Genomic DNA, 56,987 nt, shown 5'->3' with positions numbered 1-56,987 from the left:
GCTCTTCATTGAGCGCATCCAGCACGTCGGTGACGCGCAGTTCCTTGATGTCGGCGACGGCGCCGGAAAAATCCTTCCAGAAATCGCGCAGCACGTCCTTCCAGGCGAGCTTGCCGTCCGAAATCTCGTCGAGCTTTTCCTCGAGGGACGCGGTGAAGTCGTACTCGACATAGCGCTTGAAGAAGCTTTCGAGGAAAGCCGACAGCAGCCGGCCCTTGGCCTGCGGCACCAGCCGGCGCTTGTCGATGGTGACATAGTCGCGGTCCTCGAGCGTCTTCAGGATCGCCGTATAGGTAGAAGGCCGGCCGATGCCGAGCTCTTCCAGCTTCTTGATCAGCGACGCTTCGGAGTAACGCGGCGGCGGCTCGGTGGTGTGCTGGGTGGCGTTGATCGCCTGGCGGGCAAGCTGCTCGCCGGCACGGATCTCGGGCAGGCGACGATTTTCCTCGTCTTCCGCATCGTCGTCCTTCTGGTCGGTGTATGCGGCGATGAAACCGTCGAACCGAACGACCGAACCGACGGCACGCAGCTCCGCGGTGCGCGATCCATTGACCGCCTCGATCTCTGCGGTGGTGCGCTCGATTTCGGCCGGCTGCATCTGGCTGGCGATGGCGCGCTTCCAGATCAGCTCATAGAGCCGCATCTGGTCGGAATCGAGATATTGCCTGACCGATGCCGGGGTGCGCATGAAATCCGTCGGGCGGATCGCTTCGTGCGCTTCCTGGGCGTTCTTGGCTTTGGCCGTATATTGGCGCGGCTTTTCCGGCAGGTATTTTGGACCGAATTCCTTGGCAATGGCATCGCGTGCGGCGTCGATCGCCTCGGGTGCCATCTGTACGCCGTCGGTTCGCATATAGGTGATCAGACCGGTGGTCTCGCCGCCGATCTCCATGCCTTCATAGAGGCGTTGCGCCACCTGCATGGTGCGGCTGGCCGAGAAGCCGAGACCCGACGAGGCGGCCTGCTGCAGCGTCGAGGTGGTGAAGGGCGGGCCGGGATTGCGCTTGGTCGGCTTGGCTTCCACCGACACCGCCTTGAAGGTCGCGCCTTCGAGCATCGACTTGATGTCGTCGGCCTGCGCCTTGTTTGAAATGTCGAGCTTTTGCAGCTTCTTGCGATCGAAGGCGGTCAGCCGCGCTTCGAAATTCTCGTTGCGCGGCGTGCCCAGCAGTGCAGCGATCTGCCAGTATTCCTCGCGAATGAAGCGCTCGATCTCGGATTCGCGGTCGCAGACGAGACGCAGCGCAACCGACTGGACGCGTCCGGCCGAACGGGCGCCCGGCAGTTTGCGCCACAGCACCGGCGACAGCGTGAAGCCGACGAGATAATCCAGCGCCCGGCGGGCGAGATAGGCATCGACCAGCGGCGCATCGATCTGGCGCGGATTGGCCATCGCTTCCAGCACCGACGATTTGGTGATGGCGTTGAAGACGACGCGGCTGACCGGCTTGTCCTTCAGCGCGCGCTTCTGCTTCAGAACTTCCAGCACATGCCAGGAAATCGCTTCGCCTTCGCGATCCGGATCGGTGGCGAGGATCAGGCCGTCGGCGTCCTTGACCGCCTTGGCGATGTCGGCGAGGCGCTTGCCGGAGGCGGTGTCGACCGCCCAGGACATGGCGAAATCCTCATCCGGACGCACCGAGCCATCCTTGGCCGGCAAGTCCCTGATATGGCCGAACGAGGCCAGAACCTTGTAGTTCTTGCCGAGGTATTTGTTGATTGTCTTCGCCTTGGCCGGCGATTCGACGACGACGACGTCCATGAGGTCTCATATCAGCTGTGGTGCGGCAGAAGAATTCCGCTGCGCGCGACGAAATCTCGTTCTATTTGTCGCTCACATGGCCGCGCTTTTGCATCCGGTCAAGGGGAAGCGCCCAAATTGCGGGCCGGTCCGCAGCAATACACTCTTAGAGTGTATGGAGAAAATCACAGAATTTGGGAAAGGCAGATGGTGGGTCTGAGTCAGCGGAAACGACCCGATTCATTTTTCCGCCGAGTCGTTGAAATGCTGCCCAAACCAGGACGGGCGACATTATAACGGGCTGTTCGATGCCGGCCGCCGGATGGCATGGAGATGCCCGGCGACCAGCCCTTGTCCCGCCAGCAGCGGGACTGGCGTGCTTAGTCGGCCTTGACGATATGCCAGACTTCGCCGACGCCGTCGCCGGTCACATCGCCGGGCTTCTTGTCCTTTATGAAGGTGTAGACCGGCTTGCCGTCATAGGCCCACATCTTGGTGCCGTCGGTGCGGTCGACGACGCTCCACTCGTCATCCGCCTTGGCGCCGGCTTCGGCTTTCAGCGGCGGCCAGTTGGTGGCGCATTTGTCGTAGCAGTTGCTCTTGCCCCTCTCGTCCTTGTCATAGGTGTAAAGCGTCATGCCATTGGCGTCGGTGTAGATCTTGGCGCCATTGACCTCGGCTTCCTTCCACGCGTCGGCAGCGAAGGATGCGGCGGTGCTGAGCAGAAGCGCTGCCAGTCCTGCGGTTATGGTTTTCATGGAAATCTCCTGACTGATATCTGGAGACGCGCGGGAAATCGCGGCCTCACAGCATCAACGCCTGCGGGCTGTCGTTTCTTCCTGGCAAGTGCGTCGGGCAATGGATGATCTTGCCAACACAATGGTGATTGGTGGACAAGGCTGCGCGTCGCTATATCGGCGTCACGACATAGGAGTTCTTGGAAATGGCATTGGACATCGGCTATGTCAGCGCGGTCGGGGCTGGGGCGATTTCGTTCCTGTCGCCTTGCGTGCTGCCGCTGGTGCCGCCTTATCTCTGTTATATGGCCGGCGTCTCGGTCGACGATTTCCGTGGCAATGCGGGTGCGACAGCGCGTGAAGGCGCACGCGGCGCGCTGATCTATTCTTCGATCGCCTTCGTGCTCGGCTTCTCGACCGTCTTTGTCGCGCTCGGCGCCGGCGCCTCGACCATCGGCCGGCTGCTGCGCGTCTGGCAGGAGCCGCTGGCCATGGGCGCAGGCGTGCTGATCATCCTGATGGGCCTGAATTTCCTCGGCGTCCTGCGCATTCCGCTGCTGTCACGCGAGGCACGCTTCCAGTCGCAAGGGAAGCCGGCAAGTGCAATCGCGGCCTATGTCATGGGGCTGGCTTTCGCCTTCGGCTGGACGCCCTGCATCGGCCCGGTGCTGGGACCGATCCTGACGCTGGCCGGCGGCCGCGAGACGGTGGGCGAGGGCGCGCTGCTGCTCGCCGCCTATTCGCTCGGGCTGGGCATCCCGTTCCTGATCGCCGCGCTGTTTTCCGGCGCCTTCATGCGCTTCCTCGGCAAATTCCGCGTCCATCTCGGCCGCGTCGAAAAGGCCATCGGCGCGCTGCTGGTGATCGCCGGTGTGTTTTTTCTGACTGGTGGCGTGCAGACCGTGTCGTATTGGCTGCTGGAGAATTTTCCAGTGCTGGGGCGGCTGGGGTAGTCTCCCCCCGCACGGGAACGATGCACACCAGCTCGCATTTGCAGTGCCGTTGACCAACACTTTTTCGAGCCGGGAGGCGAGAATGGTAGCCAAGGCGGATGTGCGAAAATTCTTCAAGGCCTATGAGAAAATCTACAATGACGCGATCGCCGACACCGTCGATCTCAACGACGTCGCGGACATGTATTCGGCGGGTTTTGTCTCGGTGACGCCGGCGGCGGTCATGGTTGGCGAGAATGGCGAGCAGTTGAAGGCCATTATGACAAAGGGTTTTGAGGCCTATCGTGCCCTCGGCAGCAAGAGAATGACCTGCGTCGATGTCTCGGTGATGCCAATCGATCAGGACCATTGCGTGGCTGAGGTAAACTGGTCCGGTGACTATGAACGCAAGGATGGGAGTCTCGTGACCATCGACTTTGCGATCAACTATCTCGTCGAAAAGCGCGATGGCAAGCTGAAGGTGTTTGGCTGGATATCGGGTGACGAGCAGGCGGAATTCAGGAAACACGGCCTGTTGTAGGGGTGCTGACTGCCGAATTCTGTCCTAAGACCCGCTGATTAAGAGTCAGCTGCTCCGCCATCTCACCGGAATTTAACCGCATTGGTGAAGCATGGGCCCACTGCTATCCTGTCTTGATTCCCAACCCTTTCATATGGTTGCCCTTCCATGAGCCAGAGATCCTGCCTGTCCGTCATCCTCGCCGCCGGCGAAGGCACGCGCATGAAGAGCGTGCTGCCGAAGGTGCTGCACCAGATTGCCGGGCTGCCGATGGTCGCCCATGTGGTGAAGGCAGCGGAAGAGGCGGGTGCCGGCAGCCAGGCGCTGGTGATCGGCCATGGCGCCGACGAGATGCGCAAGGCCGCGGCAAAGTTCGCGCCCAAGGCCGAGACTTTCGTGCAGGAAAAGCGCCTTGGCACCGCGCACGCCGTGCTTGCCGCGCGCGATGCAATATCAAAGGGTTATGACGATATCCTGGTCATGTTCGGGGACACGCCGCTGATCGATGCAGATGCGCTGACCGTGGCGCGGCTGAAACTGGCTGAAGGCGCTGCCGTCGTCGTGATCGGCTTCCGTCCGCCCAGTCCGACTGGTTATGGCCGGTTGATCGAAAAGGACGGCAAGCTGACCGCCATCCGCGAGGAGAAGGACTGCTCCGAGGAGGAGAGGAAAATAACCTTCTGCAATGCCGGCATGATGGCGGTGGCCGGCGCCCATGCGCTGGCGCTGCTCGATCAGGTCGGCAACAAGAATGCCAAGGGCGAGTATTATCTCACCGATATTGTCGAGATCGCCAGTGCGCGAGGCCTCGATGTCGTGGCCACCGAAGCCAGTTTCGAAAGCGCGCTCGGCATCAACAACCGCGCCGAACTGGCGCAAGCCGAAGCCATCTGGCAGGCGCGCCGGCGGCATGAGGCGATGCTGTCGGGCGTGACGCTGATCGCGCCGGAGACCGTGTATTTCTCGCACGACACCGAGATCGGCACTGACACGATCGTCGAGCCCCATGTCTGGTTCGGTCCGGGCGTGAAGATTGCCACGGGCGCCAAGGTCCATGCCTTCAGCCATATCGAGGGCGCCACCATTGCGTCCAATTGCGATGTCGGGCCGTACGCGCGGCTGCGGCCGGGCGCCGATCTCAGGAACAAGGCCAAGGTCGGCAATTTCTGCGAGGTCAAGCAGGCGGTTATCGAAGAGGGCGCCAAGGTCAACCATTTGACCTATATCGGTGACGCCCGTGTCGGTGCTGGGGCCAATATCGGCGCCGGCACCATTACCTGCAATTATGACGGCTATTCGAAATTCTTCACCGACATCGGCGAGGGCGCTTTTGTCGGCTCCAATTCGTCGCTGGTGGCGCCTGTCACCATCGGCAAGGGCGGCTACATCGCCTCAGGCAGCGTGATCACCGAAAGCGTGCCCGACGACGCGCTGGCCTTCGGCCGCGCCCGCCAGAAGACCATTCCAGGCAAGGGCAAGGAGTTGCGCGAGCGCTTTGCTTCGGCGGCGGCGGCGAAGAAAAAGTAAGACCAGCCCGCAAACCGAACGATTGCAGTAACCGGATTGCAAGAGCGGCCTGTCATGGTGCATCGACAGAATGAGCGTTCCGTTATACGGGACGAAATGCAATGTGACTTTCCACGGCAGGCTGGCCATCCCTAAATAGCGCTGGTTTTCCGGGGAATCGGGGGCTTTCTGCATGTGCGGTATCGTTGGAATCGTCGGCCACTCGCAGGTTGCGCCGCTCATCGTCGATGCGCTGAAGCGGTTGGAGTACCGTGGCTATGATTCGGCCGGCGTCGCGACCATCGAGCGTGGCGAACTCGCCCGCCGCCGCGCCGAAGGCAAGTTGATCAACCTGGAGCGCCGGCTCAAGGACGAGCCGCTCGATGGCACGATCGGCATCGGCCACACGCGCTGGGCGACGCATGGCGTGCCCAACGAGACCAATGCGCATCCGCATTTTTCCGACGGCGTCGCCATCGTCCACAACGGCATCATCGAGAATTTCGCCGAACTGCGCGACGAACTGGTCCGCGACGGCTATTCTTTTTCGTCGCAGACCGACACCGAGGTCGTGGCGCATCTGGTGGCCCGCGAACTCGCCAAGGGGCTGAATCCGGTCGAAGCCGCGCACCAGGCGCTGAAGCGGCTGGAAGGCGCCTTTGCGCTGGCGATCATGTTCAAAGGCGACGAGGATTTGATCGTCGGCGCCCGCAACGGTCCGCCTTTGGCCGTCGGCCATGGCGATGGCGAGATGTTCCTGGGCTCCGACGCCATCGCGCTCGCCCCGTTCACCAATTCGATCACCTATCTGGAAGATGGCGACTGGGCGGTGGTGCGCCGTGGCGGTGTCACCATCTTCGACATTGACGGCACAAAGGTCGACCGCAAACGCCAGCAGTCGCTGTCGACCAGCTTCATGGTCGACAAGGGCAACCGACGCCATTTCATGGAAAAGGAAATCCATGAGCAGCCCGAGGTGATCTCGCACACGCTGGCGCATTACGTGGATTTCGTCTCCGGAGTGTCGAAGCCGCTCGACCTGCCGTTCGACTTCGCCAAAATTGGTCGGCTGGCGATCTCGGCCTGCGGCACGGCGTATCTGGCCGGCCTGATCGGCAAGTACTGGTTCGAACGCTACGCGCGCCTGCCCGTCGACATCGATGTCGCCTCCGAATTCCGTTACCGCGAAATGCCGCTGTCGAAGAACGATGCGGCGTTTTTCATCTCGCAATCGGGCGAGACCGCCGACACGCTGGCCTCGCTGCGTTATTGCCGCAAAGCCGGCATGAAGATCGGCGCGATCGTCAATGTGCGCGAATCGACCATGGCGCGCGAATCCGACGTCGTGCTGCCGACGCTTGCCGGACCCGAGATCGGCGTCGCCTCGACCAAGGCCTTCACCTGCCAGCTTTCCGTGCTGGCCGCGCTTGCGGTGCGCGCTGGCGTGGCGCGCGGTATGATTTCGAAGGAACAGGAGAAAACCCTGGTGCGCGCGCTTTCGGAAGCGCCGCGCTACGCCAACCAGGTGCTCAAGCTTGAAGAGCAGATCGAGCGGATCGCGCGCGAACTCTCGCGCTACAAGGACGTGCTCTATCTCGGCCGCGACACCAACTTCCCGCTGGCCATGGAAGGCGCGTTGAAACTCAAGGAAATCTCCTACATCCACGCCGAAGGCTATGCAGCCGGCGAACTGAAGCATGGGCCGATCGCGCTGATCGACGAGAACATGCCGGTCATCGTCATCGCGCCGCATGACCGGATCTTCGAGAAAACCGTTTCCAACATGCAGGAAGTGGCGGCGCGCGGCGGCAAGATCATCCTGATCACCGACAGCAAGGGCGCGGCGCAGGTGAGCGTGAAGACGATGGAAACAATCGTGCTGCCGGATGTGCCCGAAATCATCTCGCCGATCATCTATGCGCTGCCGATACAGATGCTGGCCTATTTCACCGCCGTGTTCATGGGCACCGACGTCGACCAGCCACGCAATCTGGCGAAATCGGTGACGGTGGAATAGGTATCGTCAAATCTTGCGCGCAATTGCCAATGCTGCCCAACTGAATGACCTTCGATCGCCGCCCGGAAATCATCTTGAAGCCCTGAACGGGAGCCGAGCCGGACAGCATTCAATTCGCATCAACGACCAGTGGCGCATCTGCTTCAAATGGACCGCTGCTGGCGCTGAAGACGTGGAGATCGTCGATTACCATTGAGCAGGCACTTGCCCTGAACCCTTGAGGACCCTGAACTATGCTCAAGTTCGCACGTCCAGTTCATCCTGGAGAATTCCTGCGTGAAGAATATCTCGTCCCGCTCGGCATGAGTGTAGGCGCGCTGGCGAAAAAGCTCAACCTTCCGCGCACCCGTATCGAACGCATTGCCAAGGAAGAGATCGGCCTGACTCCCGATACCGCTCTTCGCCTCGCCAGATTTTTCAACACCACGCCCGAATTCTGGATGAATTTTCAACCGGCCTATGAGCTTGAAACCGAAGCCAGAAAGCTGGCGCCGGAGCTCGAGAAGATTGAGCCGTTGGAAGTAGCGGCATAATCGGCTCTTTAAAAACTTCGCAGTTCCAAAGCTTCGTCCGGTTCACTAATGTTGCGCTGCAACCCGCGCTCCGGTGAACCATGTCCGACGCTCCCAAGACCTCCGGCATGACCCGGCTGAGGAACTATTTCCTCACGGGCTTCATCGTCTGCGCGCCCTTGGCGATCACCGCCTACATTGCCTGGTCGTTCATCGGCTGGGTCGATTCCTGGGTGAAGCCTTATATTCCGGCCCGCTACAGCCCTGACACCTACCTGTCGTTTCCGGTGCCGGGGTTCGGACTGATCGTGGCGCTTATCCTGATCACGCTGATCGGTTTCCTGACGGCAAACATCGTCGGCCGCGCCATCGTCAATTTCGGCGAGCGCCTGCTTGGCCGCATGCCGCTGGTGCGCGGCATCTACGGCTCGCTGAAACAGATTTTCGAGACCGTGCTGTCGAACAAGGGCGACATGTTCCGCCAGGTCGGGCTGGTCGAATATCCGCGCAAGGGCGTGTGGTCGCTGGTGTTCGTCGCCAGTGAAAAGGAAACCGAGATCAACCAGAAGCTCGACCAGGAAGGCGATCCGCTGATCGCCGTATTCATGCCGTGCACGCCAAACCCGACCACGGGCTTCCTGATGTATGTGCCGAAGTCGGACATCGTGCCGCTCGACATGACGATCGAGGATGGCGCCAAGCTGATCGTCTCCGCCGGTCTGGTGGCGCCCGAAGTAAAGCAAATGGTTGTCGTGAATGGCGAGCCGATCGAAGGGATGCTCGCCAACCCTTCGGTTGCCGCCCTGGCTCAGCCGGCGCGCAGAAGCCGCACGGCTTCGTCGCGACCGAACAAGTAAAGCAGCAGGCGCAACGCCTCACCACGCTGCGATTGCAGCTCCGGATCGCGTGACAGGATCAGCCTGGCATCGTCGCGGGCGGCCTCCAGAAGGTCGGCATGCGCCTCGATGCGAGCCACCTGGAAGCCCGGCGTGCCCGACTGGCGGGTGCCCAGCAATTCGCCTTCGCCGCGCAGCTTCAGGTCCTCCTCGGCGATCAGGAACCCATCCTCGGTCTCGCGCATCACCGACAGCCGGCGTTTTGCGGTCTCGCCGAGCGGGTCCTTGTAGAGCAGCACGCATGAGGAGGGCTTGTCACCGCGTCCGACCCGGCCGCGCAGCTGGTGCAACTGGGCCAGGCCGAAGCGCTCTGCATGCTCGATGACCATGACGGTGGCGTCCGGCACATCGACGCCGACCTCGATGACGGTGGTGGCGATCAGGATGCGTGTCTCGCCCTGCTTGAAGGCGCGCATCGCCTCGTCCTTCTCGGCACCCTTCATGCGGCCGTGAACGAGACCGATGCGATCGCCGAACAATGGTTTCAGCGAGGCGAAGCGGTCTTCGGCCGACATCAGTTTGATCTCTTCGGATTCCTCGACCAGCGGACAGATCCAGTAGATCTTCTGGCCGCCGGCGACGGCGTCCACCATGCGGGCGACCAGTTCGTCGAGCCGCTCGAGCGGCAGCGTAACGGTACGGATCGGCTGGCGGCCGGCCGGTTTTTCCGTCAGTTTCGACACGTCCATGTCACCGAAAGCGGTCAGCACCAGGGTGCGCGGGATAGGAGTGGCCGTCATCACCAACATGTCTGGCGCGTCGCCCTTGGCGGTGATGGCAAGCCGCTGATGGACGCCGAAACGATGCTGCTCGTCGATGACGGCGAAGACGAGGTCTTTGAAGGTGACGGTCTCCTGGAACAGCGCGTGGGTGCCGACGACGATGTCGATCTCGCCGGTTGCCAGGCCGACCAGCGTATCCGCGCGTTCGCGGCCCTTCTCGCGACCGGTGAGGATGGCGATGCGAAGCCCTACCTTGGCGGCAAGCGGCGTGATGGTCGCAAGATGCTGGCGCGCCAGGATTTCGGTCGGTGCCATCAAGGCTGCCTGGCCGCCGGCCTCGACGGCACGCGCCATGGCCAGCAGCGCGACGACAGTCTTGCCGGAACCGACATCGCCCTGCAGAAGCCGCAGCATGCGCTCTGGGTCGGCGAGGTCGGCATTGATTTCGGCCAGCGCAAACTCCTGGCTTGATGTCAGCGAATAGGACAGTGCGGCCCGCAGTTTTTCGACGATGCGGCCGTCGCCGACCAGGGGTCGCCCGGACAGCCTGCGGACTTTCGCTCGCACCAGCGCCAGCGAGACCTGGCCCGCCAGCAACTCGTCATAGGCGAGCCGCCGCCAGGCGGCACCATCGATGGAGACGTCAATCGGGTCGGCCGGATTGTGGATGCGGGCAAGCGCATCGCCAAAGGCCGCAAAGGTGTGCCGCCGCATGAAGGCGCCGTCCTGCCATTCGGGAAATTCAGGCACGCGCGTCAGCGCCTGGCCGATCGCCCGGCGCAGCACCTTGCCCGAGAGCCCGGCTGTCAGGGGATAGACCGGTTCGACCAGCGGCAGGTTTTCCGCCTCGCTGGCCAGCGCAATATGGTCGGGGTGGACCATGCTCGGGCGGCCGTTGAACCATTCCATGCGGCCCGAGACCACGACATGCTCGCCCTCGGGCATCGTCTTTTCGAGATAGGAGGCGTGAGCATGGAAGAAGGTCAGCGCGATCTCTCCGGTATCGTCATGGGCGAAGACCCGGTAGGGCACCGACCTGTTGCCTCGCGGTGGCGGCTGGTGGCGGTCGATGCGCACATCGAGCGTGACGATCTGGCCTTCCGCGGATCCCGCGATACCAGGCCGACTGCGCCGGTCGATGACGGTGTGCGGCAGCACGAACAGAAGATCGCCGGCACGCGCCGCGCGGTCGCCGAGATCGGCCGGAACAACCTTCTCGATCAGCGCGCCGACTTTCGGTCCGACGCCTGCAAGCGACGTAATCGGGACAAACAAGGGATCGAGGATGGTCGGGCGCATGATGTCAGCTTATGTTGCGACGGCGGCAGCGCAAGGCTGACAGCCCCTTCTATCCACGCTATATGCGCCGCAGCAAGCAAGGATGCGGTACGATGACCGGAACGACGAGATCAAGCGAGGGGCTGGACGTGCGCCGCCGCAAGCTTCTGTTTCGCTCCTGGCATCGCGGCATGCGCGAGATGGACCTGATCCTCGGCACTTTCGCCGACGCTGAGATCGGCGTCTTGACCAACGAGGAAATCGACCAATATGAGAGGCTCCTCGACATTCCCGATACCGAATTCCTGCCCATGGTCACCGGCGAACGCCCGGTTCCGGCCGATATCGATTGTGCCGTCCTGCGAAAGATCCTGGCTTTCCGCCGCTCTCTGACATTCTGAACACAAGCAATTCCAGGAAAAGTAACGAAGCGGTTTTCCGTTCGGAATTGCGATAAAACAAGACCGTGATTTCATGAGCCTCATTCCCACCATCGGTCTGCCGAAAGGCCGCGCCGGTCAGTTCATCGTCGATGGCGTCGCCGACGGCTACGAAGCCTTTGCGCTGGTGCAGGCGGCGCTCGAGATCGCGCCCGACAAGCCGGTTCTGTTCGTCGCGCGCGACGGTCAGCGCCTGCCGGCGATCATCGAGGCATTGTCCTTCGCGGCCCCCGGCCTGCCGGTGCTGGAACTGCCGGCCTGGGATTGCTTGCCCTACGACCGCGTCTCGCCCGGCTCCGATGCGGCCGCCAAGCGCCTCGATGCGCTGACCGCCATGATCGCTCTGGCGAAGAAGCCGCACCGCGCCGTCATCCTCACCACCGCCAATGCGCTGCTGCAGCGCATTCCGCCGTCCGAGTTGGTCGAGGCGCAGACTTTTCATGCCAGGCCCGGCAACCAGATCGACATGAACGCACTGGTCTCGCGGCTGGAAACGTCCGGTTTCGAGCGTGTGCCGACAGTGCGCGGCATCGGCGAGTTCGCGGTGCGCGGCGGCATTCTCGACCTGTTCGCCCCCGGCTGGACCGAGGCGCTCAGGCTCGATTTCTTCGGCGACACGCTGGAATCGATCCGTGTGTTCGACGCCGCCACGCAGCGCACCACCGGTCAACGCAAGTCGATGGCGCTGCAAGCGATGAGCGAAGTGGCGCTGACGCCGGAAACCATCAGCCGCTTCCGCCGCTCCTATATCGAAGCCTTCGGCGCACCGCAGCGCGACGACGGGCTCTATGCGGCGGTCAGCGAAGGGCGTCGCTTCGCTGGCATGGAGCACTGGCTGCCGTTCTTTTACGAACGGCTGGAGACGGTGTTCGACTATCTGCCTGACACGCCCGTCATCTTCGACCATCTGGCGCATGAGGCGCTGGCCGAGCGCCACACGCTGATCCTCGATCACTACGAGGCGCGCAGGAAGCAGGCCGATGGCGCGCTGAAGGATGCGGTGCCCTATAAGCCAGTCGCGCCGGACCTGCTCTATCTCTCCCCGGAAAACCTGATCACCTCGCTCGGGCCGCGCGAAGCGATCGACTTTACGCCATTCGACGCGCCCGACATTGGCGCCAAGAAGGTCTATCACGCCGGTTCGCGCCACGGCCGCAGCTTCGTCGAGGAGCGCGCCGATCCGAACGCCAACGTGTTCGATGTCGTCGTCAAACACATCGCCGATGAGCGCGCGGCGCGCCGCCGCGTCGTCATCGCCGGCTGGACCGAAGGCTCGCTCGACCGGCTTGGCCAGATCCTCGCCGAACACCATCTCGGCAACCTCAAGCAGGTCGTGACGCTGGCGGAAGCCGAAAAGCTCGAGCCGGGGCAGGCGGCCCTGGCCGTGCTGCCGCTCGAATCCGGCTTCGAGACCGAAAAACTGGTCGTCGTCGCCGAACAGGACATTTTGGGCGACCGGCTGATCCGGCGCTCGAAACGCAAGAAGCGTCCCTCGGATTTCATTGCCGAGGCCTCGGCGCTGTCGGCCGGCGACATTGTCGTCCATGCCGACCACGGCATTGGCCGTTTCATTGGCCTGCGCACCATCGAAGCGGTCGGCGCACCGCATGACTGCCTGGAAATCCACTATGCCGGCGACGACCGGCTGTTCCTGCCGGTGGAAAACATCGAACTCCTGTCGCGCTACGGTTCTGACACGGCCGAGGCGACGCTGGACAAGCTTGGCGGCGGCGCCTGGCAGTCGCGCAAAGCGCGGCTGAGGAAGCGCCTGCTCGACATGGCCGGTCAATTGATCCGCATCGCCGCCGAGCGGCAGATGCGCTCGGCGCCGCCACTGGTGCCGGCAGAAGGCCTCTATGGCGAGTTCGCCGCCCGCTTTCCCTATGAAGAGACCGACGACCAACAGACGGCCATCGATTCGGTGCGCGACGATCTTGCTGCCGGCAAGCCGATGGACCGGCTGATTTGCGGCGATGTCGGTTTCGGCAAGACCGAAGTGGCGCTGCGTGCCGCCTTCATCGCGGCAATGGAAGGTTTTCAGGTGGCGGTGGTGGTGCCGACGACATTGCTGTCACGCCAGCATTTCAAGACGTTTTCGCAGCGGTTTTCCGGCCTGCCGATCCGCGTCGCCCAGGCGTCGCGGCTGGTCGGCGCCAAGGAACTGGCCGAGACCAAGAAAGGCATCGCCGAAGGCCAGGTCGACATCGTCATCGGCACGCACGCGCTGCTCGGTTCCGCGATCTCGTTCAAGAACCTTGGTCTGCTGATCATCGACGAAGAGCAGCATTTTGGCGTCAAGCACAAGGAACGGCTGAAGGACCTGAAGACCGACGTGCACGTGCTGACGCTGTCGGCGACGCCGATCCCGCGAACGCTGCAACTGGCGTTGACCGGGGTGCGCGAGCTGTCGCTGATCGCCACGCCGCCGGTCGATCGCATGGCGGTGCGCACCTTCATATCGCCCTTCGATCCGCTGGTGATCCGCGAGACGCTGCTGCGCGAACGCTATCGCGGTGGCCATTCCTTCTATGTGGTGCCGCGCATCAGCGATCTCTCGGAAATACATGATTTCCTGAAGGAATCCGTGCCGGAGTTGAAGGTGGCGGTGGCTCATGGCCAGATGCCGCCGGGCGAACTCGACGACATCATGAATGCCTTTTATGACGGCCAGTACGACGTGCTGTTGTCGACCACCATCGTCGAATCCGGCCTCGACATCCCGACTGCCAACACGCTGATTATCCATCGCGCCGACATGTTCGGCCTGTCGCAGCTCTACCAATTGCGCGGCCGCGTCGGCCGTTCGAAGGTGCGGGCCTACGCGCTGTTCACGCTGCCGGCCAACCGCAAGCTGACCGACACCGCCGAGCGGAGGCTCAAGGTGCTGCAATCGCTCGACACTCTGGGCGCCGGCTTCCAACTGGCCAGCCACGACCTCGATATCAGAGGCGCCGGCAATCTTCTCGGCGAGGAGCAGTCCGGACACATCAAGGAGGTCGGCTTCGAACTCTACCAGCAGATGCTGGAAGAAGCCGTCGCCGAGGTGAAGGATTCGGGCGAGGTGCAGGATGGCGGCTGGTCGCCGCAGATTGCCGTCGGCACGGCGGTGATGATCCCGGAAAGCTATGTTCCGGACCTGCAGCTCCGGCTGGCGCTTTATCGCCGTCTCGGCGATCTCGAAAACACCGAGGAAATCGACGCTTTCGGCGCCGAGCTGATCGACCGCTTCGGCCCGCTGCCGGAGGAGGTGAAGCATCTGTTGAAGATCGTCTTCATCAAGGCGCTCTGCCGCAAGGCCAATGTCGAAAAACTCGACGCCGGGCCGAAGGGCGTCGTCATCCATTTCCGCAAGCGCGAATTCTCCAACCCGGTCGGGCTGGTCAAGTTCATTGGCGAACAGGGATCGTTGGCCAAGATCCGGCCGGACCACAGTGTCGTCTTCGTGCGCGACTGGCCGACAGCCGAGAAGAGGCTGGCGGGCTCGGCGGTCGTCATGACGCAGTTGGCACGGCTGGTGGAGAAGGCGGCGTAGCTAGCCTCGGACCATTCGCCAGCGCTGAAATTCCGGTCTAGAATAGGAAATCGGCTTCGTGTATGGAGCCGCGATCCCCAATTGGGGCGGGAATGGCGGAGTATAGGCCGCTGGAAAGAGCGTTGGGTGCAGCGATGACGAAATGGTCGCCGAATTCGTGGAGAGCAAAGCCGATCAAGCAGGTTCCTGCTTATCCGGACCTTGCAGCGCTGAAGAACACGGAGGCCCAGCTCGCAACCTTTCCGCCGCTGGTTTTTGCCGGTGAGGCGCGCAAGCTAAAGAAGCAGCTCGCTTCGGTCGCTGCCGGTGACGCATTCCTCCTTCAGGGTGGCGATTGCGCCGAGAGCTTCGCCGAGCATGGCGCGGACAACATCCGCGACTTTTTCCGCGTCTTCCTGCAGATGTCGGTGGTGCTGACCTTCGCCGGCGCGCAGCCGGTGGTCAAGGTCGGCCGCGTTGCCGGCCAGTTCGCCAAGCCGCGCTCGTCCGACAATGAGACCAAGGGCGAGGTGACGCTGCCCAGCTATCGCGGCGACATCATCAACGGCATCGAATTCGACCCGAAGTCGCGCATTCCGGATCCCGCTCGCCAGGAGATGGCGTACCGCCAGTCGGCGGCGACGCTCAACCTTCTGCGCGCCTTCGCGCAAGGCGGCTATGCCAGCCTGGAGAATGTGCACCGCTGGATGCTCGGCTTCGTGTCCGACAGCCCGCAGGGCGAGAAATACGAGTCGCTCGCCAACCGCATCACCGAGACGATGGACTTCATGAAGGCCGTCGGCATCACTTCGGAAACCAACTACGCGCTGCGCGAGACCGATTTCTATACCAGCCATGAGGCGCTGCTGCTCGGCTACGAGGAGGCGCTGACGCGTGTCGATTCGACCTCCGGCGACTGGTACGCTACCTCGGGCCATATGATCTGGATCGGCGACCGCACCCGCCAGCCCGACCATGCGCATGTCGAATATTGCCGCGGCATCAAGAACCCGCTCGGCCTGAAATGCGGTCCGTCGCTGACGCCGGACGGCTTGCTGGAGCTGATCGACTTGCTCAACCCCGAAAATGAACCCGGCCGGCTGACGCTGATTGCACGTTTCGGCTCCGACAAGGTCGCCGACCATCTGCCGAAGCTGGTTCGCGCGGTGCAGAAGGAAGGCCGCTCCGTGGTGTGGTCGTCGGACCCGATGCACGGCAACACGATCGAGGCCGCCGGCTACAAGACGCGGCCGTTCGACCGCATCCTGAAGGAGGTTCAGACCTTCTTCGAAGTGCACCGCGCCGAAGGCACGCATCCGGGCGGCATCCATGTCGAGATGACCGGTAAGAACGTCACCGAATGCACCGGTGGCGCGCGCGCCATCACCGCCGAGGAGTTGCAGGACCGCTACCACACCCATTGCGACCCGCGCCTCAACGCCGACCAGGCGATCGAACTGGCGTTCCTGGTGTCAGACCTGCTCAAGAAGAGCCACCCGGTGCAGCACAAGCAGGTTGCGAACGGTTAAGCTCGATTTCGGCCTGAACGGCTGACGGAAAAAGCGCTGGAGAAATCCGGCGCTTTTCTTTTGGTTGGTTCAGTGCCCGCGTTCCCAGCGCAGGCCGGCGAGTCTGGGGTCAGCAAACGCCGTCCTTGAAAACTCGATGCGCTTTTCCGGAAACTCGCAGATCGCCTGCACGCCGAACGCCCCAAGCCGGATGCGCCAGGTCCGCGGCTCCAGCGGCTTTGCCTTGGCAAAGCCGCGGCAGGTCAGCAGCGCAATGTTGGCGCCCTTGGGATCGCGCGCCGAGCGGTAGCGGATCGCCTCCAGCCCGGCCTCGCGGGCAGTATCGGCAATGGCCTGGCAAGCGGCATAGTCGGTCGGATGCGTCCATGCCGTTGCGTCACGATCGAGCGGCGGCCGCGTGAGATCGATCACCTTGGCGCATTTGATCGCGGCCGCAAAGGCCGTGTATTCGGCGGCGTCGCTTGGCCAGGGTGTTTTGGGCGACTCGGCAAAGAACAGCAGCCGGTAGAAGGCCATTTCGGCCACCGCGGTCATCATGGTCTCGGCCGCATAGTAGACGCCCTTGGTCCTGCCGGCACGGCGGAAGCGCGAACCGTGCGGATAGACCGAGCCGTAGCGGAAGGGCGTCGCCAGGAGATAGTGGAGATGGCGGCATTCAATTGGGATCTGCGGCTTGGTTTCCTCGATCAGGTCTTCCAGCATCGCCTGTTCGTCGAGCGTGTCGACGATTTTCAGCGTCGAGACATGGTGCTGCGCTTCGATCATGCGCCAGTACTTGCTGTCGATGCCGACGGTCTCAGACGAGAGCGCGTCGGGAGTCCAGATAGGCAATGACATCGACGAGCCCGGTGATGGTGAGGATTTTTTCAAGCGGAGCGGCGTCGAACGCCGTGTTGGCGTTCTTCAGCCATGCCCGGGCGACGACCGCGTCGCCGCCGACAATGGCGTCGAGCGAGCGGAACAGCCTGACGAACAACACGGCAAGCTCGAATGGCTTGGTGCCGCGCTCGAGCAGGAATTCGTCCCTGCGCATGCGCGAAACCGTGGCCTCCGAAACTCCGATCACCGAGGCCAGCATTCTGGCGGTGATGTCCAGCAGATCGGCCGCGCGCACCGTTGCCTTGGTCAGGACTGCATTCTCGGCTGTCTTGGCAGCGGTTTGAGATTGCATTGCGACGCCTTCCTATTTCTGTAGAAAATATAGGCCACAAAAATTCATATGGAAAGGGGCGGGACGCAAAACAATCTGCAAACGGGAGTCTCAATCCTTCTTGTAGAGCAGCCAGCTCTTGCCTGCTCGGCCAGCCATCGTCGAGTGCCTGGTGACGCGGTTGCGGCCGCTGACCTTCGAGCGATAGAGCGCCCGGTCGGCCTTGGTGTAGAGATCTTCGGGTCCTTCGGCTTCGGACGCCATGCAGATACCCATCGAGACGGTGACGGTGCCGTAATTCGTGCCCGTCTGGCTGCTGGTGAACGGCGTCTGCTCGATCAGGGCACGAATACGCTCTGCAACGTCATAGGTGGCGTCCTCGCTGGCGCCCTCGACGATCAGCGCGAACTCCTCGCCGCCGGTGCGAGCAACGAACATGTCGCCGCGAATGCTGGTCTGGAAGATATCGGCGATGCTCTGGATGATCTTGTCGCCGACCGGGTGGCCGAAGCGGTCGTTGATGTCCTTAAAGCGGTCGATGTCGGCAAGGACCAGGGCGTTGAACAGGATACCCCTGTTGCTGTTGTAGATCCTGGTGATTTCCTTGTCGAAGGCGCGGCGATTCCAGATGTGGGTCAAGGGATCGGTGTCGGCCAACCGTTTGTATTCCTCGAGCTTCGATTTGACGGTCTCGAGTTCGGCCGTCTTGTCGCTGAGCGTCGAGGCCACCTGCCGGCCGTGATCGATCGTCGAATTGGTGGCAACCGCCATGGCGTTGGCGATCTTGTGCAAAAGATCCTGGGAAAGAAGGCTGCGGCCGTTGAGGCCGCTCGATGTCTCATCGAGGATCCTGCCGTATTTCTCGATATGGCTGCGCTCGCTCCGCAGCAGTGAAGCAACCGCCTCGAGCTCCCTGGCAATGACGTCTCGGGCATGCTCGACGATGCCAGGACCATGGTTGTGGGCAAAGAAAGTGCGCCCGATCTGATCCAGTTCATCCTGTGTCGGCCGGCTGCTCAGCGAAACGACGGCCAGGCTGAGTTCGCGATTGGTGCCGCTCAGGGCCTCATAGAAGATCTCGTAATTGCGCGGCAGGCCGAGCACGCCCAACTGGCGCATTGTCGCGACAACAGTGGCTGCGATGTCGGTGCGTTCGGTCGGGACAGCTGCCGGCTGCATTCTGGTTCTTCCCCCGGATGATCCGCGGAATTCGCGGATCCCCTTTTGTCGCCGAACCCTGGGGAATGCGACCGACGCTTCGGAACAACTTGCGAAGGGATGCGTCCCCACCCACGGCCTTCACTTGCAGGGTGACCATAAATGCGCTGTCGCTAAAGTTCTCTTAACTGGCGAAGGTTCCGCGGGTTTTCTCTGTCTGCGGGCTGTAAAAGCTCTGGTTCGCGCGTCCAACAGTTGGAAACAACGCCGGTGCAGCGGCCTGAATTCGCGATTCGCGCATCGCACGCTTCAAAATGAAACCGAATTTTCGGATTCTCCACGCCAGTACATGTCGCATTTGCTTGCGTGCGTGCGCCGCAAAGCTGGAATCCTGAAGGCGATGCCAGGCACTTTTCTTTCAAGGAGGATCGACGTGAGTGGTGGTCACCAAGGATCGTGTCTGTGTGGAGCCGTCCGCTTCAGAACGAACGGAGCGTTGCGTGGCGTCGTCTATTGTCATTGCTCGCAATGCCGCAAGCAGAGCGGACATTTCTATGCCGCGACCAATGTTGCCAATGTCGACATCGTGATCGATGGCGTGGAAAGTATCACCTGGTACGAAGCCTCTACCTTCGCCAGGCGTGGGTTCTGCAAGGCATGCGGATCGGTGCTGTTCTGGAAGCCGCGAGACCAGGACTACGTTTCAGTCATGGCGGGATCGTTCGACAAGCCGACAGGTCTTGAGGGGGAATGCCATATTTTCGTTGGTGACAAGGGCGACTATTATTCGATCGACGACGGGCTGCCGCAGTTTGAAAAGTCGACACCGTCCATACCGGTTGCTGAATGAATCTTGGACAAGTCACCTTATTCCATTGATCTGGCCAGCCATTGCATTATCCCGTGCCGGTGATTCGCAAAGGGGTTTGGCATGCAGCGGCTGATCGACGCTTATTTCAATTCGGTGCGGGCGTTTCGCAAGCTGGCCGCCAGCGAGAAGGCTTTCCAGCAGGAGCTGATGCTGCTGGCGCTGGCACTGCCGCTCGGCTGGTTCGTTTCGATCTCGTGGCGCGGTTATGCCTTGCTGATCGGCGCGGTGCTGCTCTTGATCATGGTCGAGGTGCTTAACACCGGCATCGAGGCGGCATGCGACGCTTTCAGCCGCGAGTTCAATGTCGACATCCAGTTGGCCAAGGATTGCGGTTCGCTGGCGGTGCTGATTTCGGTGCTCATCGTCGCCGGTGTCTGGGGCATCGCCATTATCGAGCGGATCACTGGGCTACCGATCTAGCCTTTCGATGCCTATATGCCAGTCACCAAAGGAGACTGTCATGGCCGGGGCCGCCAATTTTCTGCTTCTCGAACGCGTGGGCCTGCCAGACGATCTGCGCTGGCTCGTCGAAAAATACCCGCGTGAAAACTGGCAGGACTATGCCAACGTCCACGGCATCGCCAATATGTGGCTGCAGCGGCACGACATGTTCCGTGAACTTGGCGGCATGCTGGCCAACGGCATTGACGACTTCCGTGAGGGACGGCTGACGGCACCTGATTTCGCGCGCTGGTTCGCGCCGCGCCTCAATCATTTTCTTGGGCATCTCGACGGTCACCACAATGTCGAGGATTATCAATATTTCCCGGTCTTCGCCAAGGCCGAGCCCCGTTTGAAGCGCGGCTTCGAGATTCTCGATGCCGACCACCACACCATCCATGAAGGGCTGGAGCGCAATGCCGAGGCGGCCAATGCCTTCATCAAGACGCTGCAGGAGAGCGAAGACAGACAGCGCTTTGCAGCCGACGCCTATGCCGACGAAAACAGCCGGCTGATCGCCATGCTGACAAGACATCTTGCCGACGAGGAAGACCTGATCGTCCCGCTTATCCTCGATCGGGGGGATCAGGCGCTCGGCGTGGATTGACGATCAGCCTTCCCTGGCGCGTTCCCTCCTGGCGATGTGACGGGCGACGAGCCATGCCACAACGGCCACGGTCAGGCCGATGCCAAGCCCGATCAGCAACCGTTCGTGATGCATCAGCGCCTGGCCGATGAAGTGCTCTGCGCCAAGTCCAAAGACATAACCGATCGTACCGAACAGCACCGCCCAGACCGCCGATGAAAGCGCGTTGAGGATGACGAAGCGCGGCGCTGTGATATTGGAGAGTCCGGCTGCAATGCCGCCGACGAGACGCATGCCGTAGATATAGCGGTTCGACAGCACGAAAATGTCGGGATGGGTGTTGAGCAGGCGAAAGGCGCGGCGAAAGCCGGGCCGCTTGCGCAATCTGACGACATAGGGATGGTCGGCAAAGCTTCGTCCGAGGATGAAGAAGAAAGTGTCGCCGACAAAGGCGCCGAGGCCGGCCGCAAGGACGGCGTGCCACAGCACGAAGACCTGCTGGTGGGCGAAGAAGCCGCCGAGAATGGCAGCACTTTCGCCCTCCGCGATGCAACCGACAAAGACCGCGAGCAGCCCGTATTGTTCGATGAAATGGTGGATCGCGTCGGTCATGAAGCCGACTGCTGCGAAGACAGCCTTTCGTCGATCCGCTTGATCATCTCGGTCAGTTGCACGATCTCGTCGCGCATGCCGAGAATCTGGCCGTGGCGCAGTTCATCCAGCTTTTCATGCAGCGCCATGATCTCGATCTCGGCTTTCAGGTTGACCTCGTAATCGTGGGCGGCGTCGATGCGGTCCCGTTCGGTCTGGCGGTTCTGCGCCATCATGATCACAGGAGCCTGCAAGGCGGCTACCATCGACAAAACGAGATTGAGGAAGATGAACGGGTAGGGATCGAAGGCGTCACGCGACAGGAGCCAGACATTGCCCGCCGTCCATAGGACCAGAAAGGCGATGAAGGTCAGGATGAAGGACCATGACCCGCCGATGCGGGCGATCGTATCGGCAAGCCGGTCGCCGAAGGTCTGGTGGAAGGCAACGGCCTTGTTGGTGTCGCGCGAGATGGTGGTGCGTTCGAGCGTCGATTGCAGCACCCGGCTTTCGAGCTGGCTGAGGCCGTCCGGCCGCCGCTTGAGCCAGCGGTTCGCCAGATCGTCGATCGTCTTGTTCATGGCCATCTCCAGGGTCTTAGGCTTGCCGTAAGAGGTAGAGGCTGCCGGCTCGCACGGGAAGTGTTAGATTGATTCCAGTTGCCGAGGGACCAATGGCCGATTTCAAGAAAATTCGCGCTCGCGCCGCAAAACGTAAGGGCGGCGAAGAGGAACTGACGTCGCTGCTTGGTCCGGCGCCTGACAATGCCGCCGTGGCTGACATCCCCGATGACCGCATTCTCTCCATTATGGCTGAGCGCGTCTTCGCCGCCGGTTTCGTCTGGCGCGTCATCGAGCAGAAATGGCCTGGCTTCGAGGAGGCGTTTCTGCGCTTCGAGCCGAAGCGGCTGTTGTTCCAGCCCGATGATTTCTGGCACGATCTGACGGCCGACCAGCGCATCGTACGCAACCCGCAGAAGATCAGATCCGTTCGCGACAATGCTGCCTTTGTCGAGCGTGTGTCGAAGGAATATGGCGGTTTCGGCAAATTCCTTGCGGAATGGCCCGATGATGACCAGGTCGGGCTGATGGCCTGGCTCGGCAAGCATGGCAGCCGGCTGGGCGGCAACACGGGCCAGTATTTCCTGCGCTGGCTGGGTTGGGATGCGTTCGTCATCTCGGGCGATATGGCCGCGGCGTTGCGCGACGCCGGCCTCGACATCGCCGAAAGCCCGACTTCGAAGAAGGATTTGGACAAGATCCAGAGGCAAATCAATCAATGGGCAGCGGAGACGCATCTGCCACGCCGCCATATTTCACGCATCCTGGCGATGTCGATCGGCGAGAACCATTCGCCGCAAGCGCTGCGCGAATATATGGGCGACGACTGAAACGTGGTCGCTTGCCACGATCGGCATTCGTCGATCGGTCAACACGATCGAATCGATCGGTCCGGACACGAATGACATTCGTCATTTGCTCCGAATTGGTCCAAACGAACGCCATTGCCCGAGCAATTTTGCCGCGCTAAGTCAGCAGGCATGACTAAGAAGCTCGACATCCTGCGCATCGCCGTCGCCCAGCTCAATCCGACTGTCGGCGACATATCAGGCAATCTCGCCAAAGCCCGCGAGGCGAGGGCGGATGCCGCACGTCAGGGCGCCGATCTCGTGCTCTATACCGAGCTTTTCCTCGCCGGCTACCCGCCGGAGGATCTGGTGCTGAAGCCGGCCTTTTTGAAAGCCTGCGAAAAGGCGGCACAGGACTTTGCCGCCGACACCGCGGATGGCGGTCCCGGCGTCATCATCGGCACGCCGTTGAAGCGCAAGAGCGGCACGCACAATTCGATCATCTTCGCCGACGGCGGCAAGATCATCGCCGAACGCTACAAGCTCGATCTGCCGAACTACGGCGAGTTCGACGAGAAGCGCGTCTTCCAGGCCGGACCCGAGATCCAGGGGCCGGTCAATTTCCGCGGCGTGCGCATCGGAATTCCGATCTGCGAGGACATCTGGGGCGATGTCGATATCTGCGAGACGCTGGCCGAAAGCGGGGCGGAAATCCTGCTGGTGCCGAACGGCTCGCCCTATTATCGCGCCAAGATCGATGTCCGCCACCAGGTCGTCATCCGCCAGGTCATCGAATGTGGGCTGCCGATGATCTATGCCAACCAGCTTGGCGGCCAGGACGAGCTGATCTTCGACGGCGCTTCGTTTGCCATTGGCGCCGACAAGACACTTGCCTTCCAGATGAGCCAGTTCGAGGAAGCGGTCGACGTCACCACCTGGAAGAGACAAGGCGATCACTGGGTCTGCTCGGAAGGGCCGATGTCGAAAATCCCGGACCGGGAGGAGGCCGACTATCGCGCCTGCATGCTGGGCCTGCGCGACTACGTCAACAAGAACGGCTTCAAGAACGTCGTGCTTGGTCTGTCCGGCGGCATCGATTCGGCGATCTGCGCGGCGCTGGCCGTCGATGCGCTCGGCGAGGAACGGCTGCGCGCGGTGATGATGCCCTACCGCTATACCTCGAAGGATTCGCTCAAAGATGCCGAGGATTGCGCCCGCGCTCTCGGCTGCCGCTATGACATCGTGCCGATCTTCGAACCCGTGGAGGGCTTCCTGCACGCGCTGACGCAGATGTTCGAAGGCACCAAGGAAGGTATCACCGAGGAGAATTTGCAGAGCCGCGCACGCGGCACCATCCTGATGGCGATCTCCAACAAGTTCGGCTCGATGGTCGTCACCACCGGCAACAAGAGCGAGATGTCGGTCGGTTATGCCACGCTCTATGGCGACATGAATGGCGGCTTCAATCCGATCAAGGACCTCTACAAGATGCAGGTCTACGCGCTGTCGCGCTGGCGCAACAGCCACGTGCCGCCGGGTGCGCTGGGCCCCTCGGGCGAGGTGATCCCGAAAAACATCATCGACAAGGCACCGTCGGCGGAATTGCGCGAGAACCAGACCGATCAGGATTCGCTGCCGCCCTATCCGGTGCTGGACGATATCCTCGAATGCCTGGTCGAGAATGAGATGGGTGTCGACGACATCGTAGCGCGCGGCCATGACCGGGCGACGGTGACCCGCATCGAGCACCTGCTCTACATCGCAGAATACAAGCGACGGCAGGCGGCGCCGGGCGTGAAGATCACGAAAAAGAATTTTGGCCGCGACCGCCGCTACCCCATCACCAATCGTTTCAGGGATCGCAGCTAGGTACCGAAAGCGCACGCGGCGCGGCCGGAGACAACCATGCCCGATTGTGAGATCAGCTTCGACATGTCACGGATCGATTTCCGTGCGACATCGGACCTGTTGATGGCAAGCTATTGGGGCGCCGGACGCACTGACGAAGTCCATCGCCGCGCCTTTGCCAACTCGCTTTGCGTCGGCGCCTATGTCGATGGCAGGCAAGTCGGCTTCGGCCGGGCGATCACCGACCGCACCGTATTCGCCTATCTCGCCGATATCATCATCTGGCCGGAGAATCGCGGGCAGGGCATAGGAAGCCGGCTCGTCCAGGCCCTGATCGATCATCCGGAGGTCAGGACCGTTTTCCATTGGAGCCTGTCGACCAGCGATGCCCATGGCATGTATGAAAAGCTCGGGTTCAAGCCATCGACCGATGGCCGCTACATGCGCTTGGATCGCGTTCCTGAATGAGGCGCGGCTTGCCCGCCATTGTTGCAAAATAATCGCAGTGGTTGGACCAGATACGCTTTTGGCGTCAGCCCGTCTTGGCGGTGCATCGGAGCGTCTCTATAAGAACCGCTCCGCAATTGTCTTGCGGGAGGTCCGAATGGCAGTATTTCACATGGTAATGCGAGGCCGCGAAGCCTAGGTCTCATCCGGCGCTCCGCGAAGGTTTGCCCTTCGTGCCGATGCCGGATCGAGCACAGGCTTATGCCGATGCCGATCGCCGCCCGGTTATGGGCGATACGCCAAATATGCCACTCCGCTTCCGGGCAATCATTGGCCCTTGCGCGGCTTCTTCAATTTTCGACCTACTGGGATCGGGCTCGTTTGTGCCCGAATGACATCATGGCTCGTTTCAAGATCGATTTGCGCGCGAGCGCCTTTCGCAGCGTTCTTGGCTTCACGCTTACCCATTGGCGGCGCCAGCCGTGGCGGCTTTCGCTCATCATGGCCAGCTTCCTGCTGTCGACGCTGGCCGATGTGCTGACGCCGCTCTATTCCGGCCGGCTGGTCGACGCCGTCGCCAGCAGCGCCGGCGCCGACGCGATTGCCTGGAATGCCGCGCTGACGGCGTTCTCGATGTTGATGGCGCTGGCGCTGGCCGGCGTCGTGTTGCGCAACCTGGCGTTCATGGGCATCGTCGAGCTGACCTTGAAGATGATGGCCGACATCGCCGCCGATGCTTTCCATCGCGTTCAGCGCTTTTCCACCGACTGGCATGCCAACAGCTTTGCCGGCTCGACCGTCCGCAAGGTGACGCGCGGCATGTGGGCGCTCGACCTGCTCAACGACACCATCCTCATCGCGTTGCTGCCGTCGATCGTCATGCTGGTCGGGTCGACGTTGCTGCTCGGCTGGTTCTGGCCGTTGATGGGTGCGGTCGTTGCTGCCGGTTCGGTGCTGTTCATCACGGTGACGGCGCTGCTGTCACTTGGCTATGTCGCGCCGGCGGCAAGGCTCGCCAACACCTGGGATACCCGCCTCGGCGGCTCGCTGGCCGACGCGGTCAGCTGCAACGCCGTGGTCAAGGGCTTTGGCGCCGAGGAGCGCGAAGAACGCCGCCTGGCCAAGGTCGTCGCCAAATGGCGTGCGCGTACACGGCGCACCTGGGTGCGCGGCACCATCAACGGCACCACGCAAGGGGTGCTGCTGCTGGTCATGCGCGCTGCGGTGATCGGCTTGGCGCTGATGCTGTGGTCCTGGGGGCAGGCGAGCGCCGGCGACGTTGCGTTCGTGCTGACCTCGCTCTTTGTGCTGCAGGGCTATCTCAGGGACATCGGCACGCATATCCGCAACCTGCAGCGCTCCATCAACGATATGGAAGAGCTGGTCGATTTCCAGTCCGAACCGCTCGGCATCGAGGACCGGCCAGGTGCCAAGCCGATCCGGATCACCGAAGGACGGATCAGCTTCGACAACGTCACCTTTCACTATGGCCATCACCGATCCGCGCTTTACCGCGACTTTTCGGTCGATATCGCGCCGGGTGAGCGCGTCGGGCTGGTCGGCCATTCGGGGTCGGGCAAGACGACCTTCGTCAAGCTTATCCAGCGGCTCTATGACGTGAACGCGGGGAAAATCCTGGTCGACGGTCAGGACATCTCGCAGGTGGCGCAAGCCTCGCTGCGCGGGCAGATCGCCATCGTTCAGCAGGAACCGATCCTGTTCCACCGGTCGCTGGCCGAAAACATCGCCTATGCCAGGCCGAGTGCGTCGCAGGAGGAGATCGAGCATGCCGCGAAGCTGGCGAGTGCGCATGACTTCATCACCAACCTGCCAAAGGGCTACGGTACACTGGTCGGCGAACGCGGCGTGAAACTGTCGGGTGGCGAGCGTCAGCGCGTGGCGATCGCGCGCGCCTTCCTTGCCGATGCGCGCATCCTGATCCTCGACGAGGCGACATCGAGCCTCGATTCGGAATCGGAGGTGCTGATCCAGCAGGCGATGGAGCGGCTGATGATCGGCCGCACCACGCTGGTCATCGCGCACCGGCTTTCGACAGTGCGGGCGCTCGACAGGCTACTGGTCTTCGATCGCGGCAACATCGTCGAGGAAGGCTCGCATGACGAACTGATCCGGCTGAAAGGCGGCATCTACCGTCGCCTGTTCGAACGCCAGGCGCTCGAACTGACCAAGGGACTTGTCAGCTGACCTGAGGCGGCCTCCAGCTTCGGCCGGAGGCCGCCTCTGTCAGGCACGGTCAGCCCAGCGGGCTGGAGCAGGAGATGCGATCGCAGGGAGGCAGTCGACCCGTCGATCAGCGCCGTGATGCTGGCCGACTTGATTTGCCTGTGAAGTCCTGTCCGGATAGTAAGTCTAGGGACCTCTGTTCATCATATTGACCGAGATACGTTGTTTCTACCATTGGTTGATATATATCCGATGGAGGCAACCCACGGACGTTCTTCACGATGCATCTTTCTGCGAATGCCGAGGAAAAGTTGGCTGCGCCGTCAGTGCTGGAATCTCAGCATGGCTCGGTTCGGCCGCTTGCTGCCGAAGATCTCGAGCGCGTCGCCGCACTCTTCCTGACGAAGTTTCGCCGGCGGCGCCGTCACCTCCTCGATCGCGCTATCGCCGAAACGGCCGCGTATATGAGAGAGATTTATCTCGACCCCGCCGGCCACTCCGGTGAAAGCAACGCTCTTGTCCAGATCAACCGGCAGGGCCGCCTGGGTGGGTTCCTCGGCGTTTTGAAAGCCCGCTACGAGCTCAATGGTGCGCCATTGAATGCGGCGATCATCGGGCCGCTCATGGCCGACCCCGGCACCGATGACGGCTCGGCCGGACCGCAATTGCTGCGGGCATTGCATCAAGGCGAATTCGATCTGCAGCTGACCGATTCGGCCAACCGGACATCCTTGGCTTTCGCGCGCCCGATGAAGTATCAACTCCTGCCGGTGCATTGTCTGGGATGGACATATGTTTTCCGGCCGGCGGGAATGGCCGCCGCCGCACTGCACCGTAAATGGCCCGGCCTGCCTCACCTTGTACTCGACCCCTTTGCGCGAGTATTCGATGCTCTTGCGAAAAGAAGGTTCGAGCCCCCCGTCCAGCATTCATCGTCGCATCGCACCCACCGTGAGCCGATCAATGCCGTGCAATTTGCCGAGGAACTGCCGACCCTCCTGTCTGGTTACGCTCTTCGGCCGAGTTGGAAGGATGGGGAGTTGCCACGGCTGCTTGCGCTGGCGGCCGAGAAGCGGGCCGACGGCCCCCTTCATTTCGGTGGGATCTACGACGAAACGGGCAAAATGCTCGGTTGTTATGCCTTCTATGGTCAAGCCGGCGACATGGCGAACCTGTTGCAAATCCAGGCATTCGGATCGCATTGGGGCGCGACGCTGGATGCGCTTGTCGCCGCCGCATGGGAGATGGGCTGCGTGGGCATCACCGGGCAGACGCAGACCAGATTCATATCCCAACTCTTTGGCTACAAGAATGTCTTCTTCCGCTATGCCGGGGGAACGATGGTCCGCTCGCGGATCGCCGAGGTCACGGAAGCGGTCCGCTCCGGCGACATCTTTATCGGTGGATTGGTGGGCGACCGCTGGACCCGCCTCAGTTCCGATGATTTCGGCCGCTGATCGCCTTCAACCGGTGGTCGGCCCCAGCGGCTGGCAGCGCTCGGTTACAAAGGCCGCCTGCGGACTGGGTGCCTCCTGAGGCGTCCAACGCCCGGTCTTTTCATTCCAGCCGCCATGTTCTATGTCTGCCGGGCAGCGCGGGGGCGCGTCTTGTCAATCGTAAAAGCATCCGGTACGCCCCGCTCATGACAGTTACCGTTCGTTTCGCCCCTTCGCCGACCGGCCGCATCCATATCGGCAATGCGCGCACGGCTCTGTTCAACTGGCTGTTCGCCGTGAACAACAAGGGTCGCTTCATCCAGCGCTTCGACGACACCGACATTGCGCGCTCGAAGCAGGAGTTTTCCGACGCCATCCTATACGACCTGCATTGGTTGGGCATTTTTCCCGACGCCACCGAGTACCAGTCGCGGCGCTTCGAAGTCTATGACGCGGCGGTCGAGAGGCTGAAGGCGGCAGGCGTTCTCTATGCCTGCTACGAAACGCCGGAGGAGCTGGATCTCAGGCGCAAGGTGCGCCGCACGCGCGGTCTGCCGCCCGTCTATGGCCGCGAGGCGTTGACCCTTACGCACGAACAGATCGCCGAATACCAGACCGATGGCCGCCGGCCGCACTGGCGTTTTCTCCTGCCCAATTTCTCAGACGATCCACAACAGCCGGAACGCACTGAAATCCACTGGAACGACTTGGTGCGCGGTGAGGAAACCGTCGATCTGGCCTCGCTTTCCGACCCGGTCCTGGTGCGCGAGGACGGCACCTATCTCTATACGCTGCCTTCCGTGGTCGACGACATCGAGATGGGCGTCAGCCATGTCATCCGCGGCGACGACCATGTCACCAACACCGGCGTGCAGATCGCCCTGTTCCAGGCACTGGCTGCCACGCCGCCAGTGTTCGGCCACCACAATCTCCTGACCACCGCATCGGGCGAGGGCTTGTCGAAGCGCACCGGCGCGCTCTCCATCGAAAGCCTGCGCGAGGACGGGATCGAGCCGATGGCCGTCGCATCATTGGCCGTCCTGGTAGGCACTTCGGAGAATGTCGCAGCGATGCCGACGATGGGCGAACTCGCCGAACGCTTCGATCCGGCGGCGACATCGAAATCCGCGGCCAAGTTCGATCCGGACGAGCTGTTCGTGCTCAACCGGTCGCTGCTGCACCACATGCCGTTCAGCGAGGCACAAGACCGTCTGATCGTGCTCGGCGTCTCCGGCGAGCAGGCCGAACCGTTCTGGCTGGCGGTGCGCGGCAATCTCGACAGGCTGGCCGATGCGGTCAACTGGTGGCGCATCCTGCGCGAAGGACCGCAGGAGAAGCCGGAATTTTCCGATGACGACCGCGACTTTCTTCGACAGGCATTCGACCTGCTGCCGGAGGAACCCTGGACCGCGACGATCTGGAAGGACTGGACGGGCAAGATCAGGGAAGCGACCGGCCGCAAGGGCAAGGCGTTGTTCATGCCGCTCAGGACAGCCCTTACCGGACTGCCTTCGGGGCCGGAGCTTGCAGATCTATTGCCGCTGATGGGTCGGGAAGGAACGTTGGCCCGACGACCCTGACCTTGCGCTGTTCCGGCGGCAGCGCGGACACGGGCGACGTCACCGGCCTGGCGGAAAGCCGCTTGATCGCCTCGCGGTCGAGCCCACCTTCCAGATTGGCCAGCGTTTCGGGATCGGCGCCCGGATCAGGTTTTGCAGCCGGGACTGGAATGAATGATGACGCGTCTGTCTCTGGCTGCGATTGCACCGGATTCGGCGGATTGCCGGCAATGATCTGGAAACCCTGCGCAGCGGCGTTGCAGCCGCAAGCCGGCGGCCGCGACATGCCGGGCCGCTTGTAGAGATAGGCGGTCGGCAATTCGCTGTAAGGCCGGCCGGTGACAGATGACGTCATCGACGCCGAATCGTCGTCCATGCCGCGCGAATAGAAAACCTGCATCTCGGTTCCGGGGCAGCTCGATTCGCAATTCTTCTGGTCGCGTTCGAAATCGCCTGCCGAGGCCGAGTTCGACATAGGGAAAAAGTAGCCGTCGCAGGTGCGCACACAGGACGTGTGGAATTCGCCACCGACGCTCGGAAAATCCGGCACGCCGGGCTGGTTGAGCACACGGCGGACATTGCGCTCCTCGCTGGGATCGTCGGGCTGGTTGGGTTCATCAAGCATATCGAGCTGCTTGCTGTTGCCGCCGAAGAGCTGATCGAACAGGTTTGCGCTGCCGCCGTCGCGGTTCGCTTCCTGCAAAGGCGCACGCCGAGGCGCAACGGTGTCGTCACGGCAGCCATTGGCGTCGAGCGCCGCCAGGATGCGTCCGCGATCGCGGCGAGAGCCACCGCCAGCCAGCCGCTCGCGCTTGTTTTGCAAGGCGTCGAGATTGGCATTCATGCGGTCGAAGGTGGCGTTGAGCCCGGCGCATTGATTGAGGTTGCGGCCAAACAGCGAAAAACCGCACCCGGCCTGGCTCGCCTGGCTGCGAGCCTTCGAAATCTGCTCATGCTGCATGGCAATCGCGGAATCGTATTTCCGGACTAGCGCCGGACCGCCACCGCCGCCGCGCGAGGACGCGGCAAGATCGGCTTCCAACTGGCGGCAGACCCGCGAAGCAGCCTGTGGCTTGGCTACTCCCCAGGTTGCGGACAACAGCAGGCCAAGCAGCACGGCAGCATGCGCCTGCTTCCACCCTCCGGTTGCCATCCGCCCAAACTCCGCCTTCCAAATCCGACTGTTAGCCCCGCAAGGCTACCGTGTTCGCGGTTAACTGCAGTTTACCGCGAAATCCGTGTTCAGCCCAGATTGACGACCGCTTGTGCCTTGTGGGCGGCTTCGACCACGGCAAGCGCCGTCATGTTGACGACGCCGCGCGAGGTGACAGACGGCGTCAATATATGCGCCGGCATGTCGGTGCCGAGCAGGATCGGCCCGACATGTAGCGCATCCGTCATGGTTCTGAGCGCCGTCAGCGTGATGTTTGCCGAATCGAGGTTGGGGAACACCAGCAAATTGGCTTCGCCCTTCAGTCTCGAATGGGGATAGACGCGCTGGCGCAGGTGCTCCGACAGAGCAGTGTCCGCATGCATCTCGCCATCGCATTCAAGGTCAGGCGCGATGCGCGCCAGGATCGCCGCTGCTTGCCGCATCTTCAGGGCGCTGGGCGAATCGCGCGAGCCGAAATCGGAATGCGACAAGAGTGCTGCCTTCGGCTCGATGCCGAAGCGCTGGATTTCTTCCGCCGCCAGCACCGTCATCTCGGCGATTTCTTCCGCCGTCGGGTCGACGGAGACGTGGGTGTCGGTCAGAAAGATGATGCCGCGCTGCGAGATCAGCATGGAAAGCGTCGACAGGTCGTGGTCCTTGATGCCGGCGCGGGGGCCGATGATCAAGGTGACGTTGCGCAGATGCCGCTCGAATCGACCTTCGAGGCCGCAGACCATGGCGTCGGCATCGCCGCGTTTCAGCGCAAGTGCTGCGATCACCGTGTTGTCGGTGCGCACCATGGTGCGCGCGGCTTCCGTCGTCACGCCACGCCGGCCGGCGAGTTCGATCAAAAGGTCGACATAGTGGCGGTAGCGCGGATCGTCTTCCGGGTTGATGAGGCCGAAATCGACGCCGGGCTTGATGCGCAGGCCGTAGCGCTTCAGGCGCACTTCGATGACGTGCGGGCGGCCGATCAGGATCGGCTCGGCGATGCCTTCCTCGAGCACCACCTGGGCAGCCCGCAGCACGCGCTCATCCTCGCCGTCGGCATAGATGACGCGCTTGGCGCTCGATGCCTTGGCGGACGAGAACACCGGCTTCATCACCAGGCCGGAGCGGAAGACGAAGCGGTTCAGCTTGTCGATATAGGCGGCAAAGTCGGTGATCGGCCGCGTCGCGACGCCGGTGTCGCAGGCTGCCTTGGCGACCGCGGGCGCTATGCGCAGGATCAGGCGCGGATCGAAGGGCGAAGGGATCAGGAATTCAGGGCCGAAGATCGGCGTCTCGCCGGAATAGGCGCGGGCCGCGACGTCCGAAGGTTCCTCGCGTGCGAGCGCTGCGATTGCCCGCACCGCCGCCATCTTCATCTCCTCATTGATGGCGCTGGCGCCGCAGTCGAGCGCACCGCGAAAAATGTAAGGAAAACACAGTACGTTGTTGACCTGATTGGGAAAATCGGACCGGCCGGTGCAGATCATCGCATCCGGACGCGCTGCACGCGCTATTTCCGGCATGATCTCCGGATTGGGGTTGGCCAGCGCCAGGATCAGCGGCTTCGGCGCCATGTGCTGGAGCAGTTCCGGCTTCAGTACGCCTGCCGCCGACAGGCCGAGGAAGACGTCGGCGCCCGATATGACGTCGGCCAGCGTGCGCGCCTCGGTGTCCTTCACATAGGGGTCTTTCCAGCGATCCATCTCATCGGTGCGGCCCTTGTAGGCAACGCCGAAACGGTCGGTGACCCAGATGTTTTCGACCTTGGCGCCGAGCGAGACCAGCAGGTTAAGGCAGGCAAGGGCGGCAGCCCCGGCGCCGGAGGTGACGATCTTGATGTCCGATATGGTCTTGCCGGCGAACTCCAGCCCGTTGAGCACGGCGGCAGCGACGATGATGGCGGTGCCGTGCTGGTCGTCGTGGAACACCGGTATGCCCATGCGGGCCTTCAGCTGTTCCTCGACCTCGAAGCATTCCGGCGCCTTGATGTCCTCGAGATTGATGCCGCCGAAGGTCGGCTCGAGGGCCGAGATCGTCTCGACCATGCGCTCGATAGCGGGCGCGTCGATCTCTATGTCGAAGACATCGATGCCGGCGAACTTCTTGAACAGGACGGCCTTGCCTTCCATGACCGGTTTGGAGGCCAGCGGGCCGATATTGCCGAGGCCGAGCACGGCCGATCCGTTTGTGACGACACCGACCAGATTGGCGCGTGCGGTGTAGTCGGCGGCGGTCGCCGGATCGTCGCGGATTTCCAGGCAGGGGGCGGCGACGCCGGGGGAATAGGCGAGCGCGAGGTCGCGCTGATTGCCGAGCGGCTTGGTCGCCTGTATCTCGAGCTTTCCCGGCCTTGGGTGCTTGTGGAAGTAGAGGGCGGCTTCGTCGAGGTCCGAACGTGCCGTCTTTTTGCTCTCGCCTTCCATGCGGCCACTCCCTCGAAATCTGGCTGGAGATTCCCTTTTAGCATGCAGCCGTGGCTTTTCGCGACGCTAATTGACGCGCCGGCGGCAATACCCGGCGGTGCGTAGAAAGCCTTGAATAATCAAATACTTATGACGATTTTATGACGGACGGCTCCGACCGTTTCACGGATAAGTTGATCAAAAGGCGCTGACGTAAAGACCACCATCGACCGGTATGTTCTGCCCGGTCAGATAGCCGGCATGGACCGAGCACAGGAAGGCGCAGATCTGGCCGAATTCCTCCGGCGTGCCGAGCCGCTTGGCCGGAACATCGGCGCTGATGCGGGTCTTGCGCGCGGCTGCGGCCTCAGGGCTTTCGACTGTGCCGGCCTCATGCGGGCCGCGCAGCCGGTCGGTGTCGAGCTTGCCCGGCAGAAGGCTGTTGATGGTGACGTTGCGGTCGACAACCGTTCTGGCCACGCCGGCAAGGAACGAGGTCAGGCCGGCACGCGCGCCGGACGACAGGTCGAGGCCGGGAATGGGCACATAGACCGACAGCGAGGTGATGTTGACGATGCGGCCGAAGCCGCGCGCCGCCATGCCGTCCAGCACGGCCTGCACGAGCTCGATCGGAGTCACCATGTTCTGGGTAACGCCTTCGAGGATCTTTTCGCGATCAAGCGTGCGGAAGTCGCGAAGCGGCGGTCCGCCATTGTTGTTGACCAGGATGTCCGGCTCGGGGCAAGCCACGAGCAGCGCCTTCTGCACCTCCGGCTTCGAGACGTCGCCGACGACTTCCGTCACCGTGACGCCATAGCGCTCGCGCAACTCAGCGGCGGTTTTCGCCACCAGCTCCGCATTGCGTCCGTTGACGACGACGTCGCAGCCGGCTTCCGCCAGCGCCATGGCGCAACCGCGCCCAAGTCCCTTGCTCGAAGCGCAGACGATGGCCTTCTTTCCGCGGATACCAAGATCCATGACGATTTCTCCTGTGATTTGGCCGGCAAGCTAGTCCTTCGGCTGGACCAATCGCAACCGTCATACGGTTGTTGCATGAATCGGGGCATAGCCTGCGCGAAAGCAAGGGTGAAATCGATGTCCGGCCAAGAGCCCCGCACTTTCCGCAGCATGTTCATTTCCGACGTCCATCTGGGCTCGAAGGCGGCCAAGGCCGAGTTCCTGATCGATTTCCTTCGATATCACGATGCCGATATCATCTATCTGGTGGGTGACATCGTTGATGGCTGGCGGCTGCGGCGGAGCTGGCATTGGCCGCAAAGCCATAATGACGTCGTGCAGAAACTGCTGCGCAAGGCGCGCAAGGGCGCCACCATCACCTACATCGCCGGCAACCATGACGAGTTCGCCCGCCAGTTCCAGGGCGTGCATTTCGGCGGCATCGTCGTTGCCGATCGCGCCATCCACGAGACCGCCGACGGCAAGCGGCTGCTCGTCATCCATGGCGACCAGTTCGACACCGTGGTCCACAATGCGCGCTGGCTCGCCTATCTCGGTGACCACGCCTATGACGCGGCCATGCTGGTCAACCGCGTGGTGACGCGGCTGCGCCAACTGCTCGGCCTGCCGTATTGGTCGTTTTCGTCCTGGGCCAAGCACAACGTCAAGAAGGCGGTGAACTTCATCGGCTCGTTCCAGACCATGCTTGCGGATGAGGCGCGCCGTTCGCATGTCGATGGCGTCATCTGCGGCCACATCCATCATGCCGTCATCGAAAATTTTGGCGATGTCCAGTACATCAACACCGGCGACTGGGTAGAAAGTTGTACGGCTGTGGTCGAGCATTTTGACGGCCGCATGGAAATCCTGACCTGGGCGCAGGTGCTGCCCGAGGTGCCGGACGAGCCCTTTATCCCGCTGCTCATCGAGGACCGGGTAGGGCAGGCGGCCTAGTCCGTAGTCCTTTCGGCTTCGGAATCAATCAATTAGTCCAACCGGTTTCGTCCGGTTTTCGTCCATGTTAAGGGATCGATACGCGTTGCCCTCCGGCCGAATACAGCGCGATTGGATCGATTCATGTCCCTGCCGCAGCTCTCGCCCGAACAACTCGTCAAGCCGCGCCATTTCGAACTGCGCATGAGCCTGATGTTCGCGACGCTTTTCGTGCCGCTCGGAACGCATTTGCCGTATTTTCCGTTGTGGTTGCAGGCCAAGGGTTTTCATGCCGAGCAGATCGCGGTCATTCTGGCGGCGCCGATGTTCCTGCGCGTGGTGACGACGCCGCTGCTGACCGCGCTGGCCGACCGTGCCAGGGACCGCGCCGATGTCTATGTCGCGCTGATGGCTGCGTCGCTGCTTTTGTCGGCAGGTTATTTCCTGACACCCACCTATGCGATGGTGCTGGCGGTCTCGCTGGCGCTGACCATCGTCTGGACGCCGCATTCGCCGATCGCCGATTCGCTGGCTCTTTCGGGTGTCCGCCGCTTCGGTTCGAACTACACAAGCATGCGCAAATGGGGCTCGATTTCCTATTTGTTCGCCAATATCGCCGGCGGCTTCATTCTGTCGGTAACCGGTTCACAAGCCGTTCCGGTTATCATTCTGGTGGCGTTTGCCGCCGCCCTTGCCGCTGGCCTGCTGGCGCCGCGCCTTGGCCGTCCGCGGCGCGCCTCGCCGCTGTCGGCCACCGACATCCAGCATTCAGCGCCGAAGCTTCTCAACCCGTATTTCCTGTATTTTTCCACGGGCGTCGGCGTCATCACCGCGAGCCACGCATTCCTCTACGGTTTCGTCTCCATCTACTGGAAGTCGATCGGCCTCGGCGATTCGGTAGTCGGTCTCTTATGGGCTTGGGGCGTGGTGTCGGAAGTCTGCATGTTCATGATGTTCACCCGCTTTTTCGACCGGTTCTCCGTCGTGTCGGTCATGGTGATGGCCGGAATCGGCTCCATCGTGCGCTGGATCGCCTTTCCGCTGGTCTGGCCGCTCGGCCTCGGCATTCCCGGCTTCTTCGCTGTCCAGTCGCTGCACTCGGTCTCGGTGGCGCTGGGGCTGATCGGGCTGCAGAAGATGATCGGCGAAACGATCTCCGAGGAGCGGACAGGTGCCGCGCAAGGCATTGCCTATTTCTCCAACGGCTTCTTCATGGCGGTGGTGACGCTGGCGTCCGGCCCGCTCTACGACCGTCTCGGTGTCGACGGCTTCTTTGCCATGATCCCGATTGCGTTGATCGGACTGGCGCTGATCGGCCTTGCGGCGCGCTCAGCCCCAGAGCGCCGTATCGGGCGGTGACACCAGCGATCCCTGGTAGACAAGGCCCGGTACCCGGTCGCGGGCAAGCAGCAGCGGACCGTCGAGGTCGACGAAATCGGCATGCTGGGCAAGCAGCACCGCTGGCGCCATCGCCAATGAGGTGCCGACCATGCAGCCGACCATCACGCCGAAACCGAGTTCGCGGGCGCGATCGCGCAGCACCAGTGCCGCCGTCAGGCCGCCCGACTTGTCGAGCTTGATGTTGACGGCATCGTAAAGACCGACAAGCGCTTCGAGATTCTTAGCCTCGTGCACGCTTTCATCGGCGCAGATCGGCACCGGATGGGCGATATGGCGCAGGATCTCGTCATGACCGGCCGGCAGCGGCTGTTCGATCAGCGCGATGCTTTGTTCGGCGGCAAAGGCGAGGTTCGCAACGATGTTGTCGTCGCTCCAGCCCTCATTGGCGTCGAGGATGATGCGGCTGTCTGGCGCTGCCTGCCTGACCGCCCGGATGCGGGCAATGTCGTTGTCGCCGCCGATCTTGACCTTGAGCAGCGGCCGCGCCGCATTGGCGCGGGCCTGCGCCGCCATCGCCTCCGGCTCGCCCAGCGACAGCGTGTAGGCGGTTTCGAGCGCCTGCAAGGGAACAGCGCCTATCGCAACCGCCACCGATGTTCCGCTGAGCTTCGCCTCCAGATCCCATAGGGCGCAGTCTATGGCGTTGCGGGCGGCTCCGGCCGGCATGGCATCGAGCAAGGCGCTGCGGCTGATGCCATCGGCGATCCGGCCGCGCATGGCGTCGATCGCCTCGCGCACGCCCTTAATCGTCTCGCCATAGCGCTTGTAGGGGACGCATTCGCCGCGGCCGAAATGGCCGCCGTCGCTGATCGTGCAGGAGATCACTTCGGCTTCGGTCTTGGAACCGCGCGAAATGGTGAAGGTTCCGGCGATGGGAAAACGCTCGGCCTCGACCGAAATGACACGCGCCATATTTTTCTGCTCCTGCTGTGCGACAAGCGTTGTCGGCAAATCGACAGGTCAGACCCGTCAGGCTAAACAGGACGCCATGTTGACCATCGGCAAGCGCGACGCAAGCGGCACGACCGCAGGGGAGGCTGACCACGAACCGCGCGTGGCGATCGGCGAGGAGGACGGCGTTCTTGGCTGCGCTTTCTCCGGAATCTGGACGACACGGACCGTTGCACTCGTCGACGCCGATATGCGCAAGATCGAAAAGCGAAGCGGCTTCAAAACCTTGGCGCTCGATGTTTCCAAGATCGAGAAGATGGACACTGCCGGCGCCTGGCTGATCGACCGGCTGGTCAGCGCCTTCGAGAAGAAGGGTGTCGAGATCCAGATGCAAGGCCAGAGCGAGATCGCTTCGATCCTGCTCGAAGCTGTCGGCGAGGCCGTGCGGCGCGAACCCGAATCCGGCCCGGTGCGACCGCCCAACATCGTCATTCGCGCGCTGGAGGCGGTTGGCCGCCGGGTCTACGAGATGCGCGACGATTTTCTCGCGTCGATGAACATCCTCGGCGCCACCATCCGTGGCGCGCAGATGAAGCTCGGCCGTGGCCATGCCGTCAACCCGGCGGCGATTTTCAACCAGATCGACCGTATGGGCGTCGGCGCCATTCCGGTGGTGGTGCTGATGTCGGCGATCGTCGGCGCCATCGTTGCCCAGCAGGGCGCCTATCAGCTCAGCTATTTCGGCGCCGATATCTTCGTCGTCGACCTCGTCGGCGTGCTGATCCTGCGCGAACTCGGCGTGCTGATGACGGCGATCATGATCGCCGGCCGCTCCGGCAGCGCGATCACCGCCGAGATCGGCTCGATGAAGATGCGCGAGGAGGTCGACGCGCTGAAGGTCATCGGACTTAACCCGATCGGCGTCCTGGTCTTTCCGCGCCTTGTGGCGCTGGTCATCGCCTTGCCGTGCCTGACCATCATCGCCAATTTCGCCGCACTCGGCGGCGGCATCCTGGCTGCCTGGCTCTATTCCGACATTCCACCCGCCGCCTTCATCGACCGGCTGCGTGTCGCCATCGATCTCAGCACCATCTTTGCGGGCCTGATCAAGGCGCCGTTCATGGCCATGATCATCGGCACGATTGCCTCGGTCGAAGGCATGAAGGTCGGCGGCAGCGCCGAATCGCTCGGCCAGCACGTCACCGCCTCTGTGGTGAAGTCGATCTTCGTCGTCATCATCCTCGACGGGCTTTTTGCCATGTTCTACGCAGCGATCGAGTTCTGAGATGAAGCTGCGAAACAGGAAAAGGGCGGGTGCATTGGCGGATGACGCGGGCGAGGGCGATATCGTGCTTTCCGCGCACGACATCAGCGTTTCCTTTGCCGACAAGCTTATCCTCGACAGACTGTCGCTCGACATAAGGCGCGGCGAAATCCTTGGATTTGTCGGCGCCTCGGGCGCTGGCAAATCCGTTCTGCTGCGCACCATTCTCGGCCTGACGCGCAAGCAGTCGGGCACCATCAAGCTGTTCGGCGTCGATATCGAGAAGGCTGATGATGCCGAGCGTCTGCGCATCGACATGCGGCTTGGCGTGCTGTTCCAGCACGGCGCCCTGTTCTCGGCGCTGACGGTGCTGGAAAACGTCCAGGTGCCGATGCGCGAATATCTCGACCTGCCGCGAAAGCTGATGGACGAACTGGCGATGCTCAAGATCGAGCTGGTCGGGCTGCCGCCCGACGCGGCGCAAAAATTCCCATCCGAACTGTCCGGCGGCATGATCAAGCGCGCCGCACTGGCGCGGGCGCTGGCGCTCGATCCCGACATCGTCTTCCTCGACGAGCCGACATCGGGTCTCGATCCGATCAGCGCGGCGGAGTTCGACGAGCTGGTGGTCAAGCTGCGCGATACGATGGATCTGACCGTCTACATGGTCACGCATGACCTCGACACGCTGTTCACCGCTTGCGACCGGGTGGCCGTGCTCGGCAAGAAGAAAGTGCTGGTCGAAGGCACCATCGACGACATGCTGAAGAGCGAGGAACCGTGGGTAAAGTCCTATTTCCGCGGAAAACGCGCCCGGCAACTTGATCTTGCGGCGCGCGCATAGCCATAAGTGGGACAATGGAAACCAGAGCCAACTACGTCATTGTCGGCATCTTCACGCTGGCCGCGATCCTGGCGGCGTTTGCCTTCGTCTACTGGACGGCGGCGATCGGCGACAAGGGCGAGACGACGTTGCTGCGCGTGCGTATTCCGGGCTCGGCCTCCGGGCTCGGCCGCGGAAGTTTCGTGCTGTTCAACGGCGTCAAGGTCGGCGACGTCAAGCGCGTCTATATCGATGTCGACAATCCGACGGTTGCCATCGCCGATACCGAGATCGACCGCATGACGCCGATCACCAAATCGACGCAAGCCGATATCGGGCTTGCCGGCCTGACCGGGCAGGCCAACATCGAGCTCAAGGGCGCCGATCCCAAGGAGGTAAAGCTCCTCGACCAAGCGGAAAAGGAAGGCAAGGTCGCCGAGATCGTCGCCAACCCGTCGGCGGTGACCAACCTCTTGCAGACGGCGCAGAATATCTTCACCCGCGCCGACAAGGTGCTGACCGAGCTCGAAGGCTTCACTAAGGACGTTCGCGGGCCGCTGACGCAGACCGTCCAGAACGTCCAGACCTTCTCCGATGCGCTGGCCAAGAATTCGGACGGCATCGACAAGTTCCTGTCCGCCGCCAGCACGCTGGCCGATGAGCTGAAAGGCGTTTCCGGCAAACTCGACGGCACGCTGAAGGCGGCCGAAGGCCTTCTCAACGCCGTCGACAGGGACAAGATCAAGAGCATCGTCGCCAATGTCGACGCGGTGACCGGTAACCTCAAGGAGACGTCGAAGCAGCTCGACGGCGTGATCAAGAACGTCGATACAGCCGTGGGGTCGGTCAACGACTTCGCCAAACGGACGCAAGGCACGCTGGCCAAGGTCGACAACGTGCTCGACGGTATCGATCCCGCACAAGTGCGCTCGGCGCTCGCCAACATCCAAAAGGCCAGCGAGAGCGCCGACAAGGCCGCCGCCGACATCGCGGAGGTGACCCACAAGTTCGCCAACCGGGCCGACGACATCGACCAGACGATCAAGGACGCAAAGCAGCTCGCGCAACGGCTCAATGATGCCTCGGTGCGGGTCGATGGCATTCTAGCCAAGGTCGATACCTTGCTCGGGTCGGGGCAGGCCGACGGCGTGATGGCGGATGCCAGGGCGACGCTGAAGTCGTTCAAGCAGGTTGCCGACACGCTGAATTCGCGCCTTGGCGTCATCACCGACAATCTGGCGCGATTCTCGGGCCAGGGGCTTTCGAACGTCGAAGCGCTGGTGCAGGACAGCCGCCGTTCGATCAGCCGCATCGAGGAGGCGGTAACCGATCTCAGCCGCAATCCGCAGCGCATCCTGTCGGGTGGCGACGGCGAGGTTCGGCAATTCGATGGCAGGGCGCGGCGTTGACTTCGGCGCCGGCACGCCCCAGAAACATGAGCCGCGAAAGCGGGTCGATCTTACGATCCGGGGACAACGGGGATCGCGCGTGAAGTCTGTGTGGGTGAAAACGGGCGGGTTGACATCGGCTGCGGCACTGCTTGCTTTGACGCTGGCCGGCTGTGCGGCGTTGGGCGGCAAGCCCGCGCCGCTCGATACGTTCGAGCTGTCGGCGCCGTCGGTCGACGCGCATGGCCACAGCCGCCGCCAGATCCTGATCGCGCAGCCGTCGGCGCTCAAGGCGCTGGACAGCCAGAACATCGTCATCAAACCGTCGGATCGTTCGATCCAGTATCTCAAGGGCGCGCAATGGGCCGACCGGCTGCCGCTGATCGTGCAGGCGCGGCTGGCCGAGACCTTCCAGCGCTCGGGCAGCTTTGCCGGCGTCGGCAAGCCGGGCGAGGGCCTGGCGATCGACTATCAGGTGATCGTCGAGATCCGCTCATTCGAGGTTCGGGTCGACGGCGGCGAACATGCCGAGGTCGATCTGTTCGTGCGGATACTGAACGATCGAAACGGCGAGGTCCGTGCTTCCAAGAGCTTCACCGCAGCCGCACCCGTCTCGGGCAGCGGCAATCCTGCTTATGTCAGCGCACTCGACAAGGCGTTCGGCGACGCCGCCGGGCAGATCGTGCGCTGGACGGATTCGGTGATCTGAGCGCGACGCGCGCCGGAATCCCACCAGGCTTCATCCCACCAGGCTTCTCTACCTACAAGTGGTCGAAGATCTCCGGCCGGAGCTTTCCGGTCTTCATCAGGTGCTGCAGGGTGTAGGTCACGGACAGCGCGTCATCGAGCGCATCGTGCCCCTGCAATGGCGGGTGCTTGACGCCGTAGTAATCCGCAAGCTTGTTGCTCGGCGTTCTCGCCAGATCCTCGATCGGCATTCCGGCTGCGATCAGCAGCTTGACGGCGTTGTCAAACCGGGTGGCCGGGATCGAAGGCTGAATGCCCGCGACATAGCAGCTGATGGCGATCATGCTCAATTCGTCCTTGCCCCAGGACCAGAATCGCGCCCCTTCGGAAAAACGATCGATGTCGGCGAGGGCATCCCCTAGTGCCACCCCTTTTGTCTCCAAATCTTCCTCGGTGATGCCGGTCAGTTTGGTGAAGAATGGGTCCAGGGCGTATCTCTGACCAAACCGGTCGACCGGTCTGATATAGGCCTTGTGTGTTCCGAGCAGGGGGAAGTCGCCTTCAAGTCCAAGCCTGACGGCGCCGATCTGTGCGATCACCGGGTCGGGATCGTAGGCCGCGCACCAGAATCTGCGTTGCGAGCCCTCCAGGCAAAGAAACTCGCAGTCGAATATGATTGCCGTCTTCACGATCACACCCTGCGAGCGTCAGGGCAGCGGTACTGTGGATGAATTATAGCGCTGTCGGGAGATCGACTTAGGGCGGATTCCGAAGGCATCGATAGTCTCACAAGACCTGTTGCGGGCAGGTTCAACGCGTGCCGGACGTTAGAGCTGGCACAGGCGGACCATGGCCCGCCTGTTCAATTCCCGTCTTAGTGCAGGCGGCCGCTCGCATGCGCCAGCATGGTGTAGACCTTGCCGGTGTCCGACGTCAGGTAGGTCTGCGCCATGATGTTGTCGCGGTCGTTGCGCGAGACATCCTTGAGCAGCTTCTCGAAATCGTCGCAGTAGCGGTCGACGGCGGCGCGGAACTCGGCCTCGGCCTGATACTTGCGACGGATCTCGTCGAACGTCTGCTGACCCTTCAGCGTGTAGAGCCGCCTTGTGAACACGTCACGCTCGCCGCGCCGGTAGCGGTTCCACAGCTCGATCGAAGCATCGTGGTCGATGGCCCGCGCGATATCGACGGAGAGCGAGTTCAGCGATTCGACGACATGCAGGGGCGAGCGCTGGGCAGGCGTAGCGCGGGGCGCTTCCGCAGCCGCTGGGGGAGCTGCCGACCTGAGGTCCTCCTCGTTCGATGCCGCGGTCAGCAGATCGCGCACCCAGCCACCCTGCGGCGTGCGGGCGTTGGCATCGCCGCGCGGACGCGGTGCCGCCTCGGTCGGACGGTCAAGGTCGAGCGTGCCGCGCAATGCAGGGCCGCCCAAGGGCGCCTGAGGCGTGCGCAGGTCCGGCTGCGGTGCCGGTGCTCGGCGCGGCGGCTCGGCAGCGCGTGCGGCCGGCGCTTGCGGCGCCGGACGCAGGTTGCGTGGTTCGGACCCTTCACCGCCGCGGCCGGACTTGGCCACGATGTCCGAAAGCTCCTTCAGGGCGTTGATCTGCTCGGAAACGGCGCGGCGGATGGCCGAAGTCGATTCCTTGGCCTCTTCCGGCATTTCGATGACGCCCTTCTTGAGCTCGGCGCGGGTCAGGTCGAGCTCGCTCTTGATCGAACCCGCTGTGCGCCGCATCTCCTCGGTCGCATCGGCAAAGCGCTTGGTTGCCGAGTCGACGACGTCGGTGATGGCGTTGCGGATCTTGTCGGCCGACTCCATCGTCTTGCCTTCGGCGTTCTGCAGCGTCTGGCCGACGAGATTTTCGAACGAGCGCATGACCCTTTCGAGATCTTCCGACTTCTTGACCAGGCCGACGGCGAGGTCTTCGAGCGACGACTGCCGTTCGAGCGTGTGCTCGAGGTTGCTCTGGGCCGAGCTCAACAGGTCCGAAGCACTGGACAGCAGGCGGCTGTGCTCGTCGAACTTGGTGGCAATCGACGCGACCTCGCGCAAGGTGGACGACGACAGTTCCGTCAGCCTTGTCGTGTTCGAATCGACCAGACGTGCCGAGCTGGCAAAGGTCTGCGCGGCCTTCTCGGTGGTGGCGGCGAAGCTTTGCGTGCTGCCGCTCAGGCGTTCATCGACCTGGCCGAGATTGACCGCGGCCTGCTCGATCAACTGACCGAGCTGCGAACTGGACTTGGTCATCCGGCCGATGAGGTCGGCGACGCTGTCGGACAGCGACGAGCGGGCGCCCTCGACCGCCGACAAGGTTTCGGCGGTGCGGTTGGCGAGCGCGTCGACAAGTGCGGCATTCTCGCTGCGCAGCTTCTCGGTGGCGCGTTCGGTGACCTCTTCCATGCTCTTTTGCAGGTCCGAGCCGCCCTGGGCGAAGCGCTCGACCAAAGGCCGTGCGGTTTCGTCGAGGATCTTCGACATTTCGGCCGAACGCGCCGCGAGCATGGTGTTGAGTTCGCGGGTGTTGGCGCCGATCGTCTTGGCGGCATCGTTGGTGCTCTGGCCGATATGCTGGCCGACCGCGGTGAAGGTCTCGGCGATCACATTGGCGCGCGAGACGAGTTGCGCCTCGGCGTTCGACACCTGCTCGTTGAGCTTCTGGCCCATCGTCTCGGCCGTAAAGGCGAGGCGGTTCTCGACGCCCGAGACCTGCTCTTCGACACGGGCTGCCGCGGCCGCCGCGCTCGAGGCGAGACGCTCGTCGGCGCCGGCAAGCGCCTGCTCGATTTCGCGGGCATGCACGGCCATTTCCTGGCCGGTCCGCCTTGCGCGTTCGGCAACCCGTTGCTCGGTATCGGCAAAGGCGCCGACGATCGTCTCGGCATGCTCGCCGATCGTGGTGGTGCTGCTGGCGATGCGCGACACCAGACGCTGATCCGCGTCGTCGAAGATACGGCCGATTTCCGAGGCGCGGCTCGACAGCGCTTCCGAACCCTCGGCGATGCGCGAGACGAGCTGCTGGTCGGCGGCATCGAAGATGCGGCCAAGGTCCGATGCGCGTGCGGCAAGCGCTTCGGCCGATTCGCCGATCCGCATGCCGAGCCGCTGGTCGGCGCCTTCGAAGTTGCGCAGGATGTCGCCGGCGCGCGCGGCCAGCGACTGGGCCGTTTCGATGGCGCGGGCGACCAGCTTCTGGTCGGCGGCATCGAACGTGCCAGCAATTTCGCTTGCACGAGCTGCCAGATGGTCGGCGGTGTCCTGAGCCCGGGCGGTCAGCTGATCTGCGGTTTCCTGGGCGCGGGCGGCGAGCTTCTGGTCTGCCGCTTCGAAGGTGCCGGCGATCTGATTTGCGCGAGCGGCCAGCTGATCGGCGGTTTCATGGGCACGGGCCAGCAGCGAGCTGGACGTGTCGTCCGCGCGGGCAAGCAAGGCGTTCGACGTATCTTCTGCACGGGCGTGCAGGCGACGGTCGGCCTCCTCGAAGGTGCGGGCGATGTCTTCGGCCCGCGCCAGCAGGGCGGCGGAGGTCTGCTCGGCGCGCTCGGCGATCTTCCGGTCGGCGTCGCTGAACGCCGCACCGGCCTGCTCGTGCAGGGTGCTGGTGACTTCCAGCACCTTTTCGCGCAGGGCGCCGGCGACAAACACGGCGCTCTTCTCGAGCACGGCGCGGACGTTGTCGACGCCTGTCGAGAGCGCACGTTCCATGGTGCCGGCGCGCTCCTCGATGATGCCGGTCTGGCGACTGAACGCCTGCTCGATCTTCTCGACATCGGCAGCGATCGCGTCGGAAATGCCGGTGCTTCTGGCAGCGATCTGGTCGATATGGCCCGACAGCGAGCGGTCAACGTCCTTGCGGGTCTCGGCGAGCTTGCCGAGATCGTCTTCCAGCGCGCGGGTCAACATATTGCGGCCTTCGGACAGCTTGCCGACATGTCCGGCGATGACGTCGTCGATGTCGCTGCGGCTTTCGGTCAGCTTCTGCAGGTCGGCTTCGAGGGCGCGTTTGAGAATGTCGCGGCCCTCGGCCAGCTTCTCGACCTGGCCGGCAACCAGACCGTCGATGCTGGAGCGGCTTTCGGCCAGCTTGGCGAGATCGGCTTCCAGCGCGCGCTTGAGAACATCGCGACCTTCGGCGAGTTTCTCGACCTGGCCGGCGACCAGACCGTCGATGCTTGAGCGGCTCTCGGCCAGTTTGGCAAGATCGTCCTCGAGCGCCTTGGACAGGGTCGAGCGCTCCTGGACAAGCCTTTCCGCGTGGCTGTTGACGAGGCCACCGACGTTTTCGAGGTCGGCTTCAAGCGCTTTCGACAGCGTCGAACGATCCTGGACGAGCCTTTCGGAATGGCTGTTGACCAAGCCATTGACGCTTTCGAGGTCAGCCTCGAGTGCCCGGGCGAACTGTGCCCGGTCATCGACCAGTTTCTGCGACTGGTCGGCAATGGTCCCCTTGATCGCGTTGAGGTCGGATTCCAGAGCGCGCCGCAGGATATCTCGGCCCTCGGACAACTTCTCGACCTGACCCGCAACCAACCCGTCGATGCTGGAACGGCTGTCGGCCAGCTTGGCGAGGTCGTCCTTAAGGGCCCTGGACAGGGCGGAGCGGTCTTGGACAAGCTTGTTCATGTGATCGGCGATGACGCTGTTCACATTCTGCAGGTCGGCTTCCAGGACCCGGGAAAGCTGACCGCGATCCTCGGCCAGCTTTTCCGACTGGCTTGAGATAACGCCCTTGATCGTGTTCAGGTCGGATTCCAGCGCGCGCTTGAGAATGTCGCGGCCTTCCGCCAGCTTCTCGACCTGACCGGCGACCAGACCGTCGATGCTCGAACGGCTTTCGGCCAGCTTGGCAAGGTCAGCTTCAAGGGTCTGCGACAGCAGGCTGCGGTCCTCGGCCAACCGTCCCGAATGGCTTTCGATCAGGCCGCGTATGCCGGACAGATCATTGTCGAGCGAATGGGAAAGCTGCGTGCGGTCTTCCGCCAGTTTGGCGGAATGGGTTTCGATGAGGCTCTTGATGCCGACGATGTCGTTTTCCAACGCCTTGGCGAGCACGGCGCGGCCTTCGGCGATTTTTTCCACCTGACCGGCGACCAGACCGTCGATGTCGGCGCGGCTGTCGGACAGTTTTCCGAGATCGGCTTCCAAAGCGCGCGACAGAATGTTGCGGCCCTCGGCGAGTTTTCCGACATGTCCGGCGACCATTTCATCAATGATCGTACGAGCTTGCACCAGCTTCCCGGAGTCTTCATTCAAGGCAATAGAGAGCCTGTTGCGACCTTCTTCCAGCCTTTCGAGATGGCTGCCGAGCGATGCATCGATGGCCGCCCGCGATTCATTGACCTTGCGCAGATCCTCTTCGAGAGCGCGCGAGATCAGGCTGCGGCCTTCGGCCAGCTTCTGCACCTGGTTGGTTACTGCCGCATCGATGCCGGCGCGGCCCTCGGCGAACTTCGCCAGGTCGGCCTCCATGGCCGCGGCCATGCGCTCGCGGCTTTCGGACAGTTTCCTGCTGTGGTTCTCGACAGCTTCCTCGATGCCGACGCGGGCGTCGGCGAGCCGCTGGATGTCACTGTCGAACGAACGCGACACGACGTGACGGGCGGCTTCCATGCGTCCGGCGAAGTCGCTGGCGCGGGCTTCGAGCATAGAGGAGGTCGAAGTGACGATGTCGGCCATGTCGGCGCCGATCTGGGTCTTGCCCTGATCGATCATCGCCGACAGCGTGTCCTTGCTCTCGGCGAAGGTGTGCGCGATTTCGCGGGCGCGCTCGACCAGCGTTTCATTGATCTGGCGGGCGCGGGCCTCGAGTGCGGCATTGAGCTTCTGCGTTCCGGTGTCGAGCGCCTCGGCGCGGGTCTGGAACTCGCTGATCAGCGCCTGGCCGCGTTCGGCGAGCGTGCGCTCGATGCCGTTGAGGCTGGCCTCGAATTCGGAATTGAGGGTGCGCGCGGCGCCGCCAAGCAGCGACACCATGCCGGTGGTGCGATCGTCGAGCAGATCGGTCAACGACCGCGTCAGTCCGTCCGTGGTGTCCGTCAGCTTGGCAATGCGGGTGTCGAGAAGGCTGGCGAAGGCCTCGCCCGAGGTCGACAGACGGTCGGTGATCGAATCGAGCCGGCCTTCGACGGAATCGAAGATCGACATCGAGCTTTCGTTGATGCGGTCGATCAGCGTGTCGCCGGAATTGGTGATCGTCATCGACAATTTGGTCGATGCATTGAGGATCGAGTCGCGAATGATGTCGGAAGCCGCGCCGATCTCGTCCTTCAGCGTCTCATGCGCGCCGGTAATCGAGGCGCGGACGCGCTCGGCATGGGTGACGACGGCTTCGCGCTCGCTGCCGAGGCCGTCGACCAGCGAACGGATGCGGGATTCATTCTCGGAATAGGAGCGTTCGATCTGGTTGACTTCGCTGTGGACAAGCGTTTCCAGTTCGACGGCGCGGGCAAGCGTGCGTTCGATGCCTTCGCCCATCGCCGCGACCTCGCGACGAACGGCCTGGCCGATCATCATGACGCGATCCTGGGCAAGGTTTTCCGGCTCGGTCAGGCGGAAGGCCACTTCGGTCATCGACTGTGCGGCGATGCGCATTTCCTGGGCGCGGCGAATCATGGCGGCGAAGGCCCAGAACAGGATGACGGGCACGATGGCCGCGACGGCGAGGCCGATCAGTTCCGGACGGGCAAGGAACTGGTCGAGCGTACGGATTCTCCAGATGCTCGGTCCGAAAAGCAGATTGGCCAAACCACCGGCACCGGCGAACCAGGCGAGCGAAACGAAGGCGACGACCCAGTAAATGGTGTTCGAGGCACGCCTGTTGAGGCTGTGCAGGAGCGTCTTGTAATCCTTCTGGCGATCGTCATTGGCCGGCGCGAAACCTGCGGGCTGGGCGCCATTGCGCGGTTCCACGGGGCGCAATTCGGCAGGTTTGGCCTTGGGCGCGGGTTTCGCGGCCTGGTTTTGGTTGACCACCGGCTCCGGGTTCTGTTCCGGCTTATGATTGCGTCCCTCGCGCGCCAGCTCGTCGGCCGCCTGGGATATCTGCGCTTCAAGATCCTCCATCGAAGCCGCGATATCGAGGTCGCCGCTGCCGATCTCATTGCTGAGGTCGAGATCGAGCGCCTTTTCCAGTTCCCTGGCCACTTCGCTGTCGAGAGTTCTCGTCGTCGGTTTCTTTGCCATGCCTTCGCTACCCTGTACTAGCTGCCGCGGGCTTATAATTCTGTTTGTCTTGCCCCGCGCAGGAGGCTGAAAATGGACCCCTCGTATCGTAATGACACAGGGGGGTAAAGAAAACATGCATTCCGCGGGATACGTAAAACTTTAAATATAAGGTTAACGGAACTGTGATTTGGACGCCGCTTTGGCAACATTTTTCCGGGCCATTCATTAACCCGTTGTCCATTCGATTCGCCTAGGTTTTTGGGCGAGTCGAAGAAACGGAGTTCGAGTTCATGCGTGGCGAAAGCGGCATCGCCTTCTCAATGCCCGGGGGAGATGTATCCGGACCAAGACGGTCACGGCCGGTCGATTTGGCACACCTTGCCCGCCAGACGATGGGTGACCGCAGCCTTGAGCAAGAGGTTCTGGCGCTATTTGTACAGCAGGCGCTGTCCGTGCGCGACAGAATAGTCGACGCCGATATCAAGGACCGGCTTCTGCTCGCCCATGGATTAAAGGGTTCGGCACGGGGCGTGGGCGCCTTTGCCATCGCCGATTGCGCCACCGAGATCGAGCACCGGCCGGAAGACGGCCAGACGCTCAAGCGGCTTGGTACGCTGATCGACGAAGTGCGCGATTTCATCGCCGCCATCAACCGCTGAATCCGCGCCGAATCCGATTTGCGGAAAAACGTCATCGGGCGGCGCTTTCATGCGGCAGTTGACTTGTCAGCCGGAGTGATTATCTCGGCTGCAACTCCCTTCAGGTGACAAATGACCAAGCTGACTTTCATTGCCCATGACGGCACGCATTTCGACATGGACGCCGAGAACGGCTCTACGGTCATGGAGAACGCGATCCGCAACGCCGTGCCCGGGATCGAAGCCGAATGCGGCGGTGCCTGCGCCTGTGCCACCTGTCACGTCTATGTCGACGAAGCCTGGACGGCTGAAGTCGGCGAGCCGGAAGCGATGGAAGAGGACATGCTGGACTTCGCCTACGACGTCCAGCCCAACTCGCGCCTGTCATGCCAGATCAAGGTCCGCGATGCGCTTGACGGCTTGGTCGTGCGGGTGCCTGCCCGCCAGGGATAAGCGCAACCTTTTTGCCAACTGATTTTTCCCGCTGTGGCTTGGCAGCGGGGCGATGGTCATGCAGTGTCCTGCTGTTTCACCACAGCGCCGCGCGTCCTCTTGGACGCGCAAAGGACGCTGTAGCACTTTTATTTGCGCGTGATCCTTTCCGAAAATCGATCCGATTTTCGGGGTCATGCGCAGCGAGGCACAGGCATGACCGACATCACCAGGACAGACGTGCTTATTGTCGGGGCAGGGCCGGTCGGCCTGTTTGCCGTGTTCGAGCTCGGCCTGTTCGACATGAAGTGCCACCTGATCGACATTCTCGATCGGCCGGGCGGCCAATGCGCCGAACTCTATCCGGAAAAGCCGATCTACGACATTCCAGGCTGGCCTTCGATCTCGGCGCAGGGGCTGGTCGACAAATTGCTCGAGCAGATCGCGCCGTTCAAGCCCGATTTCAGCTACAACCGAATGGTTTCCAGCCTGGAAAAACTGGAGGACGGCAGTTTTCGCGTCACCACCGACGAAAACGAGGTGTTCGAGGCCAAGGTGGTGGTGATTGCCGCCGGCGGCGGCTCCTTCCAGCCCAAGCGTCCGCCGATCCCCGGCATCGAGCCCTATGAAGGCAAGAGCGTCTTCTATTCGGTGCGCCGGATGGAGGATTTTCGCGGCCACGACCTCGTCATTGTCGGCGGCGGCGACTCGGCGCTCGACTGGACGCTGAACCTGCAGCCGGTGGCAAAGAGCGTGACGCTGGTGCACCGGCGGCCTGAGTTCCGCGCCGCTCCCGACAGCGTCAACAAGATGTATGCCATGCAGGAGATGAAGCAGCTCGAATTCCAGGTCGGCCAGGTGACCGGATTGACCGGTGCCGACGGCCAGTTGTCATCGGCCACCATCAAGGGACCGGATGGCGACGTCGAGGTGCCTTGCACGCGCATGCTGCCGTTCTTCGGCCTGACCATGAAGCTCGGACCGATCGCGGAGTGGGGTCTCAACCTTCACGAGAACCTCATTCCGGTCGATACCGAAAAATTCCAGACATCGGTGCCCGGCATCTTCGCGGTCGGCGACATCAACTGGTATCCGGGCAAGCTGAAGCTGATCCTGTCGGGTTTCCACGAAGTGGCGCTGATGGCGCAGGCCGCCAAGCGCATCATCAGCCCCGGCGAGCGCATCGTTTTCCAGTACACGACCTCATCGACCAGCCTGCAGAAGAAGCTCGGCGTCTCCGGCTGAACTTTACTCGGCCAGCATCGGCGCCGCATTGTCGGCGTAGCCGCGAAGCTCCTTTTCGGGCATCAGCGTCAGCGTGATCAGCCCCAGCAGCAATGTGGCGGCGGCGACGGCAAAGATCATCACGAACGGCTCGACCGTCGCGCTATGGCCAGCGATCCGCACGCCTTCACCGGCAAGCGGCAAGCCGTAGCCCAGAGCGACCGCGCCGAGCATGGCGACCCCAAGCGCACTGCCAAGCGAACGCAGGAATGTCAGCACGCCCGTCGCGACGCCGAGATGCACGCGATCGACGGCGTTCTGGACCGACACGGTGGTGACCGGAAACGTCGTTCCGGTTCCAAACCCGATGCAAATCGTCAAGACCTCGACCTCCAGCAGCGTTGCATATCCTGCGACGACGGCCAGCAGGCAGAGGCACAGCATGCTGAAGACGACGCCCACCATCGCAATGCGCTTGTAGTGGGTGAAATGCGGGATCATACGCCCGCTGAATGCCGCGCCGCCGACGGTCCCCAGCAGAAGCCCAAGCATCGCGATGCCCGACTCCGCTGCCGACAAGCCGAGCACCGCCTGAAGATAGACGGGCAGGTACACAGCCATGCCGACGCTTGCGGCCTGAAGCAGGAACATCGAAAGCGTGCCCGCCAGAACGATTGGATTGCCAAGCACTTCGAGTGAGATGAGCGGCTCGGCGGCGCGCATGAGCCGCAAGGCAAAAGCGCTCCAGAAAATCGCCGAACCGCAGAGAACGCCGATGACTTCAAGCGAAGTCCAGGGATAGGCGCTGCCGCCCCAGTTCAAGGCGAGCAGCAGCAGCGCCGTGGCAATTATCAGAAGCAGCGCGCCCAGGCCGTCGATGCGATGGCGCTTTGCGGCAATGGGCAGTTTCTTGAGCGGCTTGTTGATGATCGCCATCGCAAGAAAACCAAGCGGAATGTTGATCCAGAAGATCAGTGACCAGTGCAGGTGCTCTGCGAAAGTGCCGCCGAGCAACGGACCGGCAACGCTGGCGACAGCCCATGTGCCGGAGAACCAGGCGGCATAGCGTGCCCGCTCGCGCGGCGGCACGAGATCGCCGACGACGGTCTGCGTCAAAGCGAACAAGCCGCCGCCACCGGCGCCCTGGATCGCCCGCCCGACAACCAGCACAAACATGTTGGGAGCCATCGCACTGACCACCGATCCCGCCAAAAAGATCAGGATCGCGGCATAGACGGTCGGCCGGCGGCCGTAGACGTCGGAAATCTTGCCGTAGAGCGGAGCCACCGCGGTAGCGGTCAGGAGATAACCGGTGACGATCCATGGCAGATAGTGTGCGTTTCCGAGCGCATGCCCGATGGTCGGCATGGCCGGCGCGACAATGGTCTGATCGAGTGCCGCCAACAGCATCGACAACAGCACGCCGCCGATGATGGCGTTCTTTTCGCGCTCTGTTATCGGCGTGCCGGTTTCCGCCATCGTTTTCTCATCGACAGCCTGGTCCATGATCGTTCATCCATAAGCTTGCGATTTGACCGGCGCTGTTCAGCCGCTCCGGCTTCATGACCGTTTGGATCGCATTGGTGTTTTAAGCTCGTCTGGCGAGCCTGATATGTCGTCCCATATAGGCCGGTTTCGACGGCGGCTCGAAAGTTTTTCGAATCTGGCACTACGCTTCGGTGAATTTGGCTTTCAGTTCGGGTGCGTTCAGGCCGGCGGCAGTCGTCCGTTGCCGATGCGCTCCATGCGGTAGCGCAGCAGCCGCAAGATGCGGCTTTCGAAATTGACGCTTTCGACGCGGTCGAACTGAAGCTGGGCGCGGTCGTGCCTGGCCAGAACAGCCGCGGTGATCGCGGCCGCCTTGGCCTTGGCGGCGTCGCAGTTCTTTTGCGGGTAGGTGGCTTTCAAGGCCTCTTCGAGTTCGCCGCCATGGTTCTTGGCGATTTCGACATGGCGCTCCTCATGGCGCTTGATGTCGGCCGACAGCGTATCCCAGAACAGCCTGACATCGGCATCGGCCTTGCGCGGCCGGCGCCACTCGGGAAGGATCACCTTCACCTTGACGGTCACCACCGCGTCGGCAATCCGGCAGGAACTCGGTGTCTGCGCATAGCTGATGCGGGTGGTGAACGCCATTTGCGTGGCGCCCGGGTGCCGCGTGCCGGTGCTTTTCACCTCCGGCCCGCGTTTGGAGAGTTGTGCCTCGATGTCATCGAGCGTGCTGCCGCCAATGGCGAAATAGCTGTACGTCTTGACGAGATTGGCCGCCGCCGCCGGGTGCGGCGTTATGGCGAGCAGCAGCGCGCAAGCCAAGGATTGTTTCACGCCCAAGGACTGTTTTTTCATGCCAAGCATGGATCGTTTCATCATGTTGCCTCTTCGACCACCTTGCTTTACGGCCGTTGCCGGCGCAATGAAATTGATCCGCCAGGGATCACACATGATTGATGAACTCCATGGTCGATGAGCAATGACGGCCAGGCGATGGCAGTTGGCGCATGGACGCCATCTCGACCTTGGCGGCAAGGCCGTGGTCGTCGGCATCCTCAATGTCACGCCCGACAGCTTTTCCGACGGCGGCCAGTTCGACGCCCCTGAAAAGGCGCTGGCCCAGGCGCGCCGCATGATCGGGGAAGGGGCACTGGTTGTCGATGTCGGGGGAGAATCGACGCGCCCAGGTGCTGCCGCGGTATCGGCCAGCCAGGAACAGGCCCGCATCCTGCCGGTGATCGAAGCGCTGGCGGGCGTGAACGAGGTGCTGATTTCGGTCGATACCTATCGCGCCGACACGGCGCGGCTGGCGGTCGCCGCCGGCGCGCATATCGTCAACGATGTCTGGGGTTTGCAGCGCGAGCCCGATATTGCTCGTGTCGCCGCCGATACCGGTGCCGGGCTTGTCATCATGCATACCGGGCGGGATCGCCAGAAGCTGCCGGACGCGATTGCCGATCAGTTGGCATTCCTGCGAAGGTCGCTGGAAATCGCCCGCCAGAACGGCATCGCCGATGATCACATCGTGCTCGATCCCGGTTTCGGATTCGCCAAGGAGACGGCGGAGGAGAATCTCGACCTGATGGCACGCTTTTCGGAATTGCATGCACTCGGCCTGCCGCTGATGGCCGGCACGTCGCGAAAACGCTTCATCGGCACGGTCACCGGCCGTGATGCCGCCGACAGAGGGGTCGGAACAGCGGCGACCAGCGTCATTTTGAGGCTCCAGGGCGCCGATCTGTTTCGCGTCCACGATGTCGCATTCAACGTGGACGCATTGGCGCTCGCCGATGCTATGCTGGCGCGTCAAACCGACCGGGCGAGAAACTGATCGATGTATGTCATCCGCATGAAGAACTGCGCTTTCTTTGCCCGGCACGGCGTGCTGGACGAGGAGGAACGGCTCGGCCAGCGCTTCTATGTCGATGCCGTTCTGACCGTTGATCCAGGCCGGGCGCTTGCCGAAGATTCGATCGAGGATACAGTCCACTACGGCGTTGCATTCAGCGTCATTGAAAAGATCATCACCGGGCAGCGCCGTTTTCTGATCGAGTCGCTGGCGCTCGAAGTGGCCCGTGCGCTGACGGCGCGTTTTCCGCAGATAAAGAAAGCCGAGATCACGGTGCGCAAGCCGAACGCACCAGTGCCCGGCGTGCTCGATTATGTCGAGGTGACCGTTGTCTGGCCCGAATAATACCGTTTATCTCAGCCTTGGCGGCAATCTTGGCGATCCGGCGAAATCCATGAGCGCGGCGTTGCGCATGCTGGATGCCGACGCGGATACGCGTGTCACCGGCGTCTCCTCGCTTTATCGCACACCGCCCTGGGGCAAGCTCGATCAGCCGGATTTTCTCAATGCGGCCGCCGAAATTTCCACCGTGCTTGCACCGCGTGCCTTGCTCGACCTCTGCCTCGATGCGGAGCGCAAGCTGAAGCGGGTGCGCGAGGAGCGGTGGGGGCCGCGGCTGATCGACATCGACATTCTGGTGTTCGGCGACCGCGTCATCCACGAGACCGGGCTGGAGGTGCCGCATCCGCGCATGCTGGAGCGCGCCTTCGTGCTGGCGCCGCTGGCCGAGATCGCGCCCGGCCTGGTTGTCAGCGGTCGCAGCATCACCGATCGCCTGGTCGCCGTCGATACCTCAGGCATCGAGCGATTGTCGTCCGGCCGGGATTGGTGGCTGGCCTAGGTGCGTTGATATTCAGGTGATACCGGCCTGCAAACGGCGCAGCGAGGCCTCTAACCCGAGAAGCCGCCACCATCCAGGAACGTCTGCTCCTGCGAGGTGGTTTCGCGGCCAAGCATCTTGTTTCGATGCGGAAAACGGCCGAATTGCTCAATGATATCACGATGTTCGACAGCATACTTCAGATAGGGCTCGGCTCTGGCCTGCGTCAGCTCGACCGAAATATCCTGGTCGGCCAGTAGCTCCGAATGCTCATAAGGCAGGTAGAGGAAAACGCGGAGTTCTTCCTCGAGTGCCAGGTCATGACCAGCCGCGATCGCCTTCTCTGCGAAATATCTGGCGAGCGGATCGGTCGCGTACATATGGCCGGTGCCGCGAAAGCAGTTCCGCGGAAACTGGTCGAGCAGGATCATCAGCGCCAGCGCGCCTTCGGCATGTTCCAGCCAGTCGTCGCATTCACGCCGCGCGGCGGCGTAGTGCAGGTCGAGAAAGCGGTCGCGGAACTCGGCATCGAATGCTTCGTTCTTCTCGAACCAGGCATCCTCGCCGGCATCGCGCCAGAATTTGGTGACCGACAGGGCTCTGCTGTCCAATTCCATACCTAATTCCTTGCTCAATCGGCGGGTTCGGACTTGTGCAGCACACCCGCGGTCTCTTCGTTGAGTGCCTGACCAGGCCGGCGCGGCGTCGAGAGCGGTGTCGGAATCGGCGTGCCGATATTGCCTCTCAGGAAGCGCTGTCCGGCGCGAATGCCTTCGGCGAGCTGGGTTTCGAAGCGGTCGGTGTCGCGGCGCCTGACATCTTCGATCGTTTCAGCCACGTCTTCGGGATCGACGCCCAGAGATTCCAGGGCCGAGCCGCCGAAAACAAGTGCGGATTCGAAGGTTTCGCGCAGTTGGTAGTCGACGCCGGCACGTATGAGCTGCAGCGCCGTTCCACGGTCGAATGCGCGGGCCAGCACGGTGAGCAGTGGGAATTCGGCCTTGATCAGCTGGGCGATGCGAACAGCCACATCGGCCTTGTCGACGCAGATCAGCACGGCGCGCGCCCGGCCGGCACCGGCGGCATGCAGGATGTCCAGCCGCGTGCCGTCGCCATAGTAGACCTTGAAGCCGAAATCGGCCGCCGCCTGGATCATTTCGACGTCATTGTCGATGATCGAGACGTCGATGCCGCGCAGCAGCAGCGGCTGGCTGGCGATCTGGCCGAAGCGGCCGAAGCCGATGATCAGCACGCTGCCGGTCAGGCCATCGGCGACGTCGACGCCGTCGAGCGACTGCTCGTCGCGCGGCGTCAGATAGCGCAAGGCGATGATGGCCAGCGGCGTCAGCACCATGGAGATGATGACGATCGCCGTCAGCGTCGCATTGGCGTTGCCGTCGATGATACCGACCGCCGCGGCCGCCGAATAAAGGACAAAGGCGAACTCACCCCCTTGCGCCATGAAGACCGCGCGCTCAAGCGCCTCGCGGTGGCTGGTTTTCAGGATACGGGCGACGATAT

The 56,987-nt window shown here is 62.6% G+C and carries 48 protein-coding genes and 1 pseudogene (2 of these 49 only partly in view); 31 read left to right on the top strand and 18 right to left on the bottom strand.

What is annotated here, in order from left to right; all coding sequences use genetic code 11:
* Window positions 1-1,762, bottom strand: the 5' portion of a protein-coding gene (gene topA, locus A9K65_RS23005; protein WP_064995803.1) for a type I DNA topoisomerase. 875 nt of this gene lie to the left of the window's left edge; only the first 1,762 of its 2,637 coding nucleotides appear in the window; the start codon lies at window positions 1,760-1,762; its stop codon lies off the left edge, out of view.
* A gap of 359 nt (window positions 1,763-2,121) precedes the next feature.
* Window positions 2,122-2,499, bottom strand: coding sequence for a hypothetical protein (locus A9K65_RS23000; protein ID WP_064995804.1), 378 nt, complete (start codon window positions 2,497-2,499; stop codon window positions 2,122-2,124).
* A 185-nt stretch (window positions 2,500-2,684) separates the two neighbouring features.
* Here A9K65_RS23000 and A9K65_RS22995 point away from each other — a divergent pair, with 185 nt between their 5' ends.
* From A9K65_RS22995 to A9K65_RS22965, 7 genes and pseudogenes are all read left to right on the top strand, one after another.
* Window positions 2,685-3,431, top strand: coding sequence for a cytochrome c biogenesis CcdA family protein (locus A9K65_RS22995; protein ID WP_063173667.1), 747 nt, complete (start codon window positions 2,685-2,687; stop codon window positions 3,429-3,431).
* Window positions 3,432-3,513: 82 nt separating this feature from the next.
* Window positions 3,514-3,951, top strand: coding sequence for a hypothetical protein (locus tag A9K65_RS22990; RefSeq protein WP_013531913.1), 438 nt, complete (start codon window positions 3,514-3,516; stop codon window positions 3,949-3,951).
* A 147-nt stretch (window positions 3,952-4,098) separates the two neighbouring features.
* On the top strand, window positions 4,099-5,457 hold the full coding sequence (gene glmU, locus A9K65_RS22985; RefSeq protein WP_064995805.1) for a bifunctional UDP-N-acetylglucosamine diphosphorylase/glucosamine-1-phosphate N-acetyltransferase GlmU: 1,359 nt from the start codon (window positions 4,099-4,101) through the stop codon (window positions 5,455-5,457).
* A 172-nt stretch (window positions 5,458-5,629) separates the two neighbouring features.
* Window positions 5,630-7,453 (top strand): glutamine--fructose-6-phosphate transaminase (isomerizing), encoded by a 1,824-nt coding sequence (gene glmS, locus A9K65_RS22980; protein WP_013531911.1) that lies wholly within the window; start codon window positions 5,630-5,632, stop codon window positions 7,451-7,453.
* A 13-nt stretch (window positions 7,454-7,466) separates the two neighbouring features.
* Window positions 7,467-7,649, top strand: a pseudogene (locus A9K65_RS22975) (type II toxin-antitoxin system RelE/ParE family toxin); the annotation flags it as partial.
* 37 nt (window positions 7,650-7,686) lie between these two features.
* Window positions 7,687-7,986 carry a HigA family addiction module antitoxin gene (locus A9K65_RS22970; RefSeq protein WP_064995806.1) on the top strand — a complete coding sequence of 100 codons (300 nt, stop codon included), beginning with the start codon at window positions 7,687-7,689 and terminating at the stop codon, window positions 7,984-7,986.
* 80 nt (window positions 7,987-8,066) lie between these two features.
* Window positions 8,067-8,822: a DUF502 domain-containing protein gene (locus A9K65_RS22965; protein WP_024503567.1), complete on the top strand. Its 756-nt coding sequence runs from the start codon at window positions 8,067-8,069 to the stop codon at window positions 8,820-8,822.
* On the opposite strand, the gene recG is transcribed toward A9K65_RS22965, so the two are convergent.
* Complete coding sequence (gene recG, locus A9K65_RS22960; protein ID WP_064995807.1) at window positions 8,774-10,882, bottom strand: ATP-dependent DNA helicase RecG; 2,109 nt, start codon at window positions 10,880-10,882, stop codon at window positions 8,774-8,776. The two genes, A9K65_RS22965 and recG, sit on opposite strands and share 49 nt — an antisense overlap.
* Before the next feature lie 92 nt (window positions 10,883-10,974).
* On the opposite strand from recG, the gene A9K65_RS22955 reads away from it, so the two are divergent.
* The 3 genes from A9K65_RS22955 to A9K65_RS22945 all read left to right on the top strand — a co-directional run bounded on the left by A9K65_RS22955 (window position 10,975) and on the right by A9K65_RS22945 (window position 16,341).
* A complete protein-coding gene (locus A9K65_RS22955; RefSeq protein ID WP_013531907.1) occupies window positions 10,975-11,262 on the top strand; it encodes a succinate dehydrogenase assembly factor 2 in 288 nt (95 codons plus the stop codon).
* 73 nt (window positions 11,263-11,335) lie between these two features.
* Window positions 11,336-14,833, top strand: a complete 3,498-nt coding sequence (gene mfd / locus A9K65_RS22950) for a transcription-repair coupling factor (RefSeq protein WP_013531906.1) — start codon at window positions 11,336-11,338, stop codon at window positions 14,831-14,833.
* Between the two features lie 134 nt (window positions 14,834-14,967).
* The gene (locus tag A9K65_RS22945) at window positions 14,968-16,341 is read left to right on the top strand and encodes a 3-deoxy-7-phosphoheptulonate synthase class II (protein ID WP_013531905.1); all 1,374 of its coding nucleotides are present in this window, start codon (window positions 14,968-14,970) and stop codon (window positions 16,339-16,341) included.
* A 69-nt stretch (window positions 16,342-16,410) separates the two neighbouring features.
* On the opposite strand, the gene A9K65_RS22940 is transcribed toward A9K65_RS22945, so the two are convergent.
* The 3 genes from A9K65_RS22940 to A9K65_RS22930 form a co-directional block, all read right to left on the bottom strand.
* Window positions 16,411-17,178: an RES family NAD+ phosphorylase gene (locus tag A9K65_RS22940; RefSeq protein ID WP_064995808.1), complete on the bottom strand. Its 768-nt coding sequence runs from the start codon at window positions 17,176-17,178 to the stop codon at window positions 16,411-16,413.
* Window positions 17,138-17,512, bottom strand: coding sequence for an MbcA/ParS/Xre antitoxin family protein (locus A9K65_RS22935; protein ID WP_064995809.1), 375 nt, complete (start codon window positions 17,510-17,512; stop codon window positions 17,138-17,140). Before A9K65_RS22935 ends, A9K65_RS22940 begins: the two co-directional genes overlap by 41 nt.
* A 90-nt stretch (window positions 17,513-17,602) precedes the next feature.
* The gene (locus A9K65_RS22930; protein WP_013531902.1) at window positions 17,603-18,670 is read right to left on the bottom strand and encodes a GGDEF domain-containing protein; all 1,068 of its coding nucleotides are present in this window, start codon (window positions 18,668-18,670) and stop codon (window positions 17,603-17,605) included.
* Window positions 18,671-19,082: 412 nt separating this feature from the next.
* On the opposite strand from A9K65_RS22930, the gene A9K65_RS22925 reads away from it, so the two are divergent.
* The 3 genes from A9K65_RS22925 (at window position 19,083) to A9K65_RS22915 (ending at window position 20,568) form a co-directional block, all read left to right on the top strand.
* Complete coding sequence (locus A9K65_RS22925; protein ID WP_013531901.1) at window positions 19,083-19,499, top strand: GFA family protein; 417 nt, start codon at window positions 19,083-19,085, stop codon at window positions 19,497-19,499.
* Window positions 19,500-19,580: 81 nt separating this feature from the next.
* Complete coding sequence (locus A9K65_RS22920; protein WP_024503562.1) at window positions 19,581-19,940, top strand: diacylglycerol kinase; 360 nt, start codon at window positions 19,581-19,583, stop codon at window positions 19,938-19,940.
* Window positions 19,941-19,980: 40 nt separating this feature from the next.
* Complete coding sequence (locus tag A9K65_RS22915; protein ID WP_064995810.1) at window positions 19,981-20,568, top strand: hemerythrin domain-containing protein; 588 nt, start codon at window positions 19,981-19,983, stop codon at window positions 20,566-20,568.
* Window positions 20,569-20,571: 3 nt separating this feature from the next.
* On the opposite strand, the gene A9K65_RS22910 is transcribed toward A9K65_RS22915, so the two are convergent.
* Entirely contained in the window at window positions 20,572-21,159 is a 588-nt protein-coding gene (locus tag A9K65_RS22910) for a DedA family protein (RefSeq protein WP_024503560.1), read from the bottom strand.
* Window positions 21,156-21,719, bottom strand: coding sequence for a DUF1003 domain-containing protein (locus A9K65_RS22905; RefSeq protein WP_024503559.1), 564 nt, complete (start codon window positions 21,717-21,719; stop codon window positions 21,156-21,158). Before A9K65_RS22905 ends, A9K65_RS22910 begins: the two co-directional genes overlap by 4 nt.
* Before the next feature lie 92 nt (window positions 21,720-21,811).
* On the opposite strand from A9K65_RS22905, the gene A9K65_RS22900 reads away from it, so the two are divergent.
* The 6 genes from A9K65_RS22900 to gltX all read left to right on the top strand — a co-directional run bounded on the left by A9K65_RS22900 (window position 21,812) and on the right by gltX (window position 29,981).
* On the top strand, window positions 21,812-22,528 hold the full coding sequence (locus A9K65_RS22900) for a DNA-3-methyladenine glycosylase I (RefSeq protein ID WP_063167906.1): 717 nt from the start codon (window positions 21,812-21,814) through the stop codon (window positions 22,526-22,528).
* Window positions 22,529-22,678: 150 nt separating this feature from the next.
* Entirely contained in the window at window positions 22,679-24,355 is a 1,677-nt protein-coding gene (locus A9K65_RS22895; protein WP_013531895.1) for an NAD+ synthase, read from the top strand.
* A gap of 36 nt (window positions 24,356-24,391) precedes the next feature.
* Entirely contained in the window at window positions 24,392-24,802 is a 411-nt protein-coding gene (locus A9K65_RS22890) for a GNAT family N-acetyltransferase (RefSeq protein ID WP_063167907.1), read from the top strand.
* A 378-nt stretch (window positions 24,803-25,180) separates the two neighbouring features.
* Window positions 25,181-26,986 carry an ABC transporter ATP-binding protein gene (locus A9K65_RS22885; protein ID WP_064995811.1) on the top strand — a complete coding sequence of 602 codons (1,806 nt, stop codon included), beginning with the start codon at window positions 25,181-25,183 and terminating at the stop codon, window positions 26,984-26,986.
* A 260-nt stretch (window positions 26,987-27,246) separates the two neighbouring features.
* Complete coding sequence (locus A9K65_RS22880; RefSeq protein ID WP_064995812.1) at window positions 27,247-28,422, top strand: hypothetical protein; 1,176 nt, start codon at window positions 27,247-27,249, stop codon at window positions 28,420-28,422.
* Window positions 28,423-28,607: 185 nt separating this feature from the next.
* Entirely contained in the window at window positions 28,608-29,981 is a 1,374-nt protein-coding gene (gltX, locus tag A9K65_RS22875) for a glutamate--tRNA ligase (RefSeq protein WP_024503553.1), read from the top strand.
* Here the strand turns inward: gltX and A9K65_RS22870 are convergent.
* The 3 genes from A9K65_RS22870 to A9K65_RS22860 form a co-directional block, all read right to left on the bottom strand.
* A complete protein-coding gene (locus tag A9K65_RS22870; RefSeq protein WP_064995813.1) occupies window positions 29,899-31,113 on the bottom strand; it encodes a DUF2865 domain-containing protein in 1,215 nt (404 codons plus the stop codon). The genes gltX and A9K65_RS22870 overlap by 83 nt on opposite strands.
* An 89-nt stretch (window positions 31,114-31,202) precedes the next feature.
* Entirely contained in the window at window positions 31,203-33,527 is a 2,325-nt protein-coding gene (locus A9K65_RS22865; protein WP_024503551.1) for an NADP-dependent malic enzyme, read from the bottom strand.
* A 177-nt stretch (window positions 33,528-33,704) separates the two neighbouring features.
* Entirely contained in the window at window positions 33,705-34,484 is a 780-nt protein-coding gene (locus A9K65_RS22860; protein ID WP_064995814.1) for an SDR family oxidoreductase, read from the bottom strand.
* A 117-nt stretch (window positions 34,485-34,601) separates the two neighbouring features.
* Here A9K65_RS22860 and A9K65_RS22855 point away from each other — a divergent pair, with 117 nt between their 5' ends.
* Both A9K65_RS22855 and A9K65_RS22850 read left to right on the top strand, forming a co-directional pair.
* A complete protein-coding gene (locus tag A9K65_RS22855) occupies window positions 34,602-35,417 on the top strand; it encodes a UDP-2,3-diacylglucosamine diphosphatase (RefSeq protein WP_084016337.1) in 816 nt (271 codons plus the stop codon).
* A gap of 123 nt (window positions 35,418-35,540) precedes the next feature.
* Window positions 35,541-36,755, top strand: a complete 1,215-nt coding sequence (locus tag A9K65_RS22850) for an MFS transporter (protein WP_064995816.1) — start codon at window positions 35,541-35,543, stop codon at window positions 36,753-36,755.
* Here the strand turns inward: A9K65_RS22850 and dgcA are convergent.
* Window positions 36,726-37,709, bottom strand: coding sequence for an N-acetyl-D-Glu racemase DgcA (dgcA, locus tag A9K65_RS22845; RefSeq protein ID WP_064995817.1), 984 nt, complete (start codon window positions 37,707-37,709; stop codon window positions 36,726-36,728). The two genes, A9K65_RS22850 and dgcA, sit on opposite strands and share 30 nt — an antisense overlap.
* A 76-nt stretch (window positions 37,710-37,785) precedes the next feature.
* On the opposite strand from dgcA, the gene A9K65_RS22840 reads away from it, so the two are divergent.
* Genes A9K65_RS22840 through A9K65_RS22825 form a run of 4 tightly spaced genes read left to right on the top strand, consistent with a single transcriptional unit; the run spans window position 37,786 to window position 41,872 of the window.
* Window positions 37,786-38,973 (top strand): ABC transporter permease, encoded by a 1,188-nt coding sequence (locus tag A9K65_RS22840; protein ID WP_013531885.1) that lies wholly within the window; start codon window positions 37,786-37,788, stop codon window positions 38,971-38,973.
* Window position 38,974: 1 nt separating this feature from the next.
* Window positions 38,975-39,796 carry an ABC transporter ATP-binding protein gene (locus A9K65_RS22835; protein ID WP_013531884.1) on the top strand — a complete coding sequence of 274 codons (822 nt, stop codon included), beginning with the start codon at window positions 38,975-38,977 and terminating at the stop codon, window positions 39,794-39,796.
* A gap of 14 nt (window positions 39,797-39,810) precedes the next feature.
* Complete coding sequence (locus A9K65_RS22830; protein ID WP_064995818.1) at window positions 39,811-41,184, top strand: MlaD family protein; 1,374 nt, start codon at window positions 39,811-39,813, stop codon at window positions 41,182-41,184.
* The gene (locus tag A9K65_RS22825) at window positions 41,165-41,872 is read left to right on the top strand and encodes an ABC-type transport auxiliary lipoprotein family protein (RefSeq protein ID WP_064995819.1); all 708 of its coding nucleotides are present in this window, start codon (window positions 41,165-41,167) and stop codon (window positions 41,870-41,872) included. The genes A9K65_RS22830 and A9K65_RS22825 overlap by 20 nt, the downstream gene beginning before the upstream one ends.
* A gap of 52 nt (window positions 41,873-41,924) precedes the next feature.
* Here the strand turns inward: A9K65_RS22825 and A9K65_RS22820 are convergent, their stop codons facing one another.
* Entirely contained in the window at window positions 41,925-42,539 is a 615-nt protein-coding gene (locus A9K65_RS22820; RefSeq protein ID WP_064995885.1) for a 3'-5' exonuclease, read from the bottom strand.
* A gap of 185 nt (window positions 42,540-42,724) precedes the next feature.
* On the bottom strand, window positions 42,725-49,030 hold the full coding sequence (locus A9K65_RS22815) for a kinesin (protein ID WP_064995820.1): 6,306 nt from the start codon (window positions 49,028-49,030) through the stop codon (window positions 42,725-42,727).
* A 272-nt stretch (window positions 49,031-49,302) separates the two neighbouring features.
* On the opposite strand from A9K65_RS22815, the gene A9K65_RS22810 reads away from it, so the two are divergent.
* From A9K65_RS22810 to A9K65_RS22800, 3 genes are all read left to right on the top strand, one after another.
* Complete coding sequence (locus A9K65_RS22810; RefSeq protein WP_023813039.1) at window positions 49,303-49,671, top strand: Hpt domain-containing protein; 369 nt, start codon at window positions 49,303-49,305, stop codon at window positions 49,669-49,671.
* 111 nt (window positions 49,672-49,782) lie between these two features.
* Window positions 49,783-50,103: a 2Fe-2S iron-sulfur cluster-binding protein gene (locus tag A9K65_RS22805; protein WP_013531878.1), complete on the top strand. Its 321-nt coding sequence runs from the start codon at window positions 49,783-49,785 to the stop codon at window positions 50,101-50,103.
* 195 nt (window positions 50,104-50,298) lie between these two features.
* On the top strand, window positions 50,299-51,327 hold the full coding sequence (locus A9K65_RS22800) for an NAD(P)/FAD-dependent oxidoreductase (RefSeq protein ID WP_013531877.1): 1,029 nt from the start codon (window positions 50,299-50,301) through the stop codon (window positions 51,325-51,327).
* Window positions 51,328-51,330: 3 nt separating this feature from the next.
* Here A9K65_RS22800 and A9K65_RS22795 read toward each other — a convergent pair whose 3' ends face one another.
* Window positions 51,331-52,812 carry an MDR family MFS transporter gene (locus tag A9K65_RS22795; protein WP_064995821.1) on the bottom strand — a complete coding sequence of 494 codons (1,482 nt, stop codon included), beginning with the start codon at window positions 52,810-52,812 and terminating at the stop codon, window positions 51,331-51,333.
* Window positions 52,813-53,013: 201 nt separating this feature from the next.
* A complete protein-coding gene (locus A9K65_RS22790; RefSeq protein WP_244506955.1) occupies window positions 53,014-53,676 on the bottom strand; it encodes a DUF922 domain-containing protein in 663 nt (220 codons plus the stop codon).
* A gap of 100 nt (window positions 53,677-53,776) precedes the next feature.
* On the opposite strand from A9K65_RS22790, the gene folP reads away from it, so the two are divergent.
* From folP to folK, 3 genes are read left to right on the top strand one after another with little or no spacing between them, the layout of a single operon-like run.
* Window positions 53,777-54,628, top strand: coding sequence for a dihydropteroate synthase (gene folP / locus A9K65_RS22785; protein WP_063167918.1), 852 nt, complete (start codon window positions 53,777-53,779; stop codon window positions 54,626-54,628).
* 3 nt (window positions 54,629-54,631) lie between these two features.
* A complete protein-coding gene (folB, locus tag A9K65_RS22780; protein ID WP_013531873.1) occupies window positions 54,632-54,991 on the top strand; it encodes a dihydroneopterin aldolase in 360 nt (119 codons plus the stop codon).
* Complete coding sequence (gene folK, locus A9K65_RS22775; protein WP_064995822.1) at window positions 54,975-55,487, top strand: 2-amino-4-hydroxy-6-hydroxymethyldihydropteridine diphosphokinase; 513 nt, start codon at window positions 54,975-54,977, stop codon at window positions 55,485-55,487. The genes folB and folK overlap by 17 nt, the downstream gene beginning before the upstream one ends.
* A gap of 50 nt (window positions 55,488-55,537) precedes the next feature.
* Here the strand turns inward: folK and A9K65_RS22770 are convergent, their stop codons facing one another.
* Both A9K65_RS22770 and A9K65_RS22765 read right to left on the bottom strand, forming a co-directional pair.
* On the bottom strand, window positions 55,538-56,083 hold the full coding sequence (locus A9K65_RS22770; protein WP_064995823.1) for a DUF924 family protein: 546 nt from the start codon (window positions 56,081-56,083) through the stop codon (window positions 55,538-55,540).
* A 14-nt stretch (window positions 56,084-56,097) separates the two neighbouring features.
* Window positions 56,098-56,987 carry the final stretch of a monovalent cation:proton antiporter-2 (CPA2) family protein gene (locus tag A9K65_RS22765; protein WP_013531870.1) on the bottom strand. The gene runs 946 nt beyond the window's last position, so the window shows 890 of its 1,836 coding nt (coding positions 947-1,836); its start codon lies off the right edge, out of view; the stop codon is at window positions 56,098-56,100.

Origin of the sequence: Mesorhizobium sp. WSM1497 (assembly GCF_001672455.2) — a bacterium.
Lineage (GTDB): Bacteria > Pseudomonadota > Alphaproteobacteria > Rhizobiales > Rhizobiaceae > Mesorhizobium > Mesorhizobium ciceri.
The sequence above is the reverse complement of the archived record's forward strand: the minus strand, read 5'-3'. Positions and strand labels throughout refer to the sequence as shown.

Excerpts from the sequence above, each read along its gene's own strand:
- A9K65_RS23000 (WP_064995804.1), bottom strand. The coding sequence starts at position 2,499 with ATGAAAACCATAACCGCAGGACTGGCAGCGCTTCTGCTCAGCACCGCC.
- A9K65_RS22995 (WP_063173667.1), top strand. The coding sequence starts at position 2,685 with ATGGCATTGGACATCGGCTATGTCAGCGCGGTCGGGGCTGGGGCGATT.
- A9K65_RS22990 (WP_013531913.1), top strand. The coding sequence starts at position 3,514 with ATGGTAGCCAAGGCGGATGTGCGAAAATTCTTCAAGGCCTATGAGAAA.
- glmU (WP_064995805.1), top strand. The coding sequence starts at position 4,099 with ATGAGCCAGAGATCCTGCCTGTCCGTCATCCTCGCCGCCGGCGAAGGC.
- glmS (WP_013531911.1), top strand. The coding sequence starts at position 5,630 with ATGTGCGGTATCGTTGGAATCGTCGGCCACTCGCAGGTTGCGCCGCTC.
- A9K65_RS22970 (WP_064995806.1), top strand. The coding sequence starts at position 7,687 with ATGCTCAAGTTCGCACGTCCAGTTCATCCTGGAGAATTCCTGCGTGAA.
- A9K65_RS22965 (WP_024503567.1), top strand. The coding sequence starts at position 8,067 with ATGTCCGACGCTCCCAAGACCTCCGGCATGACCCGGCTGAGGAACTAT.
- recG (WP_064995807.1), bottom strand. The coding sequence starts at position 10,882 with ATGCGCCCGACCATCCTCGATCCCTTGTTTGTCCCGATTACGTCGCTT.
- A9K65_RS22955 (WP_013531907.1), top strand. The coding sequence starts at position 10,975 with ATGACCGGAACGACGAGATCAAGCGAGGGGCTGGACGTGCGCCGCCGC.
- mfd (WP_013531906.1), top strand. The coding sequence starts at position 11,336 with ATGAGCCTCATTCCCACCATCGGTCTGCCGAAAGGCCGCGCCGGTCAG.
- A9K65_RS22945 (WP_013531905.1), top strand. The coding sequence starts at position 14,968 with ATGACGAAATGGTCGCCGAATTCGTGGAGAGCAAAGCCGATCAAGCAG.
- A9K65_RS22940 (WP_064995808.1), bottom strand. The coding sequence starts at position 17,178 with ATGTCATTGCCTATCTGGACTCCCGACGCGCTCTCGTCTGAGACCGTC.
- A9K65_RS22935 (WP_064995809.1), bottom strand. The coding sequence starts at position 17,512 with ATGCAATCTCAAACCGCTGCCAAGACAGCCGAGAATGCAGTCCTGACC.
- A9K65_RS22930 (WP_013531902.1), bottom strand. The coding sequence starts at position 18,670 with ATGCAGCCGGCAGCTGTCCCGACCGAACGCACCGACATCGCAGCCACT.
- A9K65_RS22920 (WP_024503562.1), top strand. The coding sequence starts at position 19,581 with ATGCAGCGGCTGATCGACGCTTATTTCAATTCGGTGCGGGCGTTTCGC.
- A9K65_RS22915 (WP_064995810.1), top strand. The coding sequence starts at position 19,981 with ATGGCCGGGGCCGCCAATTTTCTGCTTCTCGAACGCGTGGGCCTGCCA.
- A9K65_RS22910 (WP_024503560.1), bottom strand. The coding sequence starts at position 21,159 with ATGACCGACGCGATCCACCATTTCATCGAACAATACGGGCTGCTCGCG.
- A9K65_RS22905 (WP_024503559.1), bottom strand. The coding sequence starts at position 21,719 with ATGAACAAGACGATCGACGATCTGGCGAACCGCTGGCTCAAGCGGCGG.
- A9K65_RS22900 (WP_063167906.1), top strand. The coding sequence starts at position 21,812 with ATGGCCGATTTCAAGAAAATTCGCGCTCGCGCCGCAAAACGTAAGGGC.
- A9K65_RS22895 (WP_013531895.1), top strand. The coding sequence starts at position 22,679 with ATGACTAAGAAGCTCGACATCCTGCGCATCGCCGTCGCCCAGCTCAAT.
- A9K65_RS22890 (WP_063167907.1), top strand. The coding sequence starts at position 24,392 with ATGCCCGATTGTGAGATCAGCTTCGACATGTCACGGATCGATTTCCGT.
- A9K65_RS22885 (WP_064995811.1), top strand. The coding sequence starts at position 25,181 with ATGGCTCGTTTCAAGATCGATTTGCGCGCGAGCGCCTTTCGCAGCGTT.
- A9K65_RS22880 (WP_064995812.1), top strand. The coding sequence starts at position 27,247 with ATGCATCTTTCTGCGAATGCCGAGGAAAAGTTGGCTGCGCCGTCAGTG.
- gltX (WP_024503553.1), top strand. The coding sequence starts at position 28,608 with ATGACAGTTACCGTTCGTTTCGCCCCTTCGCCGACCGGCCGCATCCAT.
- A9K65_RS22870 (WP_064995813.1), bottom strand. The coding sequence starts at position 31,113 with ATGGCAACCGGAGGGTGGAAGCAGGCGCATGCTGCCGTGCTGCTTGGC.
- A9K65_RS22865 (WP_024503551.1), bottom strand. The coding sequence starts at position 33,527 with ATGGAAGGCGAGAGCAAAAAGACGGCACGTTCGGACCTCGACGAAGCC.
- A9K65_RS22860 (WP_064995814.1), bottom strand. The coding sequence starts at position 34,484 with ATGGATCTTGGTATCCGCGGAAAGAAGGCCATCGTCTGCGCTTCGAGC.
- A9K65_RS22855 (WP_084016337.1), top strand. The coding sequence starts at position 34,602 with ATGTCCGGCCAAGAGCCCCGCACTTTCCGCAGCATGTTCATTTCCGAC.
- A9K65_RS22850 (WP_064995816.1), top strand. The coding sequence starts at position 35,541 with ATGTCCCTGCCGCAGCTCTCGCCCGAACAACTCGTCAAGCCGCGCCAT.
- dgcA (WP_064995817.1), bottom strand. The coding sequence starts at position 37,709 with ATGGCGCGTGTCATTTCGGTCGAGGCCGAGCGTTTTCCCATCGCCGGA.
- A9K65_RS22840 (WP_013531885.1), top strand. The coding sequence starts at position 37,786 with ATGTTGACCATCGGCAAGCGCGACGCAAGCGGCACGACCGCAGGGGAG.
- A9K65_RS22835 (WP_013531884.1), top strand. The coding sequence starts at position 38,975 with ATGAAGCTGCGAAACAGGAAAAGGGCGGGTGCATTGGCGGATGACGCG.
- A9K65_RS22830 (WP_064995818.1), top strand. The coding sequence starts at position 39,811 with ATGGAAACCAGAGCCAACTACGTCATTGTCGGCATCTTCACGCTGGCC.
- A9K65_RS22825 (WP_064995819.1), top strand. The coding sequence starts at position 41,165 with ATGGCAGGGCGCGGCGTTGACTTCGGCGCCGGCACGCCCCAGAAACAT.
- A9K65_RS22815 (WP_064995820.1), bottom strand. The coding sequence starts at position 49,030 with ATGGCAAAGAAACCGACGACGAGAACTCTCGACAGCGAAGTGGCCAGG.
- A9K65_RS22810 (WP_023813039.1), top strand. The coding sequence starts at position 49,303 with ATGCGTGGCGAAAGCGGCATCGCCTTCTCAATGCCCGGGGGAGATGTA.
- A9K65_RS22805 (WP_013531878.1), top strand. The coding sequence starts at position 49,783 with ATGACCAAGCTGACTTTCATTGCCCATGACGGCACGCATTTCGACATG.
- A9K65_RS22800 (WP_013531877.1), top strand. The coding sequence starts at position 50,299 with ATGACCGACATCACCAGGACAGACGTGCTTATTGTCGGGGCAGGGCCG.
- A9K65_RS22795 (WP_064995821.1), bottom strand. The coding sequence starts at position 52,812 with ATGGACCAGGCTGTCGATGAGAAAACGATGGCGGAAACCGGCACGCCG.
- A9K65_RS22790 (WP_244506955.1), bottom strand. The coding sequence starts at position 53,676 with ATGATGAAACGATCCATGCTTGGCATGAAAAAACAGTCCTTGGGCGTG.
- folP (WP_063167918.1), top strand. The coding sequence starts at position 53,777 with ATGACGGCCAGGCGATGGCAGTTGGCGCATGGACGCCATCTCGACCTT.
- folB (WP_013531873.1), top strand. The coding sequence starts at position 54,632 with ATGTATGTCATCCGCATGAAGAACTGCGCTTTCTTTGCCCGGCACGGC.
- A9K65_RS22770 (WP_064995823.1), bottom strand. The coding sequence starts at position 56,083 with ATGGAATTGGACAGCAGAGCCCTGTCGGTCACCAAATTCTGGCGCGAT.